Origin of the sequence: Alicyclobacillus fodiniaquatilis, from assembly GCF_042678105.1 — a bacterium.
Classification (GTDB): domain Bacteria; phylum Bacillota; class Bacilli; order Alicyclobacillales; family Alicyclobacillaceae; genus Alicyclobacillus; species Alicyclobacillus fodiniaquatilis.
Genome location: NZ_JBHUCX010000018.1, coordinates 115343 through 166188, shown reverse-complemented (window position 1 = coordinate 166188; position 50846 = coordinate 115343). Strand labels below are relative to the sequence as shown.

The 50846-nt window shown below is 45.5% G+C and carries 52 protein-coding genes, 4 tRNA genes and 5 pseudogenes (1 of these 61 cut by a window edge); 14 read left to right on the top strand and 47 right to left on the bottom strand.

Annotation, left to right across the window (positions count from 1 at the left end):
* Positions 1-409 precede the first annotated feature (409 nt).
* Complete coding sequence (locus ACFSB2_RS06325; protein WP_377942184.1) at positions 410-1300, bottom strand: GNAT family N-acetyltransferase; 891 nt, start codon at positions 1298-1300, stop codon at positions 410-412.
* A gap of 544 nt (positions 1301-1844) precedes the next feature.
* On the opposite strand from ACFSB2_RS06325, the gene ACFSB2_RS06320 reads away from it, so the two are divergent.
* Positions 1845-2198: a hypothetical protein gene (locus ACFSB2_RS06320; protein ID WP_377942183.1), complete on the top strand. Its 354-nt coding sequence runs from the start codon at positions 1845-1847 to the stop codon at positions 2196-2198.
* Between the two features lie 195 nt (positions 2199-2393).
* Here ACFSB2_RS06320 and ACFSB2_RS06315 read toward each other — a convergent pair whose 3' ends face one another.
* The 5 genes from ACFSB2_RS06315 to ACFSB2_RS06295 all read right to left on the bottom strand — a co-directional run bounded on the left by ACFSB2_RS06315 (position 2394) and on the right by ACFSB2_RS06295 (position 6612).
* Positions 2394-3260: a hypothetical protein gene (locus tag ACFSB2_RS06315; protein WP_377942182.1), complete on the bottom strand. Its 867-nt coding sequence runs from the start codon at positions 3258-3260 to the stop codon at positions 2394-2396.
* A 414-nt stretch (positions 3261-3674) separates the two neighbouring features.
* Positions 3675-5081: a Ger(x)C family spore germination protein gene (locus ACFSB2_RS06310; protein WP_377942181.1), complete on the bottom strand. Its 1407-nt coding sequence runs from the start codon at positions 5079-5081 to the stop codon at positions 3675-3677.
* A gap of 78 nt (positions 5082-5159) precedes the next feature.
* The gene (locus ACFSB2_RS06305; protein ID WP_377942180.1) at positions 5160-5546 is read right to left on the bottom strand and encodes a retropepsin-like aspartic protease; all 387 of its coding nucleotides are present in this window, start codon (positions 5544-5546) and stop codon (positions 5160-5162) included.
* 113 nt (positions 5547-5659) lie between these two features.
* On the bottom strand, positions 5660-5833 hold the full coding sequence (locus ACFSB2_RS06300) for a hypothetical protein (RefSeq protein ID WP_377942179.1): 174 nt from the start codon (positions 5831-5833) through the stop codon (positions 5660-5662).
* Positions 5834-6536: 703 nt separating this feature from the next.
* Positions 6537-6612: transfer RNA gene (locus tag ACFSB2_RS06295), tRNA-Cys, on the bottom strand.
* A 152-nt stretch (positions 6613-6764) separates the two neighbouring features.
* Here ACFSB2_RS06295 and ACFSB2_RS06290 point away from each other — a divergent pair.
* Together ACFSB2_RS06290 and ACFSB2_RS06285 are read left to right on the top strand one after the other, a co-directional pair.
* Entirely contained in the window at positions 6765-6968 is a 204-nt protein-coding gene (locus ACFSB2_RS06290; RefSeq protein ID WP_377942178.1) for a hypothetical protein, read from the top strand.
* Positions 6965-7162: a hypothetical protein gene (locus ACFSB2_RS06285; RefSeq protein WP_377942177.1), complete on the top strand. Its 198-nt coding sequence runs from the start codon at positions 6965-6967 to the stop codon at positions 7160-7162. Before ACFSB2_RS06290 ends, ACFSB2_RS06285 begins: the two co-directional genes overlap by 4 nt.
* A 564-nt stretch (positions 7163-7726) precedes the next feature.
* Here the strand turns inward: ACFSB2_RS06285 and ACFSB2_RS06280 are convergent.
* The 8 genes from ACFSB2_RS06280 to ACFSB2_RS06245 all read right to left on the bottom strand — a co-directional run bounded on the left by ACFSB2_RS06280 (position 7727) and on the right by ACFSB2_RS06245 (position 12051).
* Positions 7727-8257, bottom strand: coding sequence for a 2'-5' RNA ligase family protein (locus tag ACFSB2_RS06280; RefSeq protein WP_377942176.1), 531 nt, complete (start codon positions 8255-8257; stop codon positions 7727-7729).
* 185 nt (positions 8258-8442) lie between these two features.
* The gene (locus tag ACFSB2_RS06275) at positions 8443-8967 is read right to left on the bottom strand and encodes a tyrosine-type recombinase/integrase (protein WP_377942175.1); all 525 of its coding nucleotides are present in this window, start codon (positions 8965-8967) and stop codon (positions 8443-8445) included.
* An 87-nt stretch (positions 8968-9054) separates the two neighbouring features.
* The gene (locus ACFSB2_RS06270) at positions 9055-9615 is read right to left on the bottom strand and encodes a PIN domain-containing protein (RefSeq protein ID WP_377942174.1); all 561 of its coding nucleotides are present in this window, start codon (positions 9613-9615) and stop codon (positions 9055-9057) included.
* Between the two features lie 12 nt (positions 9616-9627).
* Entirely contained in the window at positions 9628-10110 is a 483-nt protein-coding gene (locus ACFSB2_RS06265) for a helix-turn-helix domain-containing protein (RefSeq protein WP_377942173.1), read from the bottom strand.
* 291 nt (positions 10111-10401) lie between these two features.
* Positions 10402-10710, bottom strand: coding sequence for a hypothetical protein (locus ACFSB2_RS06260; protein WP_377942172.1), 309 nt, complete (start codon positions 10708-10710; stop codon positions 10402-10404).
* Between the two features lie 12 nt (positions 10711-10722).
* A complete protein-coding gene (locus ACFSB2_RS06255) occupies positions 10723-11334 on the bottom strand; it encodes a hypothetical protein (RefSeq protein ID WP_377942171.1) in 612 nt (203 codons plus the stop codon).
* Positions 11335-11349: 15 nt separating this feature from the next.
* The gene (locus ACFSB2_RS06250) at positions 11350-11598 is read right to left on the bottom strand and encodes a helix-turn-helix transcriptional regulator (protein ID WP_377942170.1); all 249 of its coding nucleotides are present in this window, start codon (positions 11596-11598) and stop codon (positions 11350-11352) included.
* Positions 11599-11622: 24 nt separating this feature from the next.
* The gene (locus ACFSB2_RS06245; RefSeq protein ID WP_377942169.1) at positions 11623-12051 is read right to left on the bottom strand and encodes a hypothetical protein; all 429 of its coding nucleotides are present in this window, start codon (positions 12049-12051) and stop codon (positions 11623-11625) included.
* A gap of 319 nt (positions 12052-12370) precedes the next feature.
* On the opposite strand from ACFSB2_RS06245, the gene ACFSB2_RS06240 reads away from it, so the two are divergent.
* The 3 genes from ACFSB2_RS06240 (at position 12371) to ACFSB2_RS06230 (ending at position 13564) form a co-directional block, all read left to right on the top strand.
* The gene (locus ACFSB2_RS06240; RefSeq protein ID WP_377942168.1) at positions 12371-12925 is read left to right on the top strand and encodes a recombinase family protein; all 555 of its coding nucleotides are present in this window, start codon (positions 12371-12373) and stop codon (positions 12923-12925) included.
* Positions 12926-12987: 62 nt separating this feature from the next.
* Positions 12988-13260, top strand: a complete 273-nt coding sequence (locus ACFSB2_RS06235; protein ID WP_377942167.1) for an HU family DNA-binding protein — start codon at positions 12988-12990, stop codon at positions 13258-13260.
* A 61-nt stretch (positions 13261-13321) separates the two neighbouring features.
* On the top strand, positions 13322-13564 hold the full coding sequence (locus tag ACFSB2_RS06230) for a hypothetical protein (RefSeq protein WP_377942166.1): 243 nt from the start codon (positions 13322-13324) through the stop codon (positions 13562-13564).
* Positions 13565-13680: 116 nt separating this feature from the next.
* Here ACFSB2_RS06230 and ACFSB2_RS06225 read toward each other — a convergent pair whose 3' ends face one another.
* The 11 genes from ACFSB2_RS06225 to ACFSB2_RS06175 all read right to left on the bottom strand — a co-directional run bounded on the left by ACFSB2_RS06225 (position 13681) and on the right by ACFSB2_RS06175 (position 22938).
* Entirely contained in the window at positions 13681-14451 is a 771-nt protein-coding gene (locus ACFSB2_RS06225; RefSeq protein WP_377942165.1) for a hypothetical protein, read from the bottom strand.
* Between the two features lie 6 nt (positions 14452-14457).
* A complete protein-coding gene (locus ACFSB2_RS06220) occupies positions 14458-15198 on the bottom strand; it encodes a DUF4850 domain-containing protein (RefSeq protein ID WP_377942164.1) in 741 nt (246 codons plus the stop codon).
* Positions 15199-15361: 163 nt separating this feature from the next.
* Positions 15362-15628: a hypothetical protein gene (locus ACFSB2_RS06215; RefSeq protein ID WP_377942163.1), complete on the bottom strand. Its 267-nt coding sequence runs from the start codon at positions 15626-15628 to the stop codon at positions 15362-15364.
* A 201-nt stretch (positions 15629-15829) separates the two neighbouring features.
* Positions 15830-16390 carry a hypothetical protein gene (locus ACFSB2_RS06210; protein WP_377942162.1) on the bottom strand — a complete coding sequence of 187 codons (561 nt, stop codon included), beginning with the start codon at positions 16388-16390 and terminating at the stop codon, positions 15830-15832.
* Between the two features lie 1697 nt (positions 16391-18087).
* The gene (locus ACFSB2_RS06205; RefSeq protein ID WP_377942192.1) at positions 18088-18573 is read right to left on the bottom strand and encodes a zeta toxin family protein; all 486 of its coding nucleotides are present in this window, start codon (positions 18571-18573) and stop codon (positions 18088-18090) included.
* Between the two features lies 1 nt (position 18574).
* The gene (locus ACFSB2_RS06200; protein WP_377942161.1) at positions 18575-18757 is read right to left on the bottom strand and encodes a hypothetical protein; all 183 of its coding nucleotides are present in this window, start codon (positions 18755-18757) and stop codon (positions 18575-18577) included.
* A complete protein-coding gene (locus ACFSB2_RS06195) occupies positions 18744-18959 on the bottom strand; it encodes a helix-turn-helix domain-containing protein (RefSeq protein WP_377942160.1) in 216 nt (71 codons plus the stop codon). Before ACFSB2_RS06195 ends, ACFSB2_RS06200 begins: the two co-directional genes overlap by 14 nt.
* 122 nt (positions 18960-19081) lie before the next feature.
* Positions 19082-20554 (bottom strand): hypothetical protein, encoded by a 1473-nt coding sequence (locus tag ACFSB2_RS06190; RefSeq protein WP_377942159.1) that lies wholly within the window; start codon positions 20552-20554, stop codon positions 19082-19084.
* Positions 20555-20966: 412 nt separating this feature from the next.
* Positions 20967-21704 carry a replication-relaxation family protein gene (locus ACFSB2_RS06185; protein ID WP_377942158.1) on the bottom strand — a complete coding sequence of 246 codons (738 nt, stop codon included), beginning with the start codon at positions 21702-21704 and terminating at the stop codon, positions 20967-20969.
* Positions 21679-22194, bottom strand: a complete 516-nt coding sequence (locus tag ACFSB2_RS06180) for a hypothetical protein (protein ID WP_377942157.1) — start codon at positions 22192-22194, stop codon at positions 21679-21681. The genes ACFSB2_RS06185 and ACFSB2_RS06180 overlap by 26 nt, the downstream gene beginning before the upstream one ends.
* A gap of 15 nt (positions 22195-22209) precedes the next feature.
* A complete protein-coding gene (locus ACFSB2_RS06175; RefSeq protein ID WP_377942156.1) occupies positions 22210-22938 on the bottom strand; it encodes a hypothetical protein in 729 nt (242 codons plus the stop codon).
* A 262-nt stretch (positions 22939-23200) separates the two neighbouring features.
* Between ACFSB2_RS06175 and ACFSB2_RS06170 the strand changes: the two genes are divergently transcribed.
* Together ACFSB2_RS06170 and ACFSB2_RS06165 are read left to right on the top strand one after the other, a co-directional pair.
* Positions 23201-24838 carry a hypothetical protein gene (locus ACFSB2_RS06170; protein ID WP_377942155.1) on the top strand — a complete coding sequence of 546 codons (1638 nt, stop codon included), beginning with the start codon at positions 23201-23203 and terminating at the stop codon, positions 24836-24838.
* 401 nt (positions 24839-25239) lie between these two features.
* Complete coding sequence (locus ACFSB2_RS06165; RefSeq protein WP_377942154.1) at positions 25240-26925, top strand: ScoMcrA-related endonuclease; 1686 nt, start codon at positions 25240-25242, stop codon at positions 26923-26925.
* A gap of 449 nt (positions 26926-27374) precedes the next feature.
* On the opposite strand, the gene ACFSB2_RS06160 is transcribed toward ACFSB2_RS06165, so the two are convergent.
* The 7 genes from ACFSB2_RS06160 to ACFSB2_RS06130 all read right to left on the bottom strand — a co-directional run bounded on the left by ACFSB2_RS06160 (position 27375) and on the right by ACFSB2_RS06130 (position 35350).
* The gene (locus ACFSB2_RS06160) at positions 27375-28607 is read right to left on the bottom strand and encodes a hypothetical protein (RefSeq protein ID WP_377942153.1); all 1233 of its coding nucleotides are present in this window, start codon (positions 28605-28607) and stop codon (positions 27375-27377) included.
* Positions 28608-28978: 371 nt separating this feature from the next.
* Complete coding sequence (locus tag ACFSB2_RS06155; protein ID WP_377942152.1) at positions 28979-29233, bottom strand: hypothetical protein; 255 nt, start codon at positions 29231-29233, stop codon at positions 28979-28981.
* 123 nt (positions 29234-29356) lie between these two features.
* Entirely contained in the window at positions 29357-29539 is a 183-nt protein-coding gene (locus ACFSB2_RS06150; RefSeq protein WP_377942151.1) for a hypothetical protein, read from the bottom strand.
* 149 nt (positions 29540-29688) lie between these two features.
* Complete coding sequence (locus tag ACFSB2_RS26800; RefSeq protein WP_465252488.1) at positions 29689-30150, bottom strand: anthrone oxygenase family protein; 462 nt, start codon at positions 30148-30150, stop codon at positions 29689-29691.
* 374 nt (positions 30151-30524) lie between these two features.
* Complete coding sequence (locus tag ACFSB2_RS06140; RefSeq protein ID WP_377942190.1) at positions 30525-31019, bottom strand: DUF1572 family protein; 495 nt, start codon at positions 31017-31019, stop codon at positions 30525-30527.
* Between the two features lie 501 nt (positions 31020-31520).
* A complete protein-coding gene (locus ACFSB2_RS06135; RefSeq protein WP_377942150.1) occupies positions 31521-34889 on the bottom strand; it encodes a bifunctional DNA primase/polymerase in 3369 nt (1122 codons plus the stop codon).
* A gap of 284 nt (positions 34890-35173) precedes the next feature.
* Positions 35174-35350 (bottom strand): helix-turn-helix domain-containing protein, encoded by a 177-nt coding sequence (locus tag ACFSB2_RS06130; RefSeq protein ID WP_377942149.1) that lies wholly within the window; start codon positions 35348-35350, stop codon positions 35174-35176.
* A gap of 366 nt (positions 35351-35716) precedes the next feature.
* Between ACFSB2_RS06130 and ACFSB2_RS06125 the strand changes: the two genes are divergently transcribed.
* A complete protein-coding gene (locus ACFSB2_RS06125; protein ID WP_377942148.1) occupies positions 35717-36886 on the top strand; it encodes a tyrosine-type recombinase/integrase in 1170 nt (389 codons plus the stop codon).
* 111 nt (positions 36887-36997) lie between these two features.
* Here ACFSB2_RS06125 and ACFSB2_RS06120 read toward each other — a convergent pair.
* The 6 genes from ACFSB2_RS06120 to ACFSB2_RS06095 form a co-directional block, all read right to left on the bottom strand.
* Positions 36998-37071 (bottom strand) — tRNA-Cys (locus ACFSB2_RS06120).
* A gap of 58 nt (positions 37072-37129) precedes the next feature.
* Positions 37130-37204: transfer RNA gene (locus tag ACFSB2_RS06115), tRNA-Gly, on the bottom strand.
* Positions 37205-37218: 14 nt separating this feature from the next.
* Positions 37219-37294 (bottom strand) — tRNA-Phe (locus ACFSB2_RS06110).
* Between the two features lie 844 nt (positions 37295-38138).
* Positions 38139-38915 carry a phytanoyl-CoA dioxygenase family protein gene (locus ACFSB2_RS06105; protein ID WP_377942147.1) on the bottom strand — a complete coding sequence of 259 codons (777 nt, stop codon included), beginning with the start codon at positions 38913-38915 and terminating at the stop codon, positions 38139-38141.
* Positions 38916-39113: 198 nt separating this feature from the next.
* The gene (locus tag ACFSB2_RS06100) at positions 39114-39947 is read right to left on the bottom strand and encodes a L,D-transpeptidase family protein (protein WP_377942146.1); all 834 of its coding nucleotides are present in this window, start codon (positions 39945-39947) and stop codon (positions 39114-39116) included.
* A gap of 156 nt (positions 39948-40103) precedes the next feature.
* Positions 40104-41186, bottom strand: coding sequence for an FUSC family protein (locus ACFSB2_RS06095; RefSeq protein ID WP_377942145.1), 1083 nt, complete (start codon positions 41184-41186; stop codon positions 40104-40106).
* Positions 41187-41300: 114 nt separating this feature from the next.
* On the opposite strand from ACFSB2_RS06095, the gene ACFSB2_RS06090 reads away from it, so the two are divergent.
* The 3 genes from ACFSB2_RS06090 to ACFSB2_RS06080 all read left to right on the top strand — a co-directional run bounded on the left by ACFSB2_RS06090 (position 41301) and on the right by ACFSB2_RS06080 (position 44452).
* Positions 41301-42269 (top strand): helix-turn-helix transcriptional regulator, encoded by a 969-nt coding sequence (locus ACFSB2_RS06090; protein WP_377942144.1) that lies wholly within the window; start codon positions 41301-41303, stop codon positions 42267-42269.
* 151 nt (positions 42270-42420) lie between these two features.
* Positions 42421-42888: a MarR family transcriptional regulator gene (locus ACFSB2_RS06085; RefSeq protein ID WP_377942143.1), complete on the top strand. Its 468-nt coding sequence runs from the start codon at positions 42421-42423 to the stop codon at positions 42886-42888.
* A 154-nt stretch (positions 42889-43042) separates the two neighbouring features.
* On the top strand, positions 43043-44452 hold the full coding sequence (locus ACFSB2_RS06080) for an MDR family MFS transporter (protein ID WP_377942142.1): 1410 nt from the start codon (positions 43043-43045) through the stop codon (positions 44450-44452).
* A 163-nt stretch (positions 44453-44615) separates the two neighbouring features.
* Here ACFSB2_RS06080 and ACFSB2_RS06075 read toward each other — a convergent pair.
* The 9 genes and pseudogenes from ACFSB2_RS06075 to ACFSB2_RS06035 form a co-directional block, all read right to left on the bottom strand.
* Positions 44616-45284: pseudogene (locus ACFSB2_RS06075) on the bottom strand (ABC transporter permease).
* Between the two features lie 14 nt (positions 45285-45298).
* Positions 45299-45456 (bottom strand): annotated as a pseudogene (locus ACFSB2_RS06070) (ATP-binding cassette domain-containing protein); the annotation flags it as partial.
* The gene (locus ACFSB2_RS06065; protein ID WP_377942141.1) at positions 45440-45814 is read right to left on the bottom strand and encodes a DUF1048 domain-containing protein; all 375 of its coding nucleotides are present in this window, start codon (positions 45812-45814) and stop codon (positions 45440-45442) included. The pseudogene ACFSB2_RS06070 and the gene ACFSB2_RS06065, both read right to left, overlap by 17 nt.
* Before the next feature lie 11 nt (positions 45815-45825).
* Complete coding sequence (locus tag ACFSB2_RS06060) at positions 45826-46173, bottom strand: DUF1048 domain-containing protein (protein WP_377942140.1); 348 nt, start codon at positions 46171-46173, stop codon at positions 45826-45828.
* Positions 46173-46478, bottom strand: a complete 306-nt coding sequence (locus ACFSB2_RS06055) for a PadR family transcriptional regulator (RefSeq protein ID WP_377942189.1) — start codon at positions 46476-46478, stop codon at positions 46173-46175. The genes ACFSB2_RS06060 and ACFSB2_RS06055 overlap by 1 nt, the downstream gene beginning before the upstream one ends.
* Before the next feature lie 259 nt (positions 46479-46737).
* Positions 46738-47247, bottom strand: coding sequence for an AAA family ATPase (locus tag ACFSB2_RS06050; RefSeq protein ID WP_377942139.1), 510 nt, complete (start codon positions 47245-47247; stop codon positions 46738-46740).
* Positions 47248-47890: 643 nt separating this feature from the next.
* Positions 47891-48127: pseudogene (locus ACFSB2_RS06045) on the bottom strand (GNAT family N-acetyltransferase); the annotation flags it as partial.
* Positions 48128-48562: 435 nt separating this feature from the next.
* Entirely contained in the window at positions 48563-48994 is a 432-nt protein-coding gene (locus ACFSB2_RS06040) for an HIT family protein (protein WP_377942188.1), read from the bottom strand.
* 37 nt (positions 48995-49031) lie between these two features.
* A pseudogene (locus tag ACFSB2_RS06035) lies at positions 49032-49571 on the bottom strand (GNAT family N-acetyltransferase).
* A 255-nt stretch (positions 49572-49826) separates the two neighbouring features.
* Here ACFSB2_RS06035 and ACFSB2_RS06030 point away from each other — a divergent pair.
* Both ACFSB2_RS06030 and ACFSB2_RS06025 read left to right on the top strand, forming a co-directional pair.
* A pseudogene (locus ACFSB2_RS06030) lies at positions 49827-49898 on the top strand (helix-turn-helix domain-containing protein); the annotation flags it as partial.
* A 42-nt stretch (positions 49899-49940) separates the two neighbouring features.
* Positions 49941-50846: the 5' portion of a glycoside hydrolase family 130 protein gene (locus ACFSB2_RS06025; RefSeq protein ID WP_377942138.1), read on the top strand. 51 nt of this gene lie beyond the right edge of the window; the window shows 906 of its 957 coding nt (coding positions 1-906); the start codon lies at positions 49941-49943; the stop codon falls past the right edge of the window.

Sequence of the window (50846 nt, the reverse complement as noted above, 5' to 3'; positions counted from 1 at the left end):
AACATGGTACTTGCAGTCAAATGTGACATTTCGATTCGACTCGACGTCTCTACTCATTGCGATCACCCAAGAACATCTTACCAAAACAAGTTAGATACGACTATTTCATCTAACGTTTAGTTGATCGTTAAAAGACATTTCCGCCTAATGGCGAGCGCCTTATATCCCCATAGCTAAAGCAAGGGGTTTTACAATAGGCTCTTATCACTAAAATTCCCCCTATCCTTCCAATCGTGATTTATCTAAGTTATACCAAAAATTGCAAGTAAAGAAATGGAGTTTCCTTACTGTTTACACAATAGTGAGCAAATAACTATCCCAAGGCCGCATAGTTTGGCATAACAGCGCGAAGCTTATTTCACCACCACAATAAGGGAGCCTACTTGTGTGTAAATAAACCCCAAAAACATTACAGTATTTTCTCGCTTGGCGGTCTGCTCAATCGGGTGTCAGGTCTATAATATTTTGTTACCCAATGATGTAAAGACTTTTCTTTGAAATCAAGACGTTCATACAATTTTTTCGCAGGATTACCTTTGACAACCCCAAGCTTTACGACTTTTTCGCCGCGACGCATGATTTCATTTACAAGAAAGGAAACAAAAGCTCTGCCGTATCCACGCCCTTGTAGATCTGGACGAACAGACACATGACTTAACTCACTGCCGTCAATTATTCCGACTGCCACGATTTCACCATCGTTAAGCATCACAAATCTATTGTTTTGGTCCTCCACAAACCGCTTCCTCTCCCTTTCGTTAGGAGGAAAATAGTATGTCGGAAGCATCCCCACGCGCTCATGCATTTTGTAAAAAGATATTTCCCAAATGTTATGGCATATCAGATAATCATCATCTTCATATTGCCTGACAGAAATATTTCTTTCAGGCAGACGTCCACCTTCGCGCTCCATGATGTAAGATGAATAACTGATATAACAACCATTCTTATATAAAAATTGCAGAGAAGAACGATCCCCATCTAAACACAAACCAAGCATACGCTCTACTGCCTCATTTTTGGAAAGTAATTGATCCGCTTTTGCCATCAGTGCGGTACCGATTCCCAATCTTCTGTACTCCTTGCTGACAAATATCGTCGTTATAGTTTGTCTCTTAAAATCATTAAATGAAAGAAACCCTACCGTGACGCCGTTGTAACGAGCAACAAATGTACTGCTATGAAAAGTTTTGTCGCTCTGTTGAAACATTTCATCAAACTGTTCGTTTCCGCACAACATGGCACTGATCGCAGCTTTATCTCTCTCGGCTTTGTAAGGGGATATTATCAGATTTTCCATTGTCATACTCCCGTCGAAATACATTTGTAATATTTCAATATGTTATCCTGACCTCTTACGCAATAGTACCAAACCATATTCCCAAGACGACTCGGTTTTGGCATTCTTGTGTAAAAGCTTGGCAGAGTGGTACATGAAAAGCCGCGCCCCGAGGAGGCCGTGTTGATATGAAGTAAGTGGCGAAATACAGCCCGTGTGGGCTTCGCAGTCGCTAATGACAGTACGCGTTAATTACCATTCCATACGTTCCACGTAATGAAGTAATTTGGACAATATGGTGACGTATCCACCAGCCCATTGTTCAAAACATGAGATTAATCAAGCAACAAAGTATGTTACGACTGACGGAGGGTATCACTGATCAAAAAAAACAGTCGTTTGTTCTCAATAGCTACCTGACGGTCAACATCTACTAGGTTAGCTTTAATCTTTAGACTGACCGACAAAAGAGGAATTTCATATTTTTTCTAGTTGGCAGTTTGAAGGATATTCCATAAAAAAACCGAATGACTGGATATACAATCGGTCGAAGGATGTGGAAGTTGTGAAACCGGAAATAAAAGTTTCATTCGTAGTCGTATTCGCTATATTGGTGGCTTCAATCGTTACAAACATTTATCAATATAGGACTGCACATACTGTAGGCTACGCATCCCATATCACAATTAATGGTGTTCCCGCCCCAGATAAAATTGTTTGGAATGGTCATACGTATTGGACTGAAGGAGCAGCAAATCAAGCACTTGTTCAACTGAAGTGGTTGGGTACTGTGATTGTCGGAAACAAGAACATAAACATATTCGCACAGGTTGGGCAATCGACTTCCCCAAAACAAATTTTTTACATCATGGGCAACCGCCTCGCAACTGCAGTTTCCCACCCTGGAGTTGGACAATAACTCACTCGCTCTTGAGCCAAAATACTTGTATTACAACAGCCTTGTGTGGACTAGAACCAAACATCATCCCCCTTAATTTTACCAGAAACATGCTTTCAAAGTCACCCGAATCACTGAAAACTACAAGCCTGCTAACCATATCTGACATTTGACATCCTCAAATACAAAAGAAGCAAATGCGCTTCTGCTTCTGGTTTATCTATTACTTATACGCAATGATGACACCAAATCGTCTGCAGTAATTGAATACCCATAAAACTTCTCGATTGTTTCAATGGCAACCTTCGTCCTCCAAAGACCAGGTAACGTTTCAGCAGATTCGTAAGTAGTTGTGCAATCACGCACGATGTTGGTCATGTAGCCATACTGGTTCATGTTCCGAATCCCATACCTGCTGTTCTGTATGCACTCTTCAGCCTCGAATCCCATGTAGAACAGCACCTTTATCCTTGTTTCAGTGAGTAGCCTGTGAAATTGCTCCTTTGAATACACCAATAAATCTCCATCAACTGGAGTAACTGACTGTGGAATCTTGATTTGTTCATACACATTGCCCTGCATTTCTGACCATTCCACATTGAAAACGTCATCTGAGTGTTGCTTCTTCCATCTTTGAACCCAATCTGAAGGAGGATAACTATTCCGACTTGCGATTGTGGTTGGACTAGACTGTACATCTTCTCTGTCTAACCTTTCTCGCTCGATCACTGTTGTAGACAAACTCCACTGTGGAAAATTCCTTAAGAACAATGGATGATTGCAATGGAATATCCGGACACCAAGTTGCCTCAATTCGTTTACTACAGGTGCAATCTTTTCTTCAATGATGGCACGTTTGCGTTGCGCATGCGATACGCCACGCTCCAAACTCAGTTCAAACCCAAGAGAATTTAAAAGAGGGCCGTCATCATATCCGAAATTCCAAAGGTCAACAAGTGCAATTCCAATATCGCTTACATTAAAGGAATATTGGGTACTGCAACGCACAAAACTTGATTCAGTAAATGGAACATCTGGCTTTGGACTCCTTGGTGTGTATTCCAGGTTGAGAGTAATCGCCATATTCACCACCCCACCATAAACTCACAATGTTTTCCTTCATCGATTCTATCATGTAACAAAGCCAATAACTAACCGGTCGCCCCGGTGATCTCGTCGTAAAAAGCTCTATCCGTTTTCGCTGAGTAGGGTCAGATTTTATCCATTTTGTATGACGTGTGTCAAAAGGGACTTCAAGGAATTATTTACCATGTTTTAGTATGTATAAAATAAAGAAATGAAGCTAACGTTCATCCTCCGCATTCGTATCCATCGACGACATTAGAAGATCCGGAAAATGTCATCAACAATGTCTTCGCCAATTGCAAAGCCAGCACCCATCTCGGCGGACTGAACAAGGGTATTCCAAAAAACCACCACGTTGTCCACCTTAGATGCAATTGCCGTAGCATGAGTTTCCAAGGATGTCTGTTACATTTATTTTGCAGACATCCCGGAGCGTTGAATAAATACTTTCACATGTGATTGAAATGGCGTTTTAGAAAATTGATCATCCCATTTGTCGTGCGAATTTTTCATTTTATTCTTCCAGTATCTCGGCTCTTGCCCTCGTACAATTTCTCCAAATCCAAATGGATCTGCATGAAGACCTTGCAGTTTTCTGATCAACTTCATTTGGCCGTTCGTAAGTGTTTCCGATGCTTCATTTGCAATTTGATCAATTACTTCTCTTTTATCAAGCGATTTAGTTCCTGTCTTTTCCTCAATTTTAGACGGTACAACAGTATATGCATTAAATGATGGGTGACCATTCACAAATTTACATCTAATATCTGTCTTGCGATTTAATGCTTTGAAAATCACACTGTGTTTTGGATCTCCTGGTATGGGGAGTGCAACACCATATCCGGATTTGTGCATATTTCTAATCTCCAAAAATATCCCCGTTTCAATCGCGTCAAGCATACCAACCATCTTTTCTCCTCGAAAAACAGCAACTCCCTCCGTTTCGATTTGATCTCGCGCCGACCCAATCACTTTAATTAATGGAAGAACCGGATCCATCCCCTTTGCTGACAAGGCCGACCAATAATTCCCCAAAAACACATTTGGCATTTTACCAAGTTCTACTGCATGTTCCATCGTACTCACCAAGTACAACGTTGGAACCCGTTCCAATTTTGGAGCTGCTTCCATCGCTTCATCTGCATTTCCATCAGATATAAGCAACCAACAAAGCCGCCTTATTTCCGCATTTCTACGAAAAAAATCCTGAGTGTCTTTCAGCCCAACAGATCTTGCAATTTTCTGATTGACCGTGATCACTCGTAATTGACCAAGAAAAATCTTGTCAGCCAATTGCTGTTGCATCTTATTCATCGCGTCATCAATTGTTTTACCTGTTGTGCTGACCACCCAAACTGGGCGTTGTGTGGCGCCTCCTCCGCTACTCCCTATAGGTCCCAAAGGAATACGCCCAGGTATCGCAATTTGGGCAGTGAGCCGATAACCAGTTGAATCACTTTTTGCATAAGGCCCTGTTATCCCCGCTGGCGCTTCACCGCCTATTGGGTCAATGGATAATCCAAGAATGGTACCTCTATCCTCAATCTCTATGCGATCCCAGCATCCTGTGAGGAGAGAGAAAGTAATGATGCAAATACATACAAAAACCCATTTTCGTTTGATTGTATCCAACCATTTGAAGCATAACAAATTATCGTTCCCCATTTGGATTTTTTTGTTTCTGAACAAACTCCAGATTATAAATATATAATGACACACATATACAAAATAATACTTATTAAATAAACCATTTACACACAGTGACAAACCCAGAATAACGACTGTTCCAAATCCCGTATCGTTAATCCCCAATAACAAGTTTTGTTCTTTTGATCATCTTCGTGCGCTTCATTTTGCTTGTACTTTAAGAATGAGTGACAGCATGGAGACTTGAAATTATACTTTCCCTTGGGTAATTGTTAACGTATTGTCATCTGGATTGAGTGTCAACTTTAACCGATTGTCGATAAAGAACCGAAGTCCAAACAACCCTTCTCTTGAGAATAACCGAGCTATAATACATGGAACATCTTGATATTTATGTTTACCTATCTTCAAATTACATTTAGACCGGTATGCTGTTGTAACGCCCCCAACACCCCTAATTTTTATAAACCCGAGATTCGGAAGTCCCAATCGCTCTGCCATTTTGTGATTTATTATAAGTTCACATGCCCCTGTATCCATGGCTACCCGCTCTAACCTCGTGCCATTAACGATGATAGGGAATAAAAAAGCATTGTTAACAACTTTTCCATGTAATACAGCAACAGGTTTTGGCAAAGCATCTCCCCCAAACGTATCAGCCTGATCGTCAATTACACTGTATTCCAATGTCCAGGACGAACTCACGGCAAGGGTCCCTTGTTTAAGAATTTAATTCCTGATTCATCTCCTTAATGAAAATGACTAATCATGGCGATAACCGTTCCGACCGCTTCGGCGATGATGGCACCAGAAACTGTACGCCACAGCCAAGTATGCGATTGTTCCAGCTTGCCCAGTCGGCGCTCATTTTGCAGACTGTCTAATTGGCCGCGAACAAAAATCAAATCACCTGTGTGCAGCATGGCATCACTCCTCGTGGGAATAAAAAATGCGCCTTTGCGTATCGACTGATTTCCCATCGGTGAAACTTCATATGAGGAGGTGAAGAACTTGTACCGATTAACGATTGCGGTCTACTCAGCAGCTAAATGGTGGTTCGATAGTGTCGCACAATCCGAAGATTTTGAGTTTAACTCGTTGATGATGCACTAGACGCGCGAGTTGGGGCGTATAACTTCCAGCCGCCATATGACGCGAGTTGACGGAATAAAAGTTTGCGCCCCAAAATGAACGCACGAAGTTGTTTCTTTTATGCCTAAGTGTGGCATCACTTCTTTCGCGGGCATGAAAAAAGCCCCCCGAAGGGTGCTTGTGAAATGTAAACTCATCAAATTAGAAGACCACCGACAAATAAAAGTGCATCAATATCTTGGTCAGTGTCATTCTGGACAACAACCGACAATTCACCAAAATTCAACTGCACCCCGACAATGTATAACTGTGATCCAAGGGTAATATATAATGCGCAGCTGTATTGGCGATCCCAATGCTTAAGCCTGCGATGTTCCACGTATCCGAGTTCCATGATTTACGACATACACACGCAAGCATGTTGTTATCTCAAGAACGCGAATCCAAAAATCGTCTCGGTAGAAAATCGGAGAAGTCACAAAGACGCGGTTTCCAGTAATTAACCAGAAACCGCGTCTTACAAAGGTTTTCACTTGGAGGCACCAGCCGGATTCGAACCGGCGGTAAAGGTTTTGCAGACCTCCCTATCCAGTCGATTGTGTATGATTCCGTATGCTTTAGAACCGAAAAAGCCGCGCCACGTCTATATTTTTTGGTGATGGTGTCGAATGCGTCGAATCAGTATTCTGCTCTGGGATTAGAAAAAGGATTAGAAGATGGATTAGAAAGTCCCAACCTCTCCAGCGAAAGGAGGGGGTATTCGTGTTTGTGATTAAATGTTGCAATTGCGGTCGCACAGTCGAATGGAAAACAGGCAGCCGAGTCGGTCGCATGGCAATCGAAATCTCCGGTTCTGTGGTCATCTGCGCCTGCGGTCACGGTATCGCCGAGGACGCGGGCCATGATGCTTTGCGTGAGTTCAACGTCCCGGACGTAGTACCATCCGGGGAGGGTAACGACGAATGACGACGCCACAACCCGGCGACCACGTTCGCGTCGTTGTTCGCTCCTTCTTATATTGCAACCCGAGGGAATCACCCATCGAGTGGACAGGCTCTGTAGCAGAAGTCGCGGCTCATGGAATCTGGATTGCACCGGATGGAGAGAATTGGGAAGAGTTCATTGCATTTTGCGAAGTTGAGGATGTTCAATTGCTTTGAACCAAAGAAGAGGAACAATATTCCACCGAACACGGAAGACAGGCCGCCACATTGGGCCTGTCTTCGATTTTTCGACCCATTGACGATACATTGTCCCAAAACGACCCTCAACATCCCAGAACGCCCGTTAAACGCCGCAGGCGTGGTGGCTGTTTGGAATGGCGCGTGGGAGGGGTGTTCCAGCCCACCTATTGTCATACCTCCGCCCGATGTGTGAAACACACCAACACACGGAGGTATCCCCCATGCGACTATCCGAGGCATCTGCCACATATCTCAACGTCCGCACACAGGAAGGATTTTCACGCTACACCATCAAAGCGTACCGATTGCAACACAACTTGCTGATCCGCGATGTAGGTGACATTGAGATCGAGGACGTGACGCTCCCTCTCCTACGCGACCATCTGAGCCACCATGCCCACCTGAAACCGTCCAGTCTGGGCCACAAGATTCGCTCGATTAAATCGCTGTTTAAGTGGCTTACGGAAGAGGATTTGCTAACTCGAACCCAACTTTCAAGCTCAACGAACCTAATGTGCAACAACCGGATGTACATCCATTTTAGGCAAGTTCAATATCTTCGTATGCTGTATAATTATCTTTTTCTATTTGACGATAAACTCGAACGAAGTCAACCGTGAATGTAGGAAATGGAGCGAGTTCCATCAAGGCAGATACTTTCATATCAACAATTTCTTCTGAATTCAATCCCCAATGGGTTTGTCCTAGCGTGAGATGTGGGATGAATCGATCCATTTCCATATACCGCTTCATAATTTCCGGTGGCGGTGAAACTGCTGAAACCAGCTTCTCATGAAAATCCCGCAATTGGTCTGAATGAACGCTCAAATACGCAACGGCGACATCGAAAGTCTCTGGTTGACCAAGAGACACTGGAAATTTCGGGAATGACGCACAAACCTGCTTAATGCTATCGAGCCAAGCCAAATCGGTTCCTAGACCGCCTTGTGCTTTTACCGTAATATGAGGCTCAACAATCTTCCACATATTGTTGTTAACCCACTTCTTCTGAAACTCGATAATCTTTTGCTTGTAATCATGGGGCGGTACGATTCCAATAAAGAACTGCATCGTGATACCCTCCATTGAAACTACTCATTGTTTTGATTCAATATGGACTGTAATATTGTTGGATTTCTATAAATATTAACATCATTTTGAGTTGGGTAGCTATGGTACTATTCTGCTACTTTACCTGAACAACAAAAAATCCTGTACAGTCGCTCTGTACAGGATTTTACCATAGGCAGGAATCATTATTGCACGAAATATCGCTGATACGATTGCTGTCTCGCCGCGCCACTCAGATGCGCGTACAGTTGCGTTGTCTCAGGCTTTTCATGCCCCAATATGGATTGTACTGCGACAAGCGGCGCACCTTGGTTCAGCAATACAGTTGCAAGTGTGTGCCTCATTTTGTGTGGCGAAACGCGCTCTGCGAGGGCGCAACGCTTGGCGATCCGTTTAAATATGTACTGTATCTGATGTACCGACATGCGGTGTGGGCTGCGCTGAGTCACAAACAGGGCCGGGTCGCGGTCTTTCCTTTCACGCAAATACCGTTCCAACCAGATACGAGCCTTGGCACCGTAATATACCTCGCGCTCCTTGTCACCTTTGCCAAGCACGGTGAGGCAGTTCCGCTGCCAATCAATATCGTTGCGGTTAAGGCGTTGAACCTCGGACAGTCGGCCTCCAGTCGCGAAAAAGAATTCCACCAGTGCGTGTTCTAACGACGATTCGCAGGAATCACGAAGTAGTTCGAGTTCTTCAATGGTCAACGCTTTCGGTACACGCTTACCGGGTTTCGGCGGCGAATCCTAAAGAAGCTCCGACCTTTCGCCCTACTCCATCATGGCTCTGGCGGCCTACACAGGGCAGCCTTTTTGGTATCTAGGAAGAATGTCAAATGCCTGCATCACGAAGTTGGGGGCTGTTTTGTGTAGAGCATTCAAGATGCCCGGAATTGTGTCTAGCGGGAAATGTCGATACGCCGCCATGCCTTTCAAGCTATCGAGCAACTTATGGGGAGAATCATTAAGTTGGTCGAGAAGAAAATCGTCTGGGTGTTGAATTACGGTTTTACAATTCATCGGTAATTCCCGAAAGTCTTTGAGGTTGGCAGTAACCAAGATGTCTGCCTCGCACGCGATGGCAGCCGCGAGCACATGTCGATCTTTCGGGTGATTCGGCATATCTTGAATCCGGCTTGAATACTCGTCTTTCCCAACCATTGCGTCAGGAAATGCCGATTCTATAATCCCTCGCACTCTGCCGTCCGCTCTGCCACTCTTAACCAGATTTCGTTCCATTTCGTCCAACACATCCGAACTCCACCTGACTTGATACAGCCCGCCATCTGATAGGGTTAATAGGACATCGCGGAGAGTAGAAGGATAAAGCACACATGCGTCTAAAAATGCGATCACGCCCGCCCCCACCTATTCCGCGTCCTCATCATCCTGCGGGAAGTTGTCAATATCGTACAGTCCGGCATCGTTTGAAGCCTGATACAACTCGACGAGTTTACTTTTGCGGTGTGCATCACGACGTGTTTTGTAATCCAACACATCCTTCAAACTAATCCGCCGATGCGAACCGACCATATAAAACGGTATTTCCCCCTCTTCAAGGAGTTTCACCACATATGGGCGAGAAACTTGCAAAATCTCGGCGGCTTGTTGAGTGGTCACAGCCTGCTCGTAGTGCAATACTCCAACGGTGTTTCCCTTCGCTAACTGCTGTGCCGCATCCACTAGTACACGATACAAAGTATACGGAAGCTCCATTCTGACGTTGTGAGCCTGATCAAGGATTACAAACTCATTCTCAACTGGTGCGATGTCCAAACTGCTAGCGATTTTTTTAATGCTGTCAAACTCTTTATCATTAGGCTCAATTAGATTGACCGACGTATCCGGCATGGGACTCCCTCCTTTTGACTGGATATTACGATTCATTATGTCCTTGCATATCTGTATTATGCGGAATAAACGAAATAAGTGCAATGGCGTGCGCTGAGTGCAGAAACAGACACAATGGATTTTGTGTCTGGGCCGCAAAACAAACGGAACCGCGCTACGGGAGCCAGATTTAGAAGAAGTGCAAAAACGATAAACGGAGATAACACCCTGCGAACCAGACACAAGCCTCGATGAACAAGAATTAAGGCTGTCAAGCGGCGAATCGCTTGACAGCCTTAATTCCATTCCTGTTCATTTGACTAATTCCTTCCCATTCGCCCCGTAGACAAACTCTTCGAGGATAACGCGGTGTATCTTGTTGTCATCACCAACCTCGTATCGCCACTCTTCGTATCGTTTAGTACGCTTGTTGTAGTCAGTTTTCTTCCGTGAACGTCGAATCTGACACAACAGTTCGGCGTCTCCTTGGTCTAGTTCGTGGCCAGACACCTGTTTCCAGATCGTGAAGTCGCAGGACTTGTCCTTCCAGCCAACACACGAGAATGACTTCGGACTTTCGTAGACGGGCTTGCCGCAGACCGGACATTTTCCGATTTTCATTGTCATTCACCTCTATACTGGTTTCTTTGAAACCTTATAGTGCTCGTTCAGCCACTGTTCCCAATCTTTAATGACCGACTCCATATCACTCTGATCATTTAGTACGGCGTAAAAAGCATCCCATCCATTCTCAATGTGTTCGTCAAACGAGTAGACACTTATCAAAGGATGATCGTCAAAAAACTCCTTGAACTCATCCTCATGGAGGTGACAATACTCCCCGAACGCCTCATCTGAGTCGTCCAAGTCACAGAGGCCGATTTCATCCGAGTCGAAGTCAGGCACTTTACTCAGCAATTCACTGTGTAAAGATGTTCGTTGATCTTCCACAAACGAGATTTCGGCAATAACTCTGTTCCATATCCCCTCGGGTAGAAAATTCAAGGCTTCATCCTTGCTCAAAAATTTGTAGGTTGACAAAGTAGCTAGAGCAACGGCGACCTTTTCACTTTCTTCTAATTCCACGATTTCTGCGGAATCCCGTAAATCCTCAAAATTATTCCCATATTCCCCCTTTAAGTCTTTACGAGAACGTAGTCCCCACTCGTATCTGCCTCCGCCGAAAAACTTACTCGGTTCAGACAACCATACAAACGGAAATTCTTTTGTTGCTGTTTCACTCATGAACATTCATCTCCCTTAATCTTCCTCATCTCCGCGTTCAAGGCTCACCAGATGCGCAAGCCTTATCGCACTTACCAGACTTTTAGATGTTGGAGCAACACGGCCAACTTCCCAATTCGCATATGAACTGAGGCTAACGCCAATGCGGGTAGCCATTTCCTGCTGTGATACACCCACGTACCTGCGCAGTTCGCGCATAACTGCGCTCGGTTCGAGGTTAAGAAGTAACGACACTGCAAAGAGATTGAATTGGTTCTCGTCCACGTTTGCTGCCCCCTCAATTGAGGTTTACCCCAATTGCCTTTCCTTGGCGATCCTTATGACTTCGGGCCATAGCATCTTCATCGTGCTGTGTCCATCCCGGTTGTCGATCCACCACTTTGCCTCGGTCTTTGAATCACACAGTTCCAGAAAAATCTTCGTGAACCCCTCTTTTTGTGCTTCCGTGTTACTAGCTTTGCTGATTTTGTTTTTGACGTAGCCAATAACATCAACACGAATCTTTTCAGCCCACTGAATCTGCTTGTCTGTCTCTGATAGCGGCGGTAATCCTTCCGAACCCCGTTCCACTTCGGCAACCTGCTTCGCCTTGTAGCACTGAGGACACAGACCACTTTCGCGAAACCATTGGAGCTTTCGATCCCGCTCTTTTTCCGGGCCAAACAGAACGACCTCATCTTGATGCCAGCATGAAAACGTCGGATAGTATTTCGCCATCACCTTCACCTCGTTCCCTTGTTGTCTTCGCATTATAAAGTTCATAGCGTGTTTGTCAAGATATTCATATTAAAACTTTGACAATAACCTTTTGACACGTAAGTTTACTCCATTTGTCCAAAAAAGCGTCGGGCAGTCGCATTTTTATTTCAAACAACACACAAGAAATATGGGAGCGGCGTCAACTTGGGGTCTACCCCATCGCAACGAGTGGTGAATCTTGTCATACCTTGTCCGATTAGGATGGAAGGGCCATTTTCCTGACAAGTGTCAAGAGAAATTAAAGACCCTTACCTCACATCGTCAGGGGGGACATCGCATGAAAGGACAACGAGTGGGATACGTCCGTGTTAGTGCGTTAGATCAAAACGAGGAACGGCAACTGGAAGGAACGGAATTAGACCGTGTGTTTGTTGACAAAGCGTCTGGAAAGAGCACAGACCGCCCCCAACTCCAAGAGATGATGGCATACGTCCGCAGCGGTGACATACTTGTTGTTCACAGCCTTGATAGACTGGCGCGGAACCTGTCCGACCTGCTTCAGATTGTTAAAACGCTCACTGATAGAGGCGTGCAAATCGACTTCCTAAAAGAAAATCTCTCCTTTAAGGGAGACGACTCGCCAATGTCAATTCTGCTATTGAGTGTGATGGGTGCCTTCGCACAGTTTGAGCGCGAACTTATTCGTGAACGGCAACGAGAAGGCATCGCTTTGGCAAAGAAGAAGGGGGTCTACAAAGGCCGCGCAAAATCCTTGACACAAGCGCAAGCCGAAGAACTTCGTCATCGTGCTGCCAATGGCGAACCGAAAACCGCATTGGCACGGGCATACGGAATCAGCCGCGAAACAGTGTATCAGTACCTGCGACACTGATCCCCGCTCCCATGCTTCTTTTTGTCATACAAGGGCGGGATGAGTGAGGAGGCTGATGAGCCATGAATAAAACGGAACTGATTCGCAAAATCGCCAAGGATGCTGGCGTCAATCATGCTACAGCATCCCGGATGTTGAACTCGTTCGCCGAAACCGTCGTGAATTCGTTGACAAAGGGTGAGAGAGTCAAGGTGCGAGGCTTTGGTATGTTCAAGGTTGCTGAACACTGTGCTCGAAATGGATATAACCCACAAACACATCAGGTGGTGCCAGTACCCGCCAAAAAGACAGTGCGCTTCGTGCCATCCGAAAGCATCAAATCGTCGATCAGGTAAGCAGTATAACTGGGCCGCTGGAACTGTTCCGGCGGCTTTTTTGCATTGGAGGATGGGTTTTATGGAACAAAGACTACTGCGAGATCAGTTAATTGCGTTTGCCGAAAACCGGATAGACCGCTTCCTTTTGCAGCGCGAAGAAATCCCGCTAGTTGCGTCTTGGTTTGCAGTGCATGGTATCGCTGCATACAGTTTACGGGGCGCGGAACTAGACGGAGAGACGCTGTACGAGGTTTACCGCGACCGATGGAGAGTGCAGTTTGCGGTGGCACTACCAGAACTGCTGCCACACTTACACAGGTAAGCAAAAACCCCGCTATCGGCTACATATGCCAATAGCGGGGTTTTGTTGTTCTAAAGCAATTCACAGTGCCACAGCAGTAGGCTTATGACCGCATCGTGCCACGTGCGGAAAAGTAGCTAGAGAACCACTGCCACAGAATGCGCCGTATTTAGCGTCTCGCTCAAAGTCACCAAGTCTACCATGTACCACACCCGACCGTTGTATGTCCACGTCACATGATAGTCAGGTCTGTTGCCGAGCGATAACGCGTCAACATAACCTCGCCGTGCGTGCGGAACGACGACTCCACGTTTCCTAACATAGCTGGCGATCTGGTTTGCCATCCCGAGTGTTGTATTGTAACCGTCGCTTGGTGGGTAGCCGCTGGAAGTATATGTCCAACCATTTTCATGCCAAGTGATTAAGCGGCCACCCGCAGTATTGCCCCCGGTGGTGTATTCCACTGCCGAAATGCTACCTTGAATCTTTATGGCAGACTTGTGTTTGAAAATTGACTTGTCGTGTCCATAGTATCCGTTTTCGGCGGATAGCGTAGTGGTTCCGATATACCCAATCAGCGTAGAGTTGGCATACTGACTGGTCGAACTACCTGTCGGACGCTCAAAAATGTCCATTCCGTATTGATTTGACGACACATCTACATCTGCGGCCAACGATGTCCCTTTTGGTAGTTGCTTATCGAGACGAATTGCTTGCGGTAAGATCACCGGGACTTTGGTGTTGGTCTTAATCGCGGATATGACTGTCTGCGGGAACTTAGTCGGATTTGGCACCGTAAAAGTGTGCTTGATAGTGGCAGCTTGCGCCGGAGTAGTGGCCACGAAAGTCAGGGATGCAAAAGCTGCCGCGCTCACAAAGAACGGGATCGACGACCTGAATCTTTTCACGAAGATTCACCCTCTCAACGATTCGAAACTGTTGTGAACCATGAATGACTCCATTAGGTTAACGTAAGGCTCGTAGCCACTTACAGTACCTGACGCAAAGAGCCACTGGGGACTAGTTGACTCCATGGCAACTCCAGATGCAGATGGATGATTGGCGTTACCAATCGTGTATCGAACCGCGTCGTCGCCTATTGCTGTCGTATGCAATCCTCGTATCACTGGAAAAAGGTTGGGATCGCCGCCGCCCTGTTTAATGGCCCAAGACCGGAGCTTTGGAAAATACTCCGCTATGCCCGACAAACTGATCCCATTCCACGCCCAACCGAACGTTAATCGTGGACTTTTTGCACTCTTAGATGCCGCTAGCACAACATCTCCAGACCCGTCTGTTGCCACTTCCGCACGGACAGTTATCCAATTGCGCGGTGCAAGCACATACAAACCATGTTGCGGATGACTTTCTACACCCCCAAGGTTCATCCAGTAAATCTCAAAATGCTTTGCTTCTGCGGGAGTGAGGTTGGCATGAATAGTGGGCAACGGAGCGGTTGGTGTGATGGATGGTTTTTGACCGTAAGAAACGTAATACTGAGCTTTGACCCCCACTACTGGCAACTCAAAAACGCCGTATTTGCCTGCTACGCGGACGCTGGCTGATGACGATGCATTGGCAGTTGGGCCTAACGCGCCGAAAATCAGCGTGAACGAAGCTGTTGCGGCAAAAAGTCGATACTGATAATTCCACATACAGGACGCCTCCCCTGTTACTCACCGATAATGACGGATTGACTTTGCATTATGTGTCAAAAAGGAAAGGTAGAGTTATCGTAAATGTACCGCCAAACACAACAAAACCCCGCCCACGGCTCACACCACAATCCGAGTGCGGGGTTTTGTTGTTCAAAGCAACTCACAACGCAGCAGAAACAACCTCAATCGACTGCTTGTCCGCTTTGCCAAGAGCGTAACCAATCTCAAACGCTTTTCGCACCACCGAGTTTTCGAGCATCGTATAAGCATCGTTGTGTTTCGACCACTGTGCCTCATCTTCACCAAGCATTTTCATAATCTCGGATTCCAAGTAACTGCTAGCAGTTTGGTATTCCTTCGAGTCATATGCTTCACTGATGATTGCGTCGCAAAGTTCCTCCGTCAAAATCGCATCACTATGTACCATCGTCCCGATCTCCCCAATCGTCCCAGTCTGATAACACTTTGCCATCTGGTACGGCGTTACAAGACCAACTCTAGCACATCTCGTAGATAAATTAAAATTATTTCCATTATAGGGTCATTATTACTCTATAATTTGTTCATGCAATAGAATGAACCCCGCCACGATGTTCAAGCCATTGGCGGGGTTTGTCGATAAAGCTGTTCAATGGTCATCGGCATCATCCGCCATGTGTAAGTTCGCTTTGCCTAATGCTTGAACGACGGGAATCAAAGCTTTGCCTTGCCCCTCACGTAACCCTGTAAGTTTTTCAACTAACTCCACCGAAGCTTGGTATTCAACAAAACCAAATTGATCGAAAACCTTGCCTTCTTCAACACTTGCCAACAAAAGTTGCAAGACTTTCTTGGCGACTGGCCCCTCGATGAAAGCCACATCGCTTGCCTCAAGTTGCCTTGCATACTTTTCAAGAGCGACCCCTAATTTATCTGTGAGGTCATGGACTCGGAGCTTCAAATCCTCCAAAGTTTCGCCGTTGACCTCATCCTCATCCGGCAACAACCCGGCCAGCACCATCATGCGATGGACGCTGGCACCCGGTACATGCGGCGCAATTTTGCGTAGGAACTTTGGAGAGATATTGTCCCCACTGAGAACGCGGTAAAAGTAGCTGGCACTCATGCCTGCCTTAGCTGCAACGGCATTGCCTTTTACCCCGTGCTCATCAAGTAGACCCTGAACGTATTCTTGCACTGTCATTGCCATGTTCAAAACGCCTCCTGAGCTAAAATTACTTTTAAGTGCATATCAATTGTTAAAAATGCCATATATGATAACTAAATTTTAACTCTAGGATTTGAGACGGTCAATGAAAAATTACATAATAGTTCTCAAAATAAAAATCTATACACACAACAACGAATCTAAATTTAGTTTTTATATATCTTTTTAGTCTTTATTATTTTAGTGAAAAAGAAAAATACGAATAAAAATCAAACACACGCTGGAAATTGTACATTCCTTTTTAGGAACACGAATAGAAACAGATTGCAGATTGATGAACCGAAAAGTCATTTCGAAGTCATTTCGACCTCTTTTTATCATCTGATTACGGTCATAAAAAATGGCTCAACGTGTCACAAAAGCACCCGTTTTCGGTCATGAGAATGGGGGATCGTGTCTTGTAGAAATGGAAATGAGTTGTTGGAGCAGTTGGATGTCTCGGCATTTTGCTGGAAAAAACCGAGGTTTCGTGACCAATGTGCCAGCTTTTTCAGGGGTTGTGCATGTGTATAGGGCGACCTAATGTTATACACGACCATAAAATATGGAAATGGAAACTATGGGAAAGGGAGATGGGAAACGATGAAAAAACTCTGCGCGTGTATGCATACACATTTTGAAAAGATGGTCACAAACCCTTAATATTATTAATATTTTTCCAATAATATTTATATATATATCTTACTGCGAGTAGTATTTCTCCCTTTTTCGCGCACTCGCTTTTTCCAAATCCGTGTGACACCTAACCCCGCATTTGTGACCGGAAATGGTCTTTGTGTGACCATAACCCCCCTTTCACGTGACCAAGATCGGTGTTTTTGTGACAGGGTCAAAATGACTCTACTTACGTTTGTGAGCTTGAACATCGCAGTCGCACTGCGATTAGTTCTTCTTTTGTTGATAGCACTACAACTGCGACGACCTGCGCTGTCCCTCTCAACACGTCACCAGACGCTCAAAAACGGCCTCAAAACACGTCTCGAAATACTAATAGGCCAACTATGCCGTTTTAACCCGCAAACCGTCCTGAGAGGCTAATAAAGGCCGTAGAATCAGTGTTCTTGGGGGAGTAAGACGAACGGGGACTGTGTTGGAACGCGATAAAACAAAAACAGTCTCAAACCCTTATGGCACAAGGGCTTGAGACTGTTTTTGAGCTTTCAAGTGCTATCCGACCCAGACGCAGAACACACTATCCGAAGCATAGACTGCGCCGACAACTTTTGCGCAGTCATCGGTGATACGCTCTGCGTACTCGCAGCGCAAAAACTCTTGATAATCGATAAAATGGACGTGGCTCGTTTGCAGCTTTACAAGTTCTGCGACTTCGTTCAGCCCCTGTGGCGTGGTGACTTAATAGGCTGTTGGTGTTCCTTGAGGGGATTCTGGTTCATACAAGAGGTATAACGGGCTAATCAGTTGATCGATCATACGACCACGCTCCTTTTCACCTACCCGAAGCGTGCATGTCATAAGCTATAGACCTGATACGTAAAGTTGTTTGCAACTTTAACCTCTAATAGCCGTTTTAAGACACTTCAGTGTTCAAGACGACCAATATAACGACTTTGTGAAGAAAATCGCTCACGCGACGAAATAGAGGCGAATCCGGTGATGTTGCGCGATGATACTATCCATGTATATCCTCTTAGCCCATCAAATAGAAGTCAAAATGACTCCTATTTAGTTACTTTGCCGTTTTCGATGTGTGAAATCAATTGATATTTAGACGAGTTGTTGAATATGTCTGCGCAATCTGCGATTGATATAGCTTTGTGAAGATGTTCATGCGAACGATAAAAGCGACGTTCTATATCGTCTGGTGGAATTACATGTCCACCTCTGGACGCGCGTTGTTCAACTCTCAATTGATGCTCCAATGGAGAATCCAACGAAATATAGATCAGTCTGATTAGGAACCCTCGTTCCTTCGCTCGACGCATTTGTTCGAGAACTAAATTCCCAGACAATGTTGTTTCCAATGAAAACGAAATACCTTTTTCTAAGCAATCATTGAACATACGAATCGTTTCTCGACCAGCTTGAATATCTGTTAATTGTCGTTCTTTTGCAATGACATCTGCATCAATTTCTATACCTAAGTCTTTTATGAAAGAACGCAAACTACTCTTCCCCGCACCGTTCGGCCCTGCGAATACCGTCATGTCAGGCAAGAGGAATCTCCTTCTTATTATGAATAATTTCAGAACGTCTCCCGTCTGGATACTCTTTGATTAAACGTCCTGAATTGTCTTTGTAGTAAAACGGAACACCATCTTTGCGTGCGCCTTCACGGGCATGTTCAGCCACTTGTGAAGCTGCTTCTTTTACGATCTCACTCCAACTCATTTTGTTCACCATCCATATCAGGCACCCACTCCATCAGTTCCCCAAGTGAGCAACCATAAAATTCACACAGCGTATTCAGCGTGTCATAGCGAATCGCATCATTCGTTTCGTAGTACAACCGCGTCAACGTAGACCGAGAGATACCTGTTGCTTTATGTACATCTTGAATAGAGTGTTTGTGTTCGCCCATTATGCGAGACAAGTTGCATTTAACCACGCATCATCACCGATTTATATTGTAGCGATAATGATACAGATCATCAAGATGGAAACAGCAAAAAGCCGTACTCCATTTTTAGGAGTACGGCTTTTTTTGCGAATGGATTATTCGGATACCACTGTTGGAACTCCATTTCGGATTGCAAAACCTGTGTTCGTGAACGTAATTACGGTTCCGTTATAGTCGTATGCCACAATAACGCCTCCGGCTTGATTGGATTTCAATTTCACTTGAGAAGGTACGTTGGAAGAAGTTCCTCCATCGCTCGGGTAAAGAGAATCGAAACCATATAACCCGTTTGCCGTTTGCCACGTTGATCCACCGTTTAGCGAATACTGTTGACCCGGAATACCGCCTTGAATGTCCAAGTAGTTTCCACTCGTTGACTTGTAACCAGCATCATTCGTATCCGATGTCGTCGTGATGTACTCTCCGCCAGTATATTGAACCGTCGTAGCGTCAGTAACTTTGATTGCATTGGCCCAATCTTGAGAGTATGTGCTTGCAGGCATAGAGCCTGTTGCGTAATTTCTGCCAAAAGCATCCGGCTTGTAAACCAGCCGATACGTGTCGTTTCCAAGACTCACGTAGCCCTTATTAACTGCCGCAAGGTTGCTCATAAACGTCGATACTTGCGACGATGACAAGTCGCCCGATGTCGGCAATCCACTTAGCAGACCTAATGCGCTGGCGAGGCCGACTGTACTCTGACCGGGGAGGTAAGAATACTCTTTGGAAACGATCCCACAATATGCGGCGAACGCATTAGCCAAGTCGCTCACGCTGATTTTGTCAGCCGAGCCGAACTTTGAACTACTGTCGGCGTTGAACACCGGTTGACTTCCATAGTTATTGTCTTTTGCACTGATGTAAGTCTGGGTCAGCGCATTAACGTAACCTGCGTCTGCACTTGGCACATCCGAATACGGGTCGCTGCTCGAATCAACAGGCTGTAAACCAATCTCCTTTGCGAACGCGACAGCAGCATCGAGTTTCGGTGTGCTACCCGTAGAAGTCGGCGGTGGTGTCGTTGGCGGTGTCACCGTCACATCTTTATCAACCATATTCCACGTTGTGCCGTTCCACGATGCCTGAACGCCCATATATCCAAGAGACTTGATGATGTAGTACACTGGCACGAACGTCGTCTGGTCTACCGTGCCTGAGTCGTATGTAACCAGTCGCGGTGCATAAGTCACTGTCTTACCGTTGACTTGAATCTCCATGACTCCCGGCGTAATTGTCATAGTCTTCGGTGCAGACGGATAATTGACCGTCATACCCTTTGGCGTAGTCAAGTTCATGATGCCTGTCGTACCGTTCCAGTTTGCTGTCACATCAAACTTACCAAGTGCCTCATCCACATACCAGATTGGCAAAAATGACGTGATGGCAGTTCCAAATGGGTCTTTTTCTTCCGTATGCCCCGGCTGTGATACCACTGTTCCGTTCACTTCAACATTTGTGTTGTAGTAATTGAATACAGCAGCGTGTGCCGTACTAGACCATGCCGTAGCAGCTACGCCGAACGATGCGACTGTGGATAGAGCCATCAGGGTCTTACCGAGTGTTTGCATATGTATTGAGCCTCCAGAACATTTTGCAATTTTCGATTGTGGAAATAGATTAGCACATTTCAGGTCATTTTGACCTTGTGATTCTACGATTGAATATTTTTTTGCGGCCATTGTAATCGTAAGTGGAGTCGGTGTCGGACTTTCGGTTCATTTTTTCGACCTCCTTATCCAATGGTGCGCTGTATGACAAAATTGGTATCTATTCGGTATCGATTCAGTCTGAACCCAAAATCGGCTCAGAATCCGCTTAGTACGCTCCACTTTTTAACCGTTGCGCCGCTAATCAAAAATCAAAAACTTGGTTCTCGCAGAGAGAAGGCCAACCGGCCAACCGCCTCTGGCGTTCTCGGTTATCTCTTTCGCTTGAGTCTTAGATCGGTGGTTCTTGGATCGCTGGTTCGGCATATCGCTGTCACACTGTCTGCTGCTCCTTGATCCCTGCAAGATAGCTCGTTTCTTCCCCTGCCGAGAAAAACAGCATCTCGATTGATCTTTCGTTCATTTCCATCCACCTTTGTTGCAGCCACTGAGCACGTTCTACCGTTGGGGCAACCCACACGACCCGATTTACCCGTGGGTCTTTGGCTTCAAACAAATTTGTGATGTATAGAGAATATTTTTTTCTTATCTGTCTTGAACTCTCCGTGGAATTGTCGAATTCTAGGAGATACATACCTTTCCCCGGAACCCACATGGCAGCGTCAGGCCGGATGTACGTGCGCCGAATCTCCGCATCATTGTTGCCTTGTTTTTTTCTAAGATTGAACAATTCATCGCTTGCTTCGCGAGTGCTGAAACTCCGAACGCCTTCTCGCCCGTGCGCTCGGATGTATCGCATTAGAATGTCGTTGACGCCAAGCTGGTGCGAAATCTGAGCCTCCATCGTGACTACCTTGCCGTCGAAACCTATCAACTGGTGGGCGAAGCGAACGCCGTTCTCCGCAAGCATGTAGACAGTCTCAGAATGGTGATCACGCCTTGTGATAAGCATTTCGCGTTGCCGTAGCTTCAGAAGATGGGCATCCGTTTTGCTGCGCTTCCATTGGAGGATTTCCATCAAATCCGAGCGGCGTATGCAGCCCGCGTCGTGAATCGAACCGACAATTTTCTCCATATCCGTATATTCACCGTTGGCCCAATTCAAAATCATTGTCTTCGCCTCCTTTGCCTCTTCGTTTCGTCGTTTTTGGTGCTACATTCAACCTGCTATCATCGCCGCGCTGTTCCTCGGCTTTTGTGCCCATAGACGTAGGGCGCGAGGTTTTTGGTGACAAATTCGCACTACTTTTATCCCCAATGCTGTCCACAGGGTTATGCACACCCGGTTGTGGATAAGTGGAATCCGACGAATCGTCGTCTAGTAGCGGTTTTGATTTTGGTGCGAATTTATCGTTAATTTCAAAGCCTTCTTGGATGACTTGCCTCACCACTGCCATTACCACGTCCGGCGCAACGACGATTCGGCGGTCATCGTGTTTGTCACCTGAAACGTGCGTTTCCAGCAGTTCTCGCACTAGCAGGGAGACGCTAATCCCTTTCGCATCCGCTTCTCTTTGCAACTCTTCTTTCACAGGCTCATGAACATAGACAACGATTTGACCTGTGCGCCGCTCTGACTTGGGCTTTTCCGGCCTCGGCATTTTTTACCCTCCCTATCAGTTGGCCTCTGGTACGTCAAAAACGGTTTCTTCCGCATCGTCCGAGGTTACGCGCCATATGTCTTGCGCCTTCACCGGGATAAAACGCTCACTGGTGCGACGACTCACTGCGCGTCGGGGATGAAAGTCCGAACACCCTGTGGCGCGGTCGTGTATCACATCCATCAAGTCGGCATGGCACCAACGGTCATAGAACTGGCTCTCTGGAGTCCCACTAGAGCGGAAAAACGCACAGTATTTACACGTGGGGTTAGTCACCTTATCGTGTAACGCGGTGCCCCGCAGATTATGGCTCGTAGCCCGCTCCCAGAGTTTGAGATCGCCGTTGCTAACGAGGGAAGCCAACAAATCTCTGTCGGTCGAAGCATTGTAAATGACGTCGCACGTCACACCGTCTGTATTGCTAAGTACGGCGACGCCATCTACCGCAATGGTCGCTTCGCCACGGTCGGCGTGTGCCTGTGCCGCGCCGTGGGACACGGCTATACGTTTCTCAAATTGTACTGATTCGGCGAGGGATGGGTAGCTGCAATCGGCTGTGAGATACACCATCACGCCTGCGATACTTCGTGCCTCGATTGTTTCACCGCTACTTGGGATATGGGCAGCGATGGGATGGATCAGCGTTGAACCGGGTTGTATGCGCCTCCAGTAGGCACGTTCCAACAGTTCGTCGTTCCTGCTGTTTGAAGTTCTTGCAATCGCTCGATCAAGGTCTATTAACATGGCCGAAATCCCCTTCCTGATTGGGATTGATAAAGTAATGTTAATTACCCTAAATAATTAGTTGAGAAGATTGTAACTCTCTTACATTGGGAAGACAATCCTTTTTCTATCAAACGTTTACGCCAACACGTCATCGTTTTGCTTTTTCGTTGGTCAATGAACATCGCTTCGGTGTACATCTCTCATTGTGAAGGGCTTGCATGTTGAACGAAGAATACAAACCTATATTGCGGTAATTTTAGTCAGTAGGAGATGAAGTTCATTGGAGTGGAAGGCATGGACGGGATGGAGTCAGTTGACAGGAGAAGTTGTGGATAAGGAAACAATTATTGAGACCGTACGTTCGTTACCAGCAATGGACACACTAAGAATTCTTAGCATGATCGACGTTACCTTTGAATCCACTGATGTTGTCGGGCAAATTGAAATGAAGTTATTACGACTTGTGCAAGATGGACGATTTCTTCGCCAGCCCCTAATCCAAGACGTGTTAAATAGATCGACCTCCCTGTTTCACCAGCATCTACGATACGCCCTCACACAATTGGTTTTTAAGTACGCTGACCTCGATATGGACTATCCGCATGACGTTCCTTCTATTGACGTTTGGGAGAAAGTGCTAAGTTTAATTCTGCAACTGGCTGACTCTGTTCGCGCACAGGGCACCGACCTTCTAAGCATGAAATCGCACTTCATTCAAGTCTTACAGTTCGCCTCGAAAGAAAACTGGTCATCACAGTTGCTTCGGACATATGAGCAATACGTCCACATTGGTCCGACAGTAACTCAGGACTTGGATCACGGAATAGGCATCGACCTCGACGAGATCGCAAAGATGACGTTTGGTACACAGTTGCGTGACGTTTTTGCGAATGTGTTCTCGCTGTTTTCATATCTTCAGCAGCAGTATCATGCTCGGTCACATCCCGATGCCCTTGCAACGGCGTCTTATGTTGGTTCGGCAATCATGGAACAAAACCCGACTCTCTCTAGATTGATGAATCAATTTTCTTGCAGTTTTACTGAATTTAAGAACCACATGGAATCATATTCATTCGACGAGCTTTTGTGGCCCACGCAACATTTCAAAAAAAAAGCATTTCTAAGACTCAGTGAGTCGGTGTTTATGCCACTAGGTCTTATGTTTTTTGCTGGACGTATGGGCGGCGGCATGTACTACTCACTAATCGATAATGTACCAAAGGAGCAGAGACGTCAGTTCCAAAACTACATTGGACGCATGTTTGAAGACTGGGCGATTTCAGAACTTCGTCAAGTTTATCTTGCCAGCAACAGAATTGAAATCTTTGAGCGAAGCCACTCAAATAGCGAAAATCGCAAACTTCCCGAAGCGGTGAGCGTGTACCCAGAAGGTAATATCGTGTGGGAATGTAAAACGAAACGTCTTACGGCTACCGTATACGAAAGCGGCAACTTAGCTACATACGAGAGCGACATGATGCAGGGTATTGGAAAAGGCATTCTTCAAACGTACGATGTTGCCCAACAAATCGCCGATGGACTGCTTTTGGCAGGCAAAGTTGTTGATGACACTTGTCTTCCCGTCGTCGTCACTTTGGAACCTTATCCATTATACGGATTTCTCCGAGACGACGTAGCAATGATGCATCAGAGCAATCGTCCGGGCAACGCTCTCTCCCCTCTCGTCATCAGTAGTTTTGACTTTTACCTCATGTGCGACTTTTCCATCACACGTGGTTTAAACATATGGACGGTACTGATTGAGTGGTCAAAACGCGAAGCCGTAAGCAGTATACCAATGTCATTGCATGAGTTTCTGATTTCGCAATATGGCAGGCCACAATTGAACAACAAATACGAACAATTCATTAAAGAACTACTCGATAGCACTAAAAATCTATACGGTTTGAGCAATTAGAGTCGAGTATCGATGTCAACGCGGAATAGTGAGGTTTCACTTTGTGGCATCGGCGTCGCTTTTGGGCATAACCAAAAACGCGCCTCGGTGGGCGCGGATTAACTTGTGTCCAATTTTAGCAATCACTGAATGTTATCTCTCTGTAATGCGTTCTATCTGCCACAAAGTCAAATTACGTTTATGTTCAAATGGAAATACCTATTTTATCCTTTTGCAGAATGTAAATATCCTAGGTGCAATGAACGTATATAGCGTGTTAATGATCTAATGAACGCTATATACAACGTCACAAGTTCGGGTGACGGCTATTCTGCTAAAAGCTCAACTATGATTTTGAGTGTCTATGGAAACTACGGTGTAAAATAAGTGGAAGAGAATTTCTTTGGAGCGGAGTTGTAGCCATGATCCCTAAAAATATAAAACAATCTCATATACTCATGGCTCTGTCAGAGATAGACAGACAGGGGATACATAACAAAAGAAGACAGCGAAGCAAATACCACCTAGTTCATGACTCTCGATACTACCCACCAAAATATGTGCTTTCTTTGGCGAACAAGTATGCTAATGGGATGGAATTACCTCCATCCGACTTTGGGGGAGGTTCTGAAACGAATGAATTTTTGGCTTCACTGGGATTTTCGATTAAATCAGCGTTAAGTGAGTTGCGAAACGAGAAGCCGACCAAGCACGAATACAAACACAGGACTAAAACGGTCAAACATAACGATAGATGTTCTGAGTGCAAGAACACTGTCATTGAGATGCTCAGAAACCTATATGGAACGGTCAAAATCGACCACAAGGTGGATGCGGCGGCAAAATTAGAAGCATACAAAGGAACCTCGTTTTATCCGGCATTGTCTAACATACACAATGCTCTGCAACAGTACCGAGGACACTCCGGTTTTGTCCGTTTGACCAACTTGCATCGCTGCGACCTATTCATACCTGAACCCGGTTTCATCGTTGAGTTTGACGAATCCCAACACTTTACGGAGGCGCGTGAAATTGCACTTGAACAATATCCGAAGGAACTGAAACTCGGCTTCAATATTGACCAGTGGAAGGCTTTATGCGCTTCAATTCGTTCAAAAGACAATGATCCGCTAGATCGTGACGAGCAGAGAAGTTGGTACGACACAATTCGCGATTTTTTGCCATTGATTAAAGGATTTCAGCCTACTGTTCGCATTCATATGGGAACCACAGAATGGTGTAAATACGACCCCGTAGAGGATGCAGAACGGTTTGCGATGGAACTAGGTTTACCTCTGCCCGGTAAGACTTCAAAAGTCACACCAGCGAAAAAACTTACGGTGGCAACAATAGTAATCAGCACAGCAGGTCATGTCGATGACAAAAACCGTATGTCGTTACTTCGCAGAGTTATCCGAGATACGGATCAAAACACTGACATAATTCTTCTGCCTGCCGGTTTCTTCGCTACATCGAGAAGGGCAAGTAAGTTATTCCCGAAGGTCGAAAGAGAGATTTCCAACCTGCTTAACGAACGACACCAAGATACAGTTGTTTGCATCGGAATTGACGGCAGGGATGGTCGAGATCAAACTGCCCTTGCTATAACAACGAATGGAATAGTCGCTGCTGCACGCAAGTATCATCCGACTGCCGAAGAACATGGCTACATTTCAGCAGCGTCGGATTTTCTTGAAGGAGAAGGCGTTCACACCCGCATTTTCGGTCTAAAGGGACGGCAAATGTACTTGGCCGTCTGTTATGACGGATTCGGCATCAGGCAACGGAAAATAAACAATCCGGGTGTCGATGTCGTGCTCGATTTAGTTCACGGATTCCAACCAAAAACTGAAGGAAACTCTGGTGACGTTTACTTCGCGAAACATGGATTCGCCGGAGCCTCAAAACAATGGAAAGTGCCTGTCTTTGGGGCTGCTGTATTTTTAGGCAGACCTATTCCCCCAAATTGGCCTACGGGGGTCGTGTGGGATCAAGGGGAATTACCTACTGGCAACTGGAAGTATGAATACAATCCTCTCAAACCAGCTTCGGAGGTATCTTACGGGGTTGGTAATGAAGTGGCAGTGGTTCGGTACTTTTCCATTTGACTAATTTCATTGCAATTGTATTTCGGGCATGGCGTTCACAGGGTGATAGCACTCAAGCGTGACGGCAGTTCGGCTTAAATGGCGTGACAGGGTTGCAGGGCGTTGGAATGGTGGAGGAACGGGGCGCGAGGTGAGGATGTGGAAGTGTACTTACTTTCATATGTCGGATTCGAAGTTATGGTTCTACCTGTCCTAGCCTTGTTCCATCTATAGGTCGAACTCTCTTCCCAACCAGTGACTTGATAAACGAATGGAGTGTTTAATCGTCAGATGGCTCGTTGAGTCCCCAGCTAATGGCCGGATGAAAGACAATATGTGCATTACATGTTTGTTATGCCGAACCATTCCTGATACTACCACGGTCCGAAAATGTGCCTCTCATTTCAGCTACCACACCTCAAGCTTCAGGCACCATACCAACTAGCGGCTAGAACAAATTTAAACGAGTCCTATGAAAATTTCAATTCGTCTAACCACTTGACCAGAGATTCAAGATCATCGAACTTGTCAGTTAGACCAACAAACCTGTATATCAGATAATATGCAATGTCCTGAATTGTAGAGAGGTCAGCGATTACTCCATCTACACTCCCATGATGGGTTATCGCTGACCGAGTTGAATATAAACGCTTCACGTCATTACGAACTTGCAATCTTTGCTCACGTTGTTCCCCAAGTAGGAATGCGGTGCGGTCAGCTAAGTTTATAATTATGGGTTCGTTATTGTCTTTGATTAAAAGGCATTCTAACACCGTAGTTGCATTCAAAAATGCGTCTATCGGATCAGTTTCTTGCACCGATTTCCCATGAAACCTCAATGCAGTCATCAATCTCTTTTCTAAATCCGTTCGCACTTTGAGTGGTTTTACTAAGATTCTGCCTATCCTATGTACTCCCATTCGATGAAAGCGTTCCGCAATGTCTCCTATGATACCGAAATTCAGCTGAGCTCCTTCAGAGTTACGAGGCATCGTTAGACCGTCCTTGTCACTCTCCAGAAGGGCGGGTAAAGAGTGTTGACGGAAAATTCGTCCGCTTAGTCCAATCCAAGCACGTGAATCAAGAGAATATGCAGTTCGTCCGGCCCATCTTAGAATGTCCAAAGCGTCTTCTATTCGCTGTTTTGCAATGTTCTGGGCTTGGTCTTTATCAAAGGCAGAAACTTGGACGCAAGCTACGGGCTTGTTTTCTAGTTGCCCGGCATGTGAAGCAATATCTGTGAAATGCTTATATTGGGCATATTTGTCTACCCAATGATGAAATGTCGAAGTGTCAAATGTCGATATTCTAACATCGCCGAGGATCAAGGAAAGGCCATGCAGTGTAAGATTATCAATCGCAATACGAAACTCATAGTCAGCAGGTGGAGCATCAAATATAGCTAGATGCGTTCTCATTATGTCGTTCGCGTCTGTAATTTGTTGTTCGATACACTCTTTGGCGCATGCGATGATCAACTTCTCAACGAAAGTACGTGACACCGACGTCACAAGTATCTTATCTTTGAGGATTTCATCAACGCATTCGTTAAATATATCTAAAGTGTGTCCAGTCAAAGTGGTGTAAAACCCTTCGTGTATGAAAACCCTTCCGGGTTCTCTTTCTTTCATATCGGTGATAACTGTGCTTTGTGCCAGCATTTGATTGAACAACTCAATTACGTATCGTTTATTAATATTCATAAGTGCACTCCTAAACGCCATTACATTAAATGTATGTACAGTTCGGCATCCATACTCTACGTACCTCTAATGCGATGTGTGTCCGCAAATCCTAAACTTATGGAACCCACACATAAGGCATACTCAATACTTGAGTATGCGGGCAGAGAAGTACCGTTTCCCGACCTTACGATACTCTGCAAAGCGGCCAAAGTGACCACACCAGCCCGATCCAGTGTTCCCTCCTTGCCGAACTAGCCTCACAGTCCGTCGCCACCGTGCTTCCGCGCAAACGCTGGTTATGAAAAACGCGACCACGGGGCCGCGTTGTGTGGCGACGCAGGGGGCGAGGGATGGGACTTGTGAGGAATTCGCGCCCTTTCGTGCAAAACTCATCGTTTCAGATTTCTTCGTCCATCTACAAAAAGCTTGATGATGTTAATCAACGACACGACGCCCAAAATCACAGAAATCCATAATCCATAAGTCCATAAATGTTGCTGACCAGTCGTGTACTCAGGTCCCCCCATGGTCTTTCCAAGAGACGGATAGTAAATCCACCAGTAGTATTTGTAACCGAAGTGCCATGTACCGATGACGGAACATACAAACACAATTATTGATAACAAGCCTAGTTTTGTTCTCACCATAGTCACCTCTTCATCAATACATTTTACTTCATCCGACGATTTCCTTCGTCATGTCAAACGAACAAATTTCTTTGTTTCGATAACCGATGTTGAACCTGCCCGATTGCTCATTAATGGAATTTATATCACATTGTATCCGCTCAGAATGCGCTCTGCGCCGCCTCCACCATACGGCAGGTACATACACAAGTCGCCGAACTTCGCAGAACCGTTGAGACAGCCGCACAGATGCTTTGGCACGCAAATGACAGTCGCGAAGCTCCAAAGGGCCGGGCAAAATTGCCCTCGCATCACCAATAGCATGGCCCCTGCCCCACAGCATCAGCACACATCGCCGTCGTCTCGATCGTGGCGCAAGCGAGGGGCATGGCAGAGGGCGGAACGGGAGCTTCCTGTTCAGGATTCGCCGCCATTAGTCCCGTAGCGAGTCACATTTGAAGCCGAATTCTCGATTATGAGAGATGTAACGCCGCAGATACGAGGAAGAGAACAAATGACAGGACAGCAAGAAGGCAACGGAGGTTATTTAGTCGTTCCCAACGGTTGATTAACGCTTTCCAATTGTGTGGTGGAACATTCGAATTCCATTCGAGTGTCCCGGCGTTAATAGGTACGGTTCCGAACATCGTCACGGCGAGGAATACTAGCAAAGCAACAGCACCCGCCCAACTGAATACACAGCCCCTACTCGTGGCATCTACAATGGCTAGAGTAACTCCCGATATAATGGCTGGGAACATAATCGCAGGTACTAGGACACGAAGCGATCGGATTAAAGCTTGTCGCAGTTTAACGTGAGAAACGTCATCTAAAATCAACAGGGTATCTCGTACGCCTAATCGGATTACGAATTCTTCACCAGCCAACAAGCCTACGAAGAATAGGTTGATAAATACCAAAATAATCTGCAACATACGTCCTTTTCGTAAAAATCCAGAATGGAATACTCTATCTGGAGCATAATTGAGGTTTGTGAACGCAATATGAACCGTATCGACCATTTGCGAGTGACGTTACCAAAACCGGGGCTTCTCTTAGTCTTCATCCCGTTTGCAAAACAATACCAAGAGTAACCAGTCCAAGGCGGCGCAGTTTTTGGCTTAATGGCATGAAGTGTTCAGTGTGTGAGACGGCTCGGCGGCATTAAAAAACGCGACCACGGGGCCGCGTCGTCATGGTGATGCAGGGAGGTGAGGGTCAAGGGGTTTCTGTGGGATTCGCACCCATAAGTACAATAGTTTTTGCGTGCAATATATTCATTTCTGAGCTAGACAAGGGATTATAGCACTCATCTTCTTTGATGCGGTGCCCACTGAATCTGATACCGATCGTCTAACCGCATCTTGGCAATAAACAACACTTGCCCCAAATGCTCAGAGATATGAGTAACCACCTCGAAAATAACATCCAGTACGGTTCTATCTTGATTCTTAATTGTATAAACCTGAAACAACTTATCTGGTGTGAGGCATTGCAATGTCCGATGAACAGTGGAAAACTGCTCGGTCAACAGGTTAATAAGTTCAGTTTTCGAAAACCACTCTCTTGTGTTAAATTCCTCATCTCGGTCTCGAATGTCGGATTCCTGTCCAATACCCGAAACAAATCGTTGTCGAAGATTACCTGCAACGTGGACAACAAGATTTGCGATGCTATTGCTGACATCATTAGGTCGCCAATTAACATCCTCATCATCCAATTGCTGAAGAGCGTTTACCCATCTACGCTCTAAATCAAACATTTTATCCCGATGCAATGATAGAACCTCTTGAAAATTATTCATTTTCTTCACCCTTAGTATCCTAAGTCTTATTGGCGATTTCTGCCCGTTGTAATAATACCAAATCCCGTCGGAGGCGTGGCAGGGTTGCAGGAGCGGCGGAATTCGAGGCGCGGGGTGACGAGGTGGAAGTGGGGGTATGGGGCTTTGAAATCTTGCCTATCTTGCAATGTTCCCGTTCTGAGAACCTTTGGGAACATCTTGGGAACATTTTTTGCACCCGTAAAACCTTGCTACACAAGGATTATTGCATAAATGTTCCCAAGTTCCCTATGTTCCCAATGCAATATAGTTTTTTGCTGAGATATTTTTGTTCTCCTGACTTTCAATCAGAAGCCATCATAGTGATCATTTTTATGTACGCTTGTGCTATGGGTGTAAGGGAACAGGGAACATTTCAGGTATTTCCCACTCTCGTTCTAGGGGCTGAGTTATTTCCCGGCAAAAAAAATGTTCCCGGACGGTGGGAACATCCGGGAACTTTGGGGAACATTTTTTAGGATACTAAATATCCTGTGGCATCTCTTCGCTTTCGGAGCTTGGAATTTGCTGTTCTTCGCCTTCATCTGGTGCGTTGAGTTCGTTCATACCAAGTTTGTCAGCAACGAAGACTATCATCCGACGAGTTGCTTTCCCCGACACCCAAGGAGCACGAACATTGCGATCATCGCGATCATCCTTTTCATCACGGATAATCATTTTCGCTTTGGCTAGTGCTGCAATTACAACATTTGGTGGCATATTCTCCTGTTCCAGAAATTCATCGAGTTTTTTAGGCAAGATTGCGATACATTCAACGCCGTCTACTTTGGTAGTTTTACCGATGTAGTCGGTTGGTCGGTCATCCGCTGCAAACCCAAGCCCGTACACAAAACGACTCTTTTCCGTGATCCAGTCACCAATGAGCGACAAAGCCCGTTGCCATGTAACATTTCGGTCCGAGTGGCGAATTTCGTCCTTGATGATGGCTACAAATTGTTCCCGCACGCCGTCTAAGAAGCAAGAAACGTCTTTTGGGTGCCCGTAACCGTATTCGACTAGATACCGTAGACCCAATCGGATTGCAGCGACGTACTTTGCCCGTCGCATCAAACGCTTCCTAATGTCAGCGTCAACATCACTAGGCACCAGCGCATCGACGGCTTGTCTATCTCCCTCCCAATCATTAATCACCTTTGCTTGCAACGCTTGATAACTTCCTCCCACTTCGGCAAGCAGCGCACGGATCATCTGTCTGCCGCCGTTTCCGTGGTTTTCCATTGTTTCAACGAGGATTTTTTCTGTCAGTTCCTTAGCGTTACCGTGAGTATCGGGGTCAAAAGGAGATTGCGCCGTAAAGATTCGTTGACGTTCTCCTTGTTCAGCATCACGCGGTAAAAATTGGTGGTTGTTTGCCATCAATATAGTACAGTGGATGCGTTCTGAGTGCTGCAAACCACCGTCACGTGTTGAACGGGTTTTTGGTGTACCTTCGCCAAGCATATGAATAACTACGCTCGGATCAGCGTTATTATTTGTTCCGCGCACGTTGGTTTTTCGACCAACCTGTGCTTCTGTGAACCCGGTTGGCAAGTCTGCCGCCATCATTAGGCGTTGTTCAACACCCACTTGCGTAGCTGCGAACATACGCAGGCCCGCAGGGGTTCCAAAGATGCTCAATCCCGCACCCGCTGTTGTACTTTTTCCAGACCCCGTATCAAGCGAAACATATTCAGCCGCAACACCGTAGATGTCCAGCATACCTTTATCCTTCAAAAAGCGAACCAAGCAGGCTGCAACACCGACTCCCAATGCCCAAGCATAACGAGGATACAGCATGACTGTACTCTTGTGCAGTTCCCACTCTTGCTCAACTTCGCCCGATACCGTATAGTCCTCGTACAATTGACTGCCTAATGGATTCGTGAAGATCAGTTTCGCATCACCGATTGTTTCATCAGGGAATGCAAAAACCGCTTGCCCGTTGACGTTATGCCAACCAAGACGACTTGTACTGACTTCTGGTTCCAAACCGAAACGGGTTCGAATCATACTGTAACCAGCTAACAAATATTGACCAAACTTAGACGAGTCTTGAAAATCGCATCCTTGATCACGTAAAGGCGAGGTCTGACGTTTCTCATCAAGATGCGATGGTGATATGTTTAGCTTGATCCATCCGGCATCCCGCGTCCGTGTATAGATCACGACCTGAATCTCGCCTGTCGTGATGTTTTTGCGCCAACCTGCGATATACGTTGGTTGGCTGGTCACTACTACCCCAGTAGTGCCATCCTCGACGCCTTCATCCGTATATTTGTATCCGGTTGGATTTGGAAGATGATGATGTTCTTCTGGTGCGTCCGGCCAATTTTCACCGACTGTCGTAATCTTTGTTAAAACTGCGGCAGCCTCATGTTCGGCGAACGATTTAACGGCATCATCAAGGAGTTTTTTTGTGTACCGTGCCTTATATCCCTTCTTCGCCGCACCGTCCTTTTCAGCTTCGATGAACCAATTCCGCTCCAATCCGTGCTGGAATTCATCGCGCTTCTTGATGTTGTTGAGCACTTCTGCAACTTGTGGCAACAGTTTTTGCGAATCATCACCTCCGCGCAATTTGTCTTGTAAAGCGTGCGATTTCTCTACATGAGGATCGATGCTGTCAAACACCCGGAACCTCGGCCCACTCCCCGCCCACTCCGCATGTGCTTGTCCAGCGTCCTCGGTGGTGCTGGATTCTCCTTCGTAATCGTCCTCAGTCACATCGATCATCGGAGCTTCAGCCTCAGATGTCGGTGCAACCTCGCTCATACCTTTTAGTAGTGCCTCCATACTTGCCTCACGCTCCTCTTGATATGCTGTGTGACGTTGTTCTGGGTTCAGTGGCGGTGCTCCCCACGGGCCTCGACCGCCCTGTTCTTGGTTGTATGCCACGCGAACGTGATACGCCGGGTTTTTATCCGCTTCAAAGAGAGGACACTTTAGGCACTCATCCAACGGGTGATCCGCTTGCGCTCTGTGACAGCTACGCGGAGCCATATCCGCTGTATCACGAAATTTACGACCCGTATCATTCTTGTTGTAACCGTCATAAGCGGATGACCATTCATGAAAAACTGAATCATCGTCCGTCAGTGCATGTGCCCAAGATGCAAGAGCCACCCAGTCTTCGTAGCTGACATCGTTTGCCCCCGCTTCGGACGTGAAATACTTAATCCGTGCGCACAGTTCCGGGGTTTTTTTCAATATAATTTCATCAGGAACGCTGTCCCAAGGTCTTGTATCTCTTGGCTTATCAGCATAGGTGCGCGAACCGCCAGCGTTCTTGATCACTTCGATCAAAGGCTGCGGTGCCTGCGCCAGAGATACATCGTCAGGGGACAAACCGTCTACCCAATCATAACGATTGCCAGATTTGTGTTTACCGGGCGGTATAACGACGTATCCGCGATACCCACGAACATCAAGTCCCGGATAGTCTCCTTTTAGATTGACGGCATTTGTTATGATGGTGCCATCGGTGGGCCAAGCGAAATAGATATGTAGGCCACCGCCGCCTGTCTTGACGCGAACCGTTGCAGGGAGTTCGCCGATTTCGGATTCGAGACGCGCCAACGACTCGTATCCGCCGTTTTTCTCGTCAACATCCAATACCCAAACGCCTGACTCTTGGCCGCACGCTAATGCCCAGTTAGTGTCCGGCCACTGTTTTAACCATTTTGCATGTTGAACCATGTCGGCAGTTGCTTGTTCCGGCCATCCTGTGACGCGGGGATGTTTCCCTTTGTTTGAGCAATCTGGCCGACCACAGGTACACATACCACTTTTCATAGAATTAACAGGCAAGAGTCGAAATCCGTGCTTTGAGAAGAATTCAAGTGAGGTTTCCATCAGTCCGCACCTCCAGTCGAACGAGGCACATCTTGGAAAATGTTTTCAAAAAGGATCGAACTTGACAGATCATGTTTCGGGGTTGTATTCTGATAGCACATAAGGGTAGTGCCTCTCTTTCTTGCTAAATTCCCCTTTGCCGAGGGGGCATGAATGATTGGTGTTGCGCGTTTCCGTAGAGTTGTTAAGAACAGGCTTCCTTGCCGGGATGCCTGTTCTTTTGTTTTTCCACGCTTGTCTCTTGCCGGAGACGTTGCGCGTTTTCGTAGAGTTGCTAGACTTTCTTACAATTGTGGTTGTAACTGCGATTCAATCATTTCGATCATCGCGTCCTCTGGGATTCTCACGCAGGTTCCAATTTTTACAGATGGAATAGTCCCCGCCTGAATCCACTTATAAATAGTTGTCTTGTCGATGCTGCATTGCTTGCTAACCTCTTTAACCGTTAGTAATTTCCGCATATCTACTCTCCCCTTTGTCGAACAGCGTCATATCAAGTCGATTACTTCGACTATTTCATCATAGCCACGATATTTCATCTTGTAAAGGTATCCAAATAAACCATAAATATGGAGTCATTTTGACCCTATGTTTTTCTTGTCCTAGAGACAGTAGAAGTTCCGGTGATTAAACTTCAAAAAATGAGCAAGATGAAGAATTTTTGATGCAAAAAATTTTTTTGCGACAGGTTCTCATATATTTTTTTCAATTTGGGAAGACGCTTTTTTGTTCCATTCGTATATCCTTATCAACATGCAGGGAGGTGATAGCGAAGAAATCGTCGATGTCATATCGTTTCTAACAAATTGGATAGGAGAGAGGAAAGAATGAATGGTTCAGTAACTCCAAAAGGAAAAAAGTGGTACTACGTTATCTATCTTGGCAAGATCAACGGGCAAAAAAAACAAAAGTGGTCAAGTAGCTACAATACCAAGCGCGAGGCACAACGGGCACTCCGCGAGACGCTTCATCAGATGGATGAGGGAACGTACATCGAGCCAACGAAGGAGACTGTAGGCTCGTACATGGTAAGCTGGTTGGCAGGTCGAGAGAACAGTGTCGAGTACAACACATTCAAAAAATATCGCTGGCTGACCGAACACCACGTTGTTCCTAACATTGGTAGCATTGAGTTGGCGAAGTTGGCTCCCCAACACTTGCAGGAACTATACACAACCCTGCTAACCAAGGTCAGCCCAACTTCAAAAACTGGAAAGCCACTGTCAAAAAGGTCTGTGCTGCACGTTCACAACATGATACACATGGCACTGGATCAGGCAGTCAACTGGGGGATGATTCATCGCAATGTGTCGGATGTTGTTAAACCGCCAAAGCCTACTGAGAAGGAATTTCAAAGACTAAGTTCTGACGAACTGAGACACCTTCTTGATGAAACCAGAAAATATCGTTATGGCGTGGCATTTTTCGTAACCGCGATGACAGGAATGCGCAAAGCAGAGGTTTTTGGGCTTAGATGGCAGGATGTTGATCTCTCGGCGGGAGTGCTTCGGGTGAGACAAACCCTCCAATACGTAAAAGGCGTTGGCCCTGTATTCAAGGACACCAAAACGGTAAATGGCCGACGTGATGTCGCCATCGATCCTGTGACGATGCAGCAACTTCGCAATCACCGTAAGGCGCAGTTAGAGGAAAGGTTATTGATGGGGCATGAATACAAAGAACATGACTTGGTGTTTTCCCGGAACGATGGTCGGCCTGCATCATACTCCACCGTGGACAAGGAAAGAAAAAAGTGGGTCGAGCGTTCTGGAGTTAAGTACATTGTTTTGCATGGATTACGGCACAACCATGCTTCTGATTTGATTGAGCAAGGGGAGTCAGCAGATGTGGTCAGCAAGCGTATCGGGCATGCCCGTACATCTATTACGATGGACATCTATGTACACCCGCGTCCCGAACAACAGGTCAAGGCGGTCAACAAATATGCTGAAAATCTTTTCGGCGAACAAAAAGAGCAGATTAGAAAGGATGGGTGAAAAATTGTTTCGGATTCCGAAGGTTAGAAAAGGATTAGAAAAAGTCGCTGAAAAAAGAATCGACGCGGCTCTCGTTGCACCGAGAAACCGCGTCATTACTGGGTTTTCACTTGGAGGCACCAGCCGGATTCGAACCGGCGGTAAAGGTTTTGCAGACCTCTGCCTTACCACTTGGCTATGGTGCCGTATGATTTACCATCCTGATAGTCGGCGTCGACACCAACTACAGGTGGTAAACCACTTTGGAGCGGAAGACGGGATTCGAACCCGCGACCCTCGCCTTGGCAAGGCGATGCTCTACCCCTGAGCCACTTCCGCACAAGACATCTCACTGGTGGCTCGGGACGGAATCGAACCGCCGACACGAGGATTTTCAGTCCTCTGCTCTACCGACTGAGCTACCGAGCCTTAACGCGAGGCGATACCAAATATACTACATTCCATAAAACTTTGTCAACTATCTGTAATGGTTTGCAAACGAATCAATTAGGTCTTAAACATTCATCAAGCTTCAACCTCATGAACGCTGAAAACCAGTGGGATTTGAACTCACAGCCCCTTCGCTGCCGCGTAGTGCTCACCCACGATAGTGTATTCATTCCCGAAGTTTTAGAACAATCCCCCGAAAACCGTGTGAAACCTTAATTCACACGCATTGCATCTTAACACACTTTCCTTCCTGTTACAAGTAAAGTGCCTTGATGTTACGTTTCCAACAAGGCCTCTAACGAAAGGGACACTAACCCGCGTATCGCTGCACCGGGGCACTCTAGCCCTTCCAAATATTCACTTTTCACCAATTTGCCATTACACGAAATACTGAGCTGGCACTTGGGGCCACATCAAAAAAACGGTCTCAGTAGACGACCCTTTGAATTTTAGCCCCTCCCGTTGGACTCCCCCCCTCCCAACAATCACACCAACTATCGGAATCCCTAACTTTGATAGGGCCCGCCGATGTGATACACCTGTTGGCCAAGGAGCGGATGAGGATGTAGTATCCGTCGCCAGCCAGTCCCTAGGTAATTCCAATCATAATGATTGACCGTACTACACGATTATGCAGCGCTTCTCGGGAACCCATTTTCAGTGACTGAAAGTACTGTACGCTTCCCTACTGTGTAGTTTTAGTTTCATCCCAATGACATCTCATGAGCCACGCAAATTGCATTGCCGAAGTGTAGTCGTGCGCCACATCGCACAATTGCCAGCGGGGCTGATTTCTAACAGCCCCGCGTTTTTAGTATACAGATTACTCTACATCAAGAATGTAGCGGGCAGCCGGCGAGATTCGATCATAAGTCACCTTCCGAATATACTCACGTTGGTTCAACTGCTGAGCATGTTCACGCGCGGTGTAATATGAGTGGCACGCTCTACGTGTACCATTCGTTCGATTTGTGGTTCCACCATGCCACAAGTGTGAGTTAAAGACACCAACTGTTCCCGCCGGGGCTACGATAAGTTCCTGTTCCGGATGATCGTCTGCCGGATTCATGTAATCAGATGGTGCTCCTCCGATTCGATGCGTTCCCGGAACAACCCGCGTCGGACCATTATCCGGAGTAAAATCGTCAATCAACCAGATGGAGTTCACCACGTGAAATGGCTCGTCCGCCTCACGCCTACCCCAATCTACGTGTAAATTCTGATGCCCCTGTCCTGGAATCGCATCGCGCGCGTTGAGGGAAGACAGTTTAAAAGGGCGTTTTAATACATGATAAACAGCGGCCAATACACGTGGATTCGTGTAAATCGAATCAAATATTTCGCCTTTGTTTACTAAATCGGCCAATCTCCGTGTTCCCTGTTCCTGGTGCACTTCGAGCCCGGCCGATTGTCCCTCCTTTTCCATCAACGCTTCATATCGATCACGAAGCTGTTCGAGTTCGTCCTGAGTCAACACGTTGTACAGCAAGACAAATCCATTCTCGTCGAGTGACTGCTTCTCTTCCGTGGTTAGGGTATTTTCTGTAACGCCTAGTTCGCGTAGTGCCTCTTGAATATCGTCAGTTGTTTGTTGACTCATCGTAGTCATCCTCTCTTGAATATAAGCGCTTTCAATATGCTGATCTCAATGATAGTCTAGAACACTAGCATTGCATCCATTTTTTCATAAAATTCATATGATTTCACGCCTTAAATTCCATTAGAAACAAAATTCCTCGTCTTACACTATGAATATACGATGGTTGAGGTTCAAAACAGGCCATAAGAGTCAGGCGCCTCATGGATCCACATCACCGAGCGCAATGTCATATTGACTTTCAATTGTCAGGGCCGTTTGAGGTCCGATGACACCGTCAACTGTAAGACGTTGAGCGGCCTGAAAATCCCGAACAGCTTCTTCGGTTTCAAATCCGTAGACACCATCTATCTGACCTTCATAAAAGCCCAGCGTATTCAACATTTGCTGAAACGTGGCTATGTCCTCGCCTGGAGAAACACTGCTGTGAAGTACCCTTGTCGTTACGACAGCACCCGTAATTGTAACTAGCGTACCAATTGGCGCAGCGGCATAGACAATCGGTACGTCTTGGTTTTGCATCCTTACACAACCATGGCTTACAGATTGGCCTATAGATGTAGGATCGTCATTTCCGTGTATGCCGTAACCGCCGTTCGGAATGGATAGTCGCATCCACCTTGGACCAAACGCCCCGCCTGGATTCGGACTCTTTTCGACAATCACCCAATCCCCTAAAGGTGTTGGTGTCGTCGGTTTTCCTGTTGCTACCGGAAAGGAGTTCGTCAGTTGGTTGTTCTGGTATAGATAAAGTACATTACTTAACGTGTCGACGACGATATGTGTTGACCCGCCGCCCCACTGTACCTCTCCAATCCCCAAAACGACCCAGGTGACGGGTCCTACGATGCCATCGGCACGAATGCCTGCCGTGCGTTGGAAGTTCACCACAGCCTGTGCTGTTGCAGTGTTATAGATGCCGTTCCAAGACCCTGTATAAAACTTTGATGCGATAAGTCTCCGCTGCACCGAGATCACATCCGGCCCCTGCATTCGCGGCCGGGTTAAGCGCAGAAATCGACTGGCTAAGATCATGGCATACCATCTCCATGGCCTCGTGGCCTGACTAGGAATTTCATTGATCTGCATCAGCGTATTCCAAAGTTTCGAGGATAATGCCTGCTGAAAATTGCCGAGATCGTTTGAGGTGGATATAATTGGGTCATAAAACGATTTTCCCCTGATAGGAGTTTATTTTCTCCATACATAGCAACCGAGAGCATATGCAAGCATGCAACCAATCATTGTATCAAGTAATCGGTATTCTAACAGTGATGCTGTCACCGTTCTACCTGCGCTGAACATCATCAACATCAATGGGGTCATCAGCATAGCGTAAATCGCATAACTCCGATTTTTAAAAATCGGACGAAGCGCCCCCAGCACCCCAACAATAACTACAATACTCCATTGCGGCAGAGCGCACAGCAACACAAGAGTTCCAAGTACCACACCCGCAGCTGTACCTATGCCTCTTTGAACAATACGTCCTTGTGATGCGGATAAGTCACGTTGGAGGACAATCGCTATCGTTAAGCCAATCCAATAAGAACGTTCAAAGTGGAAAATAATCTCAATCACTTGTGCCGCCAGCATACACAGTCCGACTCGAATTGCATATTGCCATCCAATAAAATGAGTTAATGAGCGCCGCCACCTCAAAAATCGCTGCCTATTAGAAATTGTGGTGGGTTGAAATGAGTTCTTATGATCAGTGGTTAACCACAATAGGCTTTCCATAGCGAGCAATACGATGACTCCAATTAAAGAACCAATTGCAAAAGCAGCAGGTAATTTTAAAATCCCCTGATGCAGTCCTGCATCCCCCATATTTGTTCCAATCATGGTAAGCAACATAAATTGGGTCGAGGCTATTGCAACAGGTCTGCTGATTCCTCCCATCAACGCCGCCAATGTTGAAATCATGACAATTAAAACGCCCGTGATCCATCCGTGCCCTACTATCATACTCCCCACAACCATGGCAACTGTTCCGACCAGCGTTGTACTGAGCAGTTGAGTTGTCTGCTTTTTGATTGTTCCATCAGACGAAGTACCACTAGTAATCATCACACCAAATGTAGACAACAACCCAAATACCAAATTATCCAAATAAAAACCAAGGGAAATACAACCTGCCATCCCAATTAGCCCAGCACCAACTTGCGCGTAATTGATAGGTGTTTCATTCGACCACCGTAGTGCGTCCTTGATGAATCTGAAACCCGCGTTATCTTTCGCACTGAGTTTCTCTTTAGCGAATTTGCTATCCACTATTTTTCCTCCGCACACCTGCATGATGACGAAAGTATACCTTATTATTCTTGACACCCTATGTCAGTGATCTATACAATTCGCAAAAGTGATTCAAAATTGGTGGTGAATTGTGTGCGTGCAGATCGACTTCTCACAATCCTGATGTACTTGCAGGCAGAAGAAAAAATAACTGCTGCAGAACTAGCGCACCGCCTAGAAGTATCGGAACGTACGATTTATCGTGATATGGATGCACTCAACATGGCGGGAGTTCCAATTTATGCGGATTCAGGATCAGGTGGGGGCTTTTCCTTACCATCAAATTACCAAGTTCAGCTTAACGGTTTGACAACCTCGGAGATTCACGCCTTATTTTTGAACATGTCAAATCAAGTATTCCAACAGTTAGGAATTGACCAATCCTTGCAAAGTGCTTTGCTGAAATTGCTTAATTCATTGCCATCTCCGAACAAAGACGACGTTGCGTGGATTCAAAATAGAGTTTATCTCGATACGGATAAATGGTCACCATTTAAAGAAAATATACAATTTCTTCAAGAAGCTCAACAATCGATATGGCAAGAAAAACAGGTGATGATGACGTATTTATCAACAACTGGTGAACAACTGAAAAGAAAAATACGCCCATATGGTCTCGTTGCAAAAGCCGGGATTTGGTCTGTCGTTTGTGGTGAAGAAGATCAAATCACGGTTTATCGCTTATCCAAAATTCAATCATTCGATATATTGAACGATAAATTCATCAGACCGCAGGAGTTCGAGCTTGCAGCGTTTTGGAAGAGTTGGGTCCAGCAATATGAACTGAACCGAACCAGTTACCTCGTTGTACTCGAAGTCTCCCAGAATTACATCCCACATTTATCCCAAGTGATTGGTGAAACGATCATGCAGCAAGTGCAACAACAAAAATCACTCGCTCACCCCGGCTGGTTGACTGTAACATTGTCTTTCAAAAATAAAGAAGAAGCGCTTAGATATGTGTTACCCTTAGGAACTCATGTTATGGTGACTGAACCAATTGAACTTCGGGAAAGCATAAAAAAATACGCAATCGACATAGCTCGTTTATATGGGGATTGATTTGAAACGCCTTTGTCGGTTAACTTTTATCGAAATTACTTGGATTTAGCGCATAGTCAATTCCTAAAATGACCATTCTAACATTGTTGAACAGGAAACAAACAAATCGATATAATTATGATTAATGTAGCACCAAGTGGGGGAACAGGCCATGAACAAAAAAGAGCAGCTTATCATCAATTTCAGGGACGTATTTAACAAGATGGTTTGGCTTAATAAGTTTAAGATGGAAGAAAGTCTGAAGGGTTATAAGGCTTCTGAAGTACATTGTATCGAATCCATTGGAAAAAATAGAGATGCCAACGTGACAAAACTTGCGGAGTCCCTTTATATGACTAGAGGTGCCATCAGTAAATTAACTAAGAAGCTTATAAAAAAAGACCTTATCGCAAGCTACCAGAAACCGGATAACAAGAAAGAGATCTATTTTAGGCTCACTGAGCAAGGGAAATTAATTTATAAAATCCATGAGGAACTGCACAAAGAGTTTCAAGAACGGGACAAAGTTGTATTTGAACAAGTAACAGAAGAACAATTTGACAGCATGCTTAACTTTGTAGAAAAGTATAGCAGGCATTTGGATGCCGAAATCAAGAAACAAGGTCTAACTATTAATTAAATTGAAATAAATTTGAATAATAAACCACGAGCAGCCCAACTCTATTGAGAACGGACTGCTTTTTTATCGCCTCTATTTTGTTGACAAGGAAATAATATTATGCTAGATTTTTGTTGACAAGGAAACAAACATCAACTTATGTGAGGGAAATCATATGTCAATAGATAAAGTAAAGAAGTCGGGATTGCCAAAAGGAATTCTCACGGCTGCCTGGGCTATTGCACTTGGAGCAATCGCTCCAATGCTTGACTCAACTATGGTGAACATCGCCATTGACAAACTAACTAAGTACTTCAACACGACATTGGATACCATTCAATGGTCCATTACAGGTTATGTTTTAGCTCTTGCGATTGCAGTTCCAGTATCCGGATGGCTCATGAACAAATTCAACGGAAAGAAAGTCTTCATCGGATCAGTCATCGCCTTTGGTGTCATTTCTATTTTTGTTGGAATTAGTTGGGGCGTTTCCAGCTTCATCTTCTTCCGTTTACTTCAAGGATTTAGCGCTGGGATTATTACCCCGCTTATGTCAACACTCTTGGTTAAAACAGCAGGTCCAGAAAATATAGGGAAAGTGATGGCTATCGTCAGCACACCTATGATCTTCGGCCCAATCTTAGGACCTGTAGTCGGGGGCTTCATCGTTCAAGGTGCATCATGGCATTGGATTTTCTTCATCAACGTGTTCATCGTTTTGATTGCTGCACCATTGATGATGAAAACCATTCCAGACTTTGAACCATTCAACAAAGATAGTAAACTCGATGTCTTTGGGATTATCGATTTGTCCTTAATGAGTGCGGCATTGATTTTTGGGATTACGAAAGCAGCTGACCATGCATCGTTTGACAATAGCGAAACAATTTTATGGGTAGGCATTGGGCTTGTTTTAGCAGTAATTTACCTCATATATAATCGAATCAGAAAAAATCAAACCGTGCTTCCAATGAATTTGTTTGCACACAAGAGCTTCTTAACATCAAACATCGGTTTGTTCTTAGCGAATATTGCCATCATGGGACCCATGCTAATACTTCCATTGTTTTTTCAAAACTTCCGCCAATTCACGGCAATCGAAGCAGCACTTGCGTTAATCCCTCAAGGAGTTGGCATGCTCGTTACTCGACCGATTATTGGAAAAATGATTGATAAGATCGGTGCAAAATACGTCGTTATGGTCAGTCTTGTTCTTTCGCTTATCGGATCCATTCCGCTTATCTTTATCACAGATAAAACAAGTATGATTTGGATTTCCATCATATTGTTCATCCGTGGTACCAGTTTTGGAGGTATTATTCTTCCGTTGACGAGTGACGCTTATACCGGGCTTGACAGCAAACAACTTCCAGAAGCAGGTGTTGGTATTAATATTATTGAAAACCTTGGTTCAAGCTTCGGTTCAGCTGTTATCGCAACCGTTGTAGCAACTGTCATACAAGGACTTCAACCAAATATCGTAAATCATTTAAAAGGTTACCATGCTGGATTCTTAGTGTCCGTCATTGTCCTTGCGCTAATCTTCATCCCAAGTCTATTCCTCACACATAAAAAGAATGCATAGAGTTTCAGAACTTCAGTACAAGTTCTGAAACTTTCACAAAAAAATTATCAGTAAAAGTGATAGAGTGACTACTGTTTAGTTCTGCCCAAAACGGGTAAACAAGGCGATGACGTTGATGTTTGAAATTAGACGCCACCGCAGTCGAATTCGCATAACGACAACATTATGAAATTCCCCGTTTGTAAACCCACATTGCGAATATATACGCAACAATAAGAATGCCTAAACACCATGCGAGCGCAATCAAAATGTCATTACCGACAGGCCTCCCAGCTAGCAAGGAGCGAATTGCATCAACAATTGAGTTGAATGGTTGGTTGTTGGCAAAAACGCGAACGACTAGAGGCATATTCTTAGTGGGTACGAACGCCGAGTTGATAAACGGCAGGAAGAGAAATGGATAGGAAAATGCCCTCACGCCGTCCGCTGACTTTGCAGACATGCCAGCAATCACTGCGATCCAAGTTAAGGCCAACGTAAACAGCGCAAGTATACCAACTACAGCAAACCATGACAGCCCCCCTGCTGACGAGCGAAATCCCATAATCAACGCGACGAGAATGATGACGACAACCGAAATCGCGTTGGATACCAGCGAGGTCAGAACGTGCCCCACAGAATAGTCGATCACGCTATCGGCATGGAGTGGAACCGCTCGAATATGGCCGCTGCAGGTCGACAAACAGGCGGTAAGCTGTATAGGATATCCCACTTGCAATAGCCATCAGCAGTATCCCGGGTAGCAAGTAATTCACATAGTTATCCGTACCGAATTTTATTTGATGATGGTGTCCATGCTGCGGGATATGTGACGCATGGAACGCCCAAACATAACGCCTATGTCGCTAAAGTGGTGAGAATGTTGACAATCGTTGTTTTTCCCGCCCCATTGGAACCGGGCGGGCGAAAATACTGCCCTGTTTCGCCTCGAAATCTACACCCTTTAGGACTTCTGTGTCCTTGAAAGACTTTCGCAGATCTTTCGCTTCAATTGCTGTTTCCATCTCGAGATCCCCTACTTTTATCCATAACCTTTTTCATGGCCTTATTAACTCCTTGGTCAACAGATTCTTGATAGATGTCAGCGTGAGTTTTCGAACCTTTGATTAGATCGTCGCAGAAAGCCGCTACGTCACTACCCGTCACTTCGAGTACGCCTTTCCCCAAGGCTGCGCCCTCTTCAAAAAGGTCGATGATCCCCGAGAGCAAACTCGTTCCGTCGGTTAGCTCAACAGCGGCGACCTTAAAGAGATATTTTTGAATCTCTTTATAGACAATCTGATAATCTTGCGGGAGCGCTTTGATTCGTGCCACGTGCGCTCGCCACTTTTTTTTGCCTTCGATGATATCTTGTATTCTCATTTTTATCCCCCCTATTTACCTAACTTTTTGGCGATATTATTGTTGAGTTGATCGCGCCACTTTTCGCGAAAAGACTTTGCCCCTTCTTCGCCGACCAACGCTGAACAGAAGCCTTTGATATCGTCACCAAAAACCTCTTGGACACTCTGACCGTCCGCCGCCGTTTCTTCGAGTAGACTAAGCACACCGTCAAGAATTGGCATGAGATTGCGGCCAGTGAAATCCGAATAAATCCAAATAGTTGAATTGACTTTTTTCCATGCCATTTGATAATCAGTCGGAAGCTTTTCGACTCTCGACTCAAAAGCTTTAAATTCTTTAGTCATATCGCTCCCTGTGACTCTGTCCCAAAAATTCATCACTTTTCATCCTTTAACCCGTTAATTTTTGATGATACGAACTCCCATTTTTCCCAGAACTTCCGCAGTTCCTCGCGCCCCGCGTCGTTGAGCACAAAAAACTTTCGCGGTGGCCCCATGTCGGAGGGTTTTTTGGTGACTTCCACCAGCTTGCTTCTTTCAAGCCGGATCAAAATGGTGTACACAGTTCCATCCACAACATCTGTGAAGCCAAGGGCATTCAGCCGTCGCGTGATTTCGTAGCCGTAGGTTTCTTTGCGGCTTATCATTTCAAGAACACAACCCTCAAGCACACCTTTGAGCATTTCCGTTAGGTTTTCCAAATTTCTCTCCTCATTCGTGTTCAGTACTTTGTGTCACATGTATTTTGTGTTACTGATAATGAGTATTACTTACTACCGGTACACAGTAATACAAAATAGCGTTACGTGTCAAGAAAAAGCTTTTCGTCAAATTTTCGAAGGGATTTGTGGAGTTTAGTCAAGGATGAAACTGATTAAGAATAAGTCAAAGCCAAACGCAGTTGAGGCGTGGTGAGGCAGTTCACTACGCTAATGGCAGGGGTTACTGTCGTTGACGTTTATTTGCTTCGCTTTGACGGACGATCTCGTCAACGACGTGCGTGATCGGTGCGGTGGCGTCGATTATAATTCCGTTTTTCGGAATGTCTTCTTTCGTTTGGTGCAATCGCGCAATGAGTTCCCGTTCCGGTTTCTTTCCGCCCCACTCATTTTCCGGTCGCTCGTCAAGCCGCCGGTTCAATGTGTCAAGGTCGACCTCGAGGACAAACACGCCATCAAATAGATCTATGAATTTCGGAAAGTTCCTAGAACCACCGCAAAAAAATGTTACCGCCTCATCCTGGTTGGCGACCAAAGCTTTTACTTTATCTACATGCCAAATGTGATGCTCATGCGTGACACCATCCGTTCGTGTACCAGTTTCCGGCTCACCTTGATAAGCCAATTCGCGGTCACCATGAATGGCATGGTAGCCGCGCCGCTGCAATTCTTTGCAGACCGAAGTTTTGCCAGAGCCGGAAACGCCTTCAATCAGATAATTCCTAATGCCCATGGCAGACCATCCATTTAACTGTATAAGCACCATGTATTGGATGTCTATCTGTCGCTAAAAAGCCTGAGAATAGCATAACGGCAAGCCGCGAGCACTGTATTTTCATACAAATGGTCAACAACGTGCTTCTTCCATCCAAGCAGCCCGTTGTTCAATATTCGCAGGTACTTGAATGGAAACCCTATTCCCTGGAAACCCACACTTCCCGTCTCACACAATCGTGATCGATACATACGCCATTGATAGTTAATTGTCCAGCTTTCTGGTCTAATCCGATGTAAATGTCACAACGATTACCTATAAATCGTAACTTTTCAGGTGATCCAATAAACTTGAAACCAAGCAAAATCGGTTCCTCCCCCTCCGATGATTCATTTTGGATGTTGCTTTCTGCATGAATCACCCACGGTCCGGCCTCGTAGCTCTTGTACACTCGCTCTTCCACCACTGTCATTCACCGTCCCTGAAGAAATAAAATTTGCTTGATACCCAGCACTTCTCTATTGATGTCTTAAATACCACACCGCTCCTGAACAATCCTGCTCCCAGTGTTCAATAAGATCAAGACCTTCAAACTGAATATTTATGTAATTGTTGCTGAACGTATTCCTTCAGTTCTCCCCCCAAATAGCGACACAAGTTGTCAGAGATCCATTGCAAGACGAACCATATCCCTACAGTGAATTCCATTCTCATAAAATGGCTCGGGATAGTGTCGTGTAAAGAAGTCCAAATCAACGCCTACGATACGAAATCCACACTTCTGATACAGTGCCAATTGCCCGCTCCCAGCATTCCCTGTTCCAAGTTCAATTGTTTTGTATGCCATAGAACGTGCGGTTTCGATTGCATGACGAACCAGTTGTTTGCCAATGCCCTTACGCAGTTCATCCCGTGCTCTAAAGCCACTTGCCTAAGCAAGATACATGCTTTTCCAGCAAAATGGTGGCCTCTGGAGTCCTCAAATACCGTATATCCAATATGCCCACCATAGTAAAGGCTCTCTTGGTACCCAATGCGAATATCAATCTTTCCCACGACCGTGTTTGTGTTGTGGAGGACAATCTTGTACTTGTACGCAGGCACGAACTCTTTGTCTTTGTTCTCTGGAGTTTTTTCGGAAATTAACAAATCAACTTCCGTGCCATTTAATCTGTCAAAATCCAAAAATTGAAACGTCATGACATATCCCCTATCCTAATGGTGATAACTGCCAAGGTGTACAAACAGCCCATATCAGTCAAGACGGAAATTTGGGCAACCTTTAATGGATTTGTCATTGTGCAATTCTTCTGTTAATATCAGATAAAAAATTCTAACGCAATTTGATTAACAATTCATCGAATTTAGCTCGCCATTCGGGATGGGATAGCCATTTTGTGTCTTGGTTATCGCCATATTTTCTCGGAACCACATGGAAATGAATATGAAACACATCTTGTTGCGCCTCTACTCCAGAACTGTTTCTGATTTGGACGTTTCTGATACCCAATTTCGTCTCATACAGCGTCGCAACTTTCTTCACCGTTGACATTATTTTAAATAATACTTCCTCTGGTGTATCAAAAATGTTCTCATAATGCGCCTTCGGGATAATCAATGTATGATACTCAGTCGCAGGGTTAATGTCAAAGAAGGCATAAGTATTTTCATCTTCGTAAACCTTCCATGATTTTACTTCCCCTCTGGCTACTTTACAAAAAATACAGTCATCCATAGACCGTACCCCTTCCTCGTTACTGGAGATACAAGGGTCGTCGCAGCTTCAACGGAACAATCTATTATCAACCTGATATTCGATAAAACTCACTACGGAGAATTGAATAGATAACCGAGCTTTGCCATTTTCCCTTCCAAAACATATGCTCCCGCAACATGCCTTCTTTAGTCATTCCTATTTTCTTCATAACACTCGACGAGGCAGGATTCTCTGGTCTACACGTTGCGAAAATCCGATGGAGTTTGAGTTTCGAAAAGCCAAATTCGCACAATGCATGTGCAACTTCAGTGGCAAAGCCGTGCCCCTAGAATTGCCGATTCAGGCAATATCCAAGTGACGCCTGAAGGTGCTCCTCGACATGTAGTCCACCCCCGCCAATTATGGAATCGCTCTCCTTGAGTACAATCACGAATTCGTACGTCTCTCGCGGGCTTTGTTTCTGAGACATGATCATGCTGTTTATATATTCTTTTGTCGCATCCTTGGAATTAGGGCCCCATTCCATGAACTGTACAAGATCGGTATCTGAAGCATAAACATGTACTTGCGCCCAATCGTCCACAGTGAATTCCCGTAAAATCAGTCGTTCTGTCTCAATGATCATAGTAAACGCCTTTCCTGTTATTATGTCTTCAACTCGTAAGTAAACCAAATGATTCAGCAATGTGAAGGATATGCATCATACACGCGTCATCTCGAATCAATTTAACAATGCCTTGTTCTTGCAATTGTAACCGTACCTCCTTCCTCATTGTTAATCTTTACTCGACACAACGTAGAGAATGCGTGACCCATTGTAACAAAAACGGACGATTTAGTTATTGAATTGGAGTACGTCGAGTTTGTACGATAGTCTCATGCTGAGAAGGTTGGCATTTCGAGGATGAGCTTATATCGTAAACTAAAGACCTGGAACGAGACGGATCATTGATCGATAAATTAATCCAAATTAATTCTTAAAGGAGAATTGGTTATGAACTTATCGACAACTCAGTGGACATTTCCGCTAGGACCATTCGAAAAGTATCAATATAATCCGATTCTTGGGCCTCAAGGTGACACCTGGGAATCAAAAGACTTATTCAACCCAACTGCCGTTGAAAAAGACGGGAAAATCTTTCTGTTGTATCGTGCCGAAGATCATACAGGTGCTGGAGCATGGAATGGGACTTCTCGAATTGGACTCGCCATCAGTGAGGATGGCATTCACTTCGAACGCCATCCAGAACCGGTTTTGGTCCCGACAGAACCATACGAACACCCAGGTGGCTGTGAAGATCCTCGTGTGACACGGATCGGTGATACGTACTATCTTACTTATTCCGCTTTCGACGGTCGCAGTGCTCGACTATGCCTCGCGACTTCTAAAGATCTGTATACATGGGAAAAGAAAGGTATTTTGTTCCCAGAATGGATGGAGGGATCAGACAAGGTATGGTCGAAGTCGGGTGCCATCCTACCCGAACCTATACACGGCAGATATATCATGTACTTTGGTGACACGAGTATCTGGATTGCCTACTCAGAAGATTTAATCCACTGGACACCCATTAAAGAGCCTGTGTTTGCTCCATCTGTTGATCCAAAGGCATTTGACAGTGCGTTGATTGAACCGGGTCCGCAGCCTTTGTTGACGGAGAAAGGCATTTTACTCATCTATAATGCTGCTCGGAAAATCGCTGAATCTGAAGATCCGTCTTTCGGAAAGCTGCGCTATTCAGCTGGACAAGTGCTGCTTTCCAAGGAAGATCCTTCGAAAGTACTAAAACGCACAAAAACCCCATTTTTTGTTCCGGGAACACATGACGAAATTTTGGGGCAAGTGGATAATGTCGTGTTTGTTGAAGGGTTAGCTACGTACAAAGGGGTTTACTATTTG

Bases quoted from the DNA above. Each gene is read 5' to 3' on its own strand.
- ACFSB2_RS06325 (WP_377942184.1), bottom strand. From the start codon at position 1,300: ATGGAAAATCTGATAATATCCCCTTACAAAGCCGAGAGAGATAAAGCT.
- ACFSB2_RS06315 (WP_377942182.1), bottom strand. From the start codon at position 3,260: ATGGCGATTACTCTCAACCTGGAATACACACCAAGGAGTCCAAAGCCA.
- ACFSB2_RS06300 (WP_377942179.1), bottom strand. From the start codon at position 5,833: ATGCTGCACACAGGTGATTTGATTTTTGTTCGCGGCCAATTAGACAGT.
- ACFSB2_RS06285 (WP_377942177.1), top strand. From the start codon at position 6,965: ATGACGACGCCACAACCCGGCGACCACGTTCGCGTCGTTGTTCGCTCC.
- ACFSB2_RS06280 (WP_377942176.1), bottom strand. From the start codon at position 8,257: ATGCAGTTCTTTATTGGAATCGTACCGCCCCATGATTACAAGCAAAAG.
- ACFSB2_RS06265 (WP_377942173.1), bottom strand. From the start codon at position 10,110: ATGCCGGATACGTCGGTCAATCTAATTGAGCCTAATGATAAAGAGTTT.
- ACFSB2_RS06260 (WP_377942172.1), bottom strand. From the start codon at position 10,710: ATGAAAATCGGAAAATGTCCGGTCTGCGGCAAGCCCGTCTACGAAAGT.
- ACFSB2_RS06255 (WP_377942171.1), bottom strand. From the start codon at position 11,334: ATGAGTGAAACAGCAACAAAAGAATTTCCGTTTGTATGGTTGTCTGAA.
- ACFSB2_RS06245 (WP_377942169.1), bottom strand. From the start codon at position 12,051: ATGGCGAAATACTATCCGACGTTTTCATGCTGGCATCAAGATGAGGTC.
- ACFSB2_RS06240 (WP_377942168.1), top strand. From the start codon at position 12,371: ATGAAAGGACAACGAGTGGGATACGTCCGTGTTAGTGCGTTAGATCAA.
- ACFSB2_RS06235 (WP_377942167.1), top strand. From the start codon at position 12,988: ATGAATAAAACGGAACTGATTCGCAAAATCGCCAAGGATGCTGGCGTC.
- ACFSB2_RS06230 (WP_377942166.1), top strand. From the start codon at position 13,322: ATGGAACAAAGACTACTGCGAGATCAGTTAATTGCGTTTGCCGAAAAC.
- ACFSB2_RS06220 (WP_377942164.1), bottom strand. From the start codon at position 15,198: ATGTGGAATTATCAGTATCGACTTTTTGCCGCAACAGCTTCGTTCACG.
- ACFSB2_RS06215 (WP_377942163.1), bottom strand. From the start codon at position 15,628: ATGGTACATAGTGATGCGATTTTGACGGAGGAACTTTGCGACGCAATC.
- ACFSB2_RS06210 (WP_377942162.1), bottom strand. From the start codon at position 16,390: ATGGCAATGACAGTGCAAGAATACGTTCAGGGTCTACTTGATGAGCAC.
- ACFSB2_RS06205 (WP_377942192.1), bottom strand. From the start codon at position 18,573: ATGACGGTATTCGCAGGGCCGAACGGTGCGGGGAAGAGTAGTTTGCGT.
- ACFSB2_RS06200 (WP_377942161.1), bottom strand. From the start codon at position 18,757: ATGAGTTGGAGTGAGATCGTAAAAGAAGCAGCTTCACAAGTGGCTGAA.
- ACFSB2_RS06190 (WP_377942159.1), bottom strand. From the start codon at position 20,554: ATGCAAACACTCGGTAAGACCCTGATGGCTCTATCCACAGTCGCATCG.
- ACFSB2_RS06185 (WP_377942158.1), bottom strand. From the start codon at position 21,704: ATGATTTTGAATTGGGCCAACGGTGAATATACGGATATGGAGAAAATT.
- ACFSB2_RS06180 (WP_377942157.1), bottom strand. From the start codon at position 22,194: ATGCCGAGGCCGGAAAAGCCCAAGTCAGAGCGGCGCACAGGTCAAATC.
- ACFSB2_RS06175 (WP_377942156.1), bottom strand. From the start codon at position 22,938: ATGTTAATAGACCTTGATCGAGCGATTGCAAGAACTTCAAACAGCAGG.
- ACFSB2_RS06165 (WP_377942154.1), top strand. From the start codon at position 25,240: ATGATCCCTAAAAATATAAAACAATCTCATATACTCATGGCTCTGTCA.
- ACFSB2_RS06160 (WP_377942153.1), bottom strand. From the start codon at position 28,607: ATGAATATTAATAAACGATACGTAATTGAGTTGTTCAATCAAATGCTG.
- ACFSB2_RS06150 (WP_377942151.1), bottom strand. From the start codon at position 29,539: ATGCTATTGGTGATGCGAGGGCAATTTTGCCCGGCCCTTTGGAGCTTC.
- ACFSB2_RS26800 (WP_465252488.1), bottom strand. From the start codon at position 30,150: ATGTTGCAGATTATTTTGGTATTTATCAACCTATTCTTCGTAGGCTTG.
- ACFSB2_RS06140 (WP_377942190.1), bottom strand. From the start codon at position 31,019: ATGAATAATTTTCAAGAGGTTCTATCATTGCATCGGGATAAAATGTTT.
- ACFSB2_RS06135 (WP_377942150.1), bottom strand. From the start codon at position 34,889: ATGGAAACCTCACTTGAATTCTTCTCAAAGCACGGATTTCGACTCTTG.
- ACFSB2_RS06130 (WP_377942149.1), bottom strand. From the start codon at position 35,350: ATGCGGAAATTACTAACGGTTAAAGAGGTTAGCAAGCAATGCAGCATC.
- ACFSB2_RS06125 (WP_377942148.1), top strand. From the start codon at position 35,717: ATGAATGGTTCAGTAACTCCAAAAGGAAAAAAGTGGTACTACGTTATC.
- ACFSB2_RS06105 (WP_377942147.1), bottom strand. From the start codon at position 38,915: ATGAGTCAACAAACAACTGACGATATTCAAGAGGCACTACGCGAACTA.
- ACFSB2_RS06100 (WP_377942146.1), bottom strand. From the start codon at position 39,947: ATGATCTTAGCCAGTCGATTTCTGCGCTTAACCCGGCCGCGAATGCAG.
- ACFSB2_RS06085 (WP_377942143.1), top strand. From the start codon at position 42,421: ATGAACAAAAAAGAGCAGCTTATCATCAATTTCAGGGACGTATTTAAC.
- ACFSB2_RS06080 (WP_377942142.1), top strand. From the start codon at position 43,043: ATGTCAATAGATAAAGTAAAGAAGTCGGGATTGCCAAAAGGAATTCTC.
- ACFSB2_RS06065 (WP_377942141.1), bottom strand. From the start codon at position 45,814: ATGAGAATACAAGATATCATCGAAGGCAAAAAAAAGTGGCGAGCGCAC.
- ACFSB2_RS06060 (WP_377942140.1), bottom strand. From the start codon at position 46,173: ATGAATTTTTGGGACAGAGTCACAGGGAGCGATATGACTAAAGAATTT.
- ACFSB2_RS06055 (WP_377942189.1), bottom strand. From the start codon at position 46,478: ATGCTCAAAGGTGTGCTTGAGGGTTGTGTTCTTGAAATGATAAGCCGC.
- ACFSB2_RS06050 (WP_377942139.1), bottom strand. From the start codon at position 47,247: ATGGGCATTAGGAATTATCTGATTGAAGGCGTTTCCGGCTCTGGCAAA.